We start from the raw sequence: 44177 nt of genomic DNA on the forward strand, positions 1-44177 counted from the left end.
CCGCGATCGACGGCACCGGAACCGCGCTCGAAGGCCTCACCCAACTGACCAGGACGGTCGCCGGCGGCGCCCTCGACGTCTTCGGCATCAACCGCAACCTTGTGCGCAGCGGCTATGTCCAGGTCATCGTCGACGTCCGGGGCACCGGCGCCTCCCAGGGCAAATGGCAGCTTCTGGGCACCCGCGAACAAGAAGACTCCGTTGAGGTCATCGACTGGGCCGCCACGCAGGCCTGGTCGAACGGCAAAGTCGGCCTGGCCGGCTGGTCCTACTCGGCGATCAACTCACTGCAAGCCGCCGACAAACGGCCCCCCGCCCTCGGCGCGGTGTTCGCCATCGAAGGCTGCGACGATATCGTCCGCGACATCTACATCACCGGCGGTATGCCGTCGGCATTCATCCCGGTCTGGCTCTCCGCGGTCAACCTGCTCAAGTGGGTGCCCAATCCCGCGACGCCGGTTCGCGACCTGGTCCGCGGCGACACCGCCCGGTGGCTACGTGACCGCATCAAGTCGCCCGCAACCGAATTACCTTCTCTCGCTTGGGGATTCCTCACCGCACGCGACGAGCGCATCTTCGACGATCCGTATTTCGACGAGCGCGATCCCAAGGTCGATCAGATCGACGTCCCGACGTTCACCGTCGGCGCATGGCACGACCTCTTCGGACACAGCGCCACCAACGTCTACAACCGACTCAAAGTGGCTCCCGGCCGCAAACAGATGATCGTCGGCGACGGCTATCACCTCGACGTCGGCTCCGGCTTCGACGGCAAGTTCGCCCCGCCGCGCCTCGACGTCCTCGAGCGCGCCTGGTTCGACCGCTGGCTCAAAGACACCGACAACGGCGTCGAGCACTACGGCCCGGTGACAATGATGCAGCAGGGCGGTTCGTGGACCTCGGGCGAGAGTTTCCCGCGCCCCGGCGTGAGCACACAGCAGGTGTTCCTCACCTCGGCCACGTCAACCTCGGCGCCACATGCCCATTTCGATGGAACGCTGGATCTCGCTGCGACGCAACGATTCTCATCGCACAGCGTCCGCCCCAACCGGCATAGTTTCCCCTCCCGCGACACCTCCCAGGTCACCGCGGGTGCCACCATCGCGCTTGGCAAATCGTTCAGCGTCGATGCCCGCTCACAAGAACGCGGCGGCCTCACGTTCAGCACCGCACCGCTACCCGAGGCCGTGTCGATCAGCGGCTCGATGAATCTGCACCTCAACGTCGAGACCAGCGGCCATGAAGGACTCTGGGCGGTCACCGTCAACGACGTGGCCCCCGACGGCCGCTCGACCGTCCTGACCAACGGCGCGCTCACGGTATCGAATCGTGCGATCGACGAGACAAAATCGACCTACGACGACAACGGCGTTCTACTGACGGCCTATCACTATCTGACGCGGGAGGCGAAGCTGCCGGTACCCGCGGACCTGCCGGTCGAAATCGATGTCGACCTGGTCCCCACCGATGCCGTCATCGAAGCTGGCCACCGCCTGCGGGTCGACGTCTACGCGACGAGCGCCCCCCGTTATCTGACGGTGGTCCCCGATCTGATTAAAGCTCGCGGCCGCCACCAGCGCTTGGTCCTCGATCCCGATCGACCGAGCTACCTGACGCTGCTGGCGACCGCGCCCCTGGCGTAAGTCGCTATGCAGAGGCAGCCGAGTCGGTCACCGGCTTGGGCACCACGCTCGGCACGACATTCGGCGGCGCGTACCGAGCGGCCTCGGCCTCTTCGCGCGTGGTCTTCACATTGAAGACCAAGTAGAACAGGTACACCGCCAGGGCGATGTAGCCGAACAGACGCGTGCGCGCCGAGAGCAGTGCCGTACCGATCAACGTCTCCAGCGTGCCGTTGACGGTGACAAAACGTTCAGTCTGCTCGGGGAACGCGACGCGTGTGAGCGGCACAAAGAGTTTCGGCACGGCGAAATGCAGTGCACCGGCACCCACCAGGCCGGCGCCACCGATACGGGTCCAGCCTTCAATTCCGCGTCCCTGCTCCGGCTCCGGCGTCTCGACTACGACCGGCGCCTCTGCCGCGGGAACCGGAATATTGCGCCGGCGAATGGACAATAAGGACATATCTCAAGCCTTTCGTCAATGAAGTTGGCGCCGTGGCGCCGTGGTTAGCTCCACACTAACCATGTGACCGCAAACCATGACATGCAAACGCCACAGTTGTCGTCACTTGTGTGTCGATATCGGCCGAGGCCACCGGCCGGACCACGGTCGCAGTAATCGACGTGTACAGCACCGAGAGCAATGCTTCGGCAAGAAAGACCACTTCGACGTCGTCGCGCAGATAGCCGTCGGCAACCCCCGACCGCACATACCCCTCGCATAGCCATAACAACTGCTCCCACAGTGCGAGCAATCCGTTCAACGCGCGGTCGTCAACGCCCGGCGCCCCCAGGATGACGAACTCCAACGCCGCACGATGTTTGGCGGCGTAACCCGCGAGCCGCCGCACGATCGCGGCGAGTCCGATTTGGAACTCGACGGCCGTTCGCGGGCGAGGCCGCTGAAACTCGACCAGTGCCATGAGGTTTCGCGTCTCACGAGCGACCAGTTCGTCGACGACCTCGCGCCGGTTGTCGAAATAGTTGTAGAACGTCCCATGACTGACCCCGGCACGTTCCGCGATCGCCGAGGCGCCGGTCTCCCGATAGCTCTGTGCCGCAAAGCATTCCAGTGCCGCGTCGAGAAGTTCCGAACGTCGCGATTCGGGCCGCGTATGCGCTTCGACGGCGGCGGCGATGCCCGAATCGGCCAATCGACCCGACAGCCGGGCCAGGACAACCGACGGCACCTGTACGTCAGAGGCGAACATTCCTTGCAGGGCAATCGATTTCATCGAGCGCACATATCCTCGTCGATGGCGCGGAGTCGATGTCCCCCGAACTGTGACGACCGCTCCCGGCAGACCAAGCCCTACGATCAATCTCGCGGATAGGCCGCGTTCGGCCTGCGACCGCGCCTGGTTACCATCGTTCGTAACCCGGCCGAGCGACGCCGAAATCTGCGCATTGATCAGCGCGTTGATTCGTAACACTCGCTCCTGCAACGCCTTGTCGACGGCACTGGCCTGAACGGCGAGCAGTTTCACGAGCGCCAGGTCCGATTCGATCAGGTCATACAGCCGGCCGCCGACTGTGCTGGCCTGGTCGATGATGTCGAGGTCGGTCGAATCATCAGACGACTCCGCTGGCAGCAAGGCGGCTACCACCTGCCTGGTCACCGATTCGAAAACATCGTCAAGCAGCTCACGTTTGCTGCCGACATATCGGTAGATGGTCGCCGAGCCAATCCCGGCTGCCCGCGCGATTTGGGCCATTGACGCGTCTTCATACCCCACCGACGACATGACTTCGACTGCGGCAGTGACGATCTCCTCGCGCCGCCGGTCCCAGAGTCCCTGTACCGGCGGACGGCCACGACCCCGTGGCGGTTTTGTATAGCTCCCCGACGCCTGCGCCACAGTCCTGCGACCACCTCTCGAAAGTTGTGTCCTCACCCCAATTGCAGTGGGAAGAATACCGAATAGACCAGGGTCATCACCAGATTCACTCCGATGATCGCCACCGTCGACACCACCACGGTCGCATTTACTCCGTCGGCCACACCTCGCGGACCACCACGCGCTTCCAGTCCCCGCTGACAACCGATAACGGCGATCATAAATCCGAACACTACCGCCTTGAACATCGCCAGCCAGATATCGCGAATCGAGGCGAACGCACCGAATGACTGCCAATAACTGCCCGGACCGACACCCTGCAGGGTAATCGCCAGGTAGAACGCCGCGATCACGCCGACGCCGATAATGAACAGCGCCAACAGGGGCGCGACGATCACCGAGGCGATGATGCGCGGCACCACCAGCCGCTGCACCGGATCGATCCCCATCGTGCGCATGGCGTCGATTTCCTCGCGCACCGTGCGCGCACCCAGGTCGGCTGCGATCGCCGACGCCCCGGCACCGCCGAGCAACATCCCCGACGCCAACGGAGCGGCCTGCTGGATCACCGCGAAGCCGCTACCGGCACCCAGAAGTGACTGCGCGCCAAGCTGATTGATCACGTTGCCGATCTGAATGGTCACGATCACGCCGAACGGGATTGCCATCAGGAACGCCGGAAGCGCGGTAACGCTCACCATGTACCAGGCTTGCACCACGGTCTCTTTGACCTTCAACCGGCCGCGGAGAACATCGATAGCCATCTGTGCGACAGCGGTGACCGCGAGCGCGAAAGTTCGCCCGAGAGTACGCACCGGGCCTACCGCGTTATCCCGCAAATTGTTCAGCAGGATCTCGCGATTGTTCAGCCCGCCCGCAGTCAGGGTGGTCATCGGCTAGCCTCCCGCGGCGGGAGTCGTCGGCGACGGCGCGGTGCTCGGTGCCGGATTGGCTTGGTTGCCACCGGTATTGGCGTTACCCCCGGGATTGAGATTTCCGATCGCCGACGTCGGGTCACCGACCGAAGTAATCATCCAGTCACGCCCCTTATCGAGGGTGACCGCGTACACGGCGGTCGTCGAGCCGCCATTCGGCGTCTGGACGGTCTTGGTGTTCACATCAACCACTGCCTGAACGCGGTACATATTTCCGTTCACCGCAATGGTTTTGGCCACCACCAAATCGGCCGTTGTCTGCATGCGCAGCGGAGTGAGTACCTGCTCCATCGCCTGCCCGATCACGTCGTACTGCTTACGCAAGTCGTCGCTGACGCCCTTCTTCATATTCGCGATCCACGGGGTGAGATCGCGATAGTCGAGTGTCGCCGCCGTTACCGCGTACTGGCCGGCAATAGTCTCGGCGTGCGCGCGTGCGGCGGCATCGGCGCGCAGCGCATCCAGATCGTCGCGGGCGGAGAAGTCCCGGACCGCGAAGACCACCAACCCCACGACCAATACCGCGACGACGACTGCCCCGACCACGCCGGTCAGTAGTCCACTGAGCGAAACCGTAAGTTGCCGTTTAGGTTTCGGCGCGGTCCGCTCCTTGACCGGAGCCGGGTCCTCATCAACGACATCGGTGTCACCGCGGTCTGCCTCGACGCGGTCCGCCTCGTCAACATCGGCCTCGTCCTGCGATACCGGCTTATCGAGATCAATCATGTGTTTCCTTCCATAGGTCTGTGGGTGCGAAAGTCAGTTGGATGCGAAAGTCATTTGGGTGCAGAAGGATTGGATGCAGTGGGATTGGATGCAGAGGGTTTGATCACAAATCGCGCGCTATCACCCGATCCCATCATCTGCAGCGCACGTGAGAGCAATTCGCTTACGTCGATCTGCGGCAGGGTCTCGTTGAGTGCCGTCGCGATCGGCATCATCGGCCCAATGGCGTCGACGACGTTGGGGATGACGTCGGTCAGATATCCGTTCAGTTTCACGATGAATGGGTCGATGACCTCGCTGAACTTCTGGTGGAGATCGGATTTGGCGAAGGTAGATTCCAACGCGTGCAGCGTGCCGAGGTAGCGCACAAAGATCGTGTCCAGCGCGCTGCTGAACCCCGGCAGCGCATTGACCAACCATTGGATATCGCCCGTATAGACCTGTGTATTGGCGAACATCGAACGCAGTTGTACCGACCGGGACATCAACACACCGGCGATGAGTCGACTCCCGTCGCTGATCCGCCCGAGTGCTTCGTCGGTGCCGGCAAGTGCCTGCGCAACCGTCTTCAACACCCCGGAAAGCGGATCTGCCGCGGTGACACTCGACAGATCCGAGATCATCTCGAAGATGCCCGGGATTGATTCCGGCTCGCCGATCCGGTCGGCGGAGATGACCGCACCGTCGGCGAGAAAGGGGCCGCTCGAGGTCTTGGGAACGAAATTCACATACGGTTCGCCCAGCGCAGACTGCATTCCGACCTCGACCGAGGTGTCGGCCGGAATCTGTTGACTAGCTGGATATTTCAGTGTCAGGCGCGCACCGGTCGTCTCCAACTCGACCGCCGAGACCTCCCCGACCTTCATTCCGTTGACAAAGACCCCGGTACCGGTGGAGACCAAGTCGGTGTCGGTCATCGACATGGTCACCGAGTGATACTTGGTTCCCGGGCGCCACTCATACACGTTGACCGCCAAATAGACGCCGCCAAGGATGATGACCGCGGCGAAAACCACTACGTTGAGAGAGAATTCGCGTGCGACCCGTGATGTCGTCATCGCACCATTCCCATCGTTCGGAACACTTTGACCAGCCGATCGGCCAACTGTCGGTCGCTGACGCCACCTTCGATCGCGACGCTCCGGATATTCACCGCGGGAATATTCTTCAGATACGGAATCACCTTGTTGGTCAACAGATCCACCAGTCGCGTCGCGTTGGAGTCTTGCCCCGCGTACTGCGGCCAGCCGGGAACCAGATACGGAATGACGACACTGTCGATCAACCGGGTCAGCGACTTCAGCAGCGGGATCGCCGGCACCATCGGACGCAGGCCACGCGACAATCCGACTACCAGATCGCCCAACAGTCGCGGATCGGTCAGGCCCTTCACTTGCGTCATGCCGGGCGGACTCAGAGCGAAACTCAGGGTCGACGAGTATTTGGCCAGCGTCGACGTCATCTCGGTGAGCTGTTGCAGGGTGACGTTGAGATCGCCGATATTGTCACCCCAGGCGGTCAGCGTCTCGGTGAAAGTCGCTGTGAGCCTTCGCACTTCGGCTGGGTCGTCGGGGAACTGCGCATTGACCTTGGCAAACGAATTTCCCAGTTCGGGCAACGCGCCTCCGCCCAGGAAGTTGGACAAGCTGACGAATAGATCCTCAATCTGCACCGGCGCTTTGACCTGCCCGGGGCCGAGGGTCGCATCCGACGCGAGCGGATGCGAGTAGGCGTCGGACGGGTTGGCCAGCGACACATAGGTATCGCCGAGCAGCGTGTCCTGCCTCAGCTCCGCAATGGCCTTCGCGCCGACCACCACGCCGGAATTGATCGTTAGCTTCGCGACGGCCGCGTCCCGATCAGGCCGGATATCCGATACCACACCCGCATCGATACCGTCGACCACAACCTTGGACTGATTCGGCAGATTCATGACCGTGCCGAATCGGATATACATGGTCCAGCCATCGCGCATACCGGCCGCGGTCGGTAGCCGTTCGGGCGAGAAAGCCGCCGAACAACCGCTCAGACTCGTCACGACGATAAGCCCGATCAGCATCTCTACCAGTCGATTTCGCGAACCGCTCATCGAGCCACCCCCGTCAGTAGCAGCGCGAGGCGCAACGCGTCGACCTCAAGATGTCCCGGATCGATTACCCGGCACTGTCCGGGGAAGATTCTGTTGACATTGGCGCAGGTCAACGCCGGATTCTTCGCTGGGACAGCGGTTTTCGGCGGCGTGTACGAGATTCGTACGCCGAGGGACTGCTGATCGAAGGATATGTTGAAGGCGCGAATCAGTACCGGCACAATGCCCAGTAAGTCGCCGAAGTTGCGCATCCCGGCGCCGATCAGGCGGGCGACCGGCACCACGACGTCGAGCGTTGGCCACGCGAAATGTTGATAGCGCGAGAGCATGTCGGCTGCGATATTCACCGTCTCCGGCAGTGCAAGCACCACCCGGCTGATGTTGTCCAGCAACGGTATTCCAACAGCCGAAACGAAGGCCGGGTTGATCGACTCGACGAACTTCCGCATCATCGGCAGGTTGCCGGCCAGTCCTTTCGTTAGGCCGCTGGTGTTGTCGATGACCGTCGCCAAGTCGGCCAGCGCACCGTTGATCGGCGTACGTCCCGGGACAGCTAGCTGTTTGATGATCGAACTGAGTAGCGGCCCGGTGCCGGCCAGTTCGGTATTCACCGTGCGAATGCTGCCGAAAACCTTCACCATCTGGTCGACGCCGCCGCCAGATGTCAACTCCTGCCCCAGTTTCGATACGCTTTCCAGCGCCTTGCTGATCGACACGGGCGTGCTGGTGTTGTCCCGGGCGATGCAGGCGCCCTCGACGAGCGCCGGCCCCTGCCGGTTGCCCTCCAGCAACGCTAGCTGGCGGACGGCGATAATCGACGGCGAGACGGTGGCCGCCTTGACATCCGCCGGAATCTTCCTGCCATCGTTGACACTGAAGGTGATGATCGCGTGATCGCCAACCGTCTCGACTTTGGTTACTTCGCCGATCGATACGCCCCGCTCGGTCACCGGGTTACCTTCGAACATGCCGACCGCATCGCTCATTTCAGCGCAATAGGTGGTGGCGGATTTGACGATCTTGCCGCCGAACGCACCTATGGTTACCGCCGAAATCGCCAGGGCCAGCACCGCGCTGGTGATCAGCCATTTGGATCCGAGGACTCTACTCAGCACGCTCAACACCCCATTCCCGGCAATGGCACACAGATATTCGACGACAAGACCAGCGGTGCGGAGCTGATCTTGATGCTGCCATCCGGACCGACCATGCCTTCGAGACGTTTAATCAGCGCTCGTCCCGATTCGATCATCGGGGTATAGCGGCGCAACGCCGGCCCAAACTCGCGCCCAATCGAATCAACTTGCCGGACAAGCGGATCGATATCGTTCGCATATTCGAGAGCCAGCCCCTTTACGCGTTCGAGCATCCCGGCCAGTGCACCTACGCCGTACGCCGCGCGTACGCCGACCGCTTCCAGTTCGGAGATAAAGGCGCTGAGATTCCGGATCACTGCCGTCACCACGTCGCCATTGACATTCAGTTCGCTGGTGTAGTCCGATGCCAGCCGCAGCAGCGCGCCGAACTCGTCCTGGCGTTCATTGACGTTGCGCAGCATCGACGACATCGTGGTCAGATCACGACGCAGCGCACCGGGATTGTCCGACAGCCCGGTCTGCATCTCGACCAGGACTTTACGCAGCGGAGTCGCGTCGATACGTGCGAGTTTAGGCTGGGCGATCTGGAAAGTCTCCATGAGTGAGTACGGAATGGAGGTCTGGTCGACCGGAATTACCTTGTCGCCCAATGGGGTATCACCGCTCGAAGTGATATCGACAAACGAGCCGCCGACGATGGTCAACATCTTCACGTCTGCCCTGGACTCGGAGCCGATGCGTACGTCGTTGCTGACCGACATCTCGACATCGACGTGGTCGTCGGCGAGGGTCACCTTCTGGACGGCACCCACCGGGATCCCCGCGACACGCACATTGTCGCCGACCCGGATCTGGCCGGCCTCGGCGAACTGAGCGGTAATCCGGTATTGCCCCGGCGTGAGTGCATATATCCCGACGGCCGCCAATCCGATCACCGCCGCCAGGATTACCGCGGCGATACCCCACCTGACCTCACCGCGAACACGCTGCGCGTTGCTGAGCGCCGGCTTGTCGACAATACGTGCCAGCACTCGCCCGGGTAACGCCGCGAGCTTCGATAGCGGGTTCGAGTTCACTTCTTGCACAACGTCACCTGCGATCCGCGGAGGAAGATGGCGACACTCGCGGGCAGCTGTGCGCGACCCTTGGAGCAGGTCAGCGGCGTCGACGCCGGACCGCTCGCAGGTAGCACATTGTTGAGAGCGTTCAACAAACCCGGCGTGAGCGAGAGGACTCCGATCACACTGCGCGCGATCGGCAGCGCCTGACGGACCACCGCGTTGGCGTCGGGAGTGTTGTTGGGCCGCAACCCCATTGCCGCGAACAGGCGATCGATGGCGATGATCACGTTGCCGGTCGAGTCGGCGTACTCGCGAACGGACGGAATCGCTTTCGCGACGGCGGCGCCGAATTCCTTCATGAATGCGATCAACTGGCCGACATATCCGGCCCGGCCACCGAGCGCCCCCGAGACTTTGGACAGGTTGTAGACGAGCGTATTGACCAGCGCCGACCGGTCGTCCACGAATTGCAGGACCCGGGTTAGGGAGTCGAGCACTTCCCCGAAGCCGGTTCCGTCACCTTGAATCAGGGCCAGCAGGCTTTCCGAGAAATGGTTGATGTCGGCGGGATCCATCACCGCGAAAACCGGTGCGAGACCGTGGAATACCGTCGTGATGTCATAGGAGGGCGTCGTCGACTCCAGCCCGATCGGCTCGCCGGGCGAGCGCGGCGTGCCCTGGCCGGATCGTTGTTGCAGGTCCAGGTACCGGATACCGGTGAGATTCAAGTAGCGGATCGCGAGCTTCGAGTCACCGTACACATGCTGGTCGCGGACGAGTGTGAAAGTAACCAGTGCCGTCGTGTCGTCCGACGATAGTTCGACATCGGTGACTTTGCCGACTCGGGTACCGAGGGTTCGGACGTCGTTGCCTACGCGGAGCCCCGACACATTGGTGAATTCGGCTGTGTAGGTTTCGGTTTGGCCAGCGATCGGCCGCGAGACGCCATTGGCGATGAACAGTCCACCGCCGACCGCGACGAGCGCGAACACAAGCAGGTAGACGAACGAACGTACCGGAGACTTCATCGAGCACCCCGGATCCCGAGCGCGGCGGCGACGCCGGGAATGCCAGCGAGCACCACGTCAACCGTCATTACCGGCCCTTGCGGCCCCGGGCGCAGCGCGGCATTGATGCGGTCGATCAACGTGGCGATCTGAATGCCATTCTTACGGGCCTCCGGGAAGGTCTTCAGAATGCGGTCGACGAGCTGAACTCCGGTCGGCGCGACCACAAGGAGTCCGCCAAGTTCTTTGTTGGACAATAGATTTCCGACGTCGTCCATCGTGGTGGTACTGACATAGCTGAGTCCGTTGTACTGCTTCTCGACGTAGCCGGGCCGCTGCGGCGCATCCCAGTGGACCAGGCTCATCAGCGATGGGAGCACCACGCCGGTGGTGTCGCGCAGCCGCGCGATCAGCTCCTTGAACTGCGGTAAGGATTTCGCCGTCGGAATCTTTTGAGTGTCCGCGATGTCGGTAGCGAGTTTGCCGAGGACACCGATGATCGGCAGCAGTCCCATCGTCGCCTGGTTGGCTGACCGGAGGATGTCACCCATGTATGGGTCGAAGGCATCGGTCTGTAGGTCATTGAGGTTGCGCAGCAACGTGGTTAACGTGGCATCGACCGGCTCGTCCGGGTAGAAGTCGTCTCCGTTGGCGATCGGCTCGCCGCCGGGCTGTGACTTCAGTACCACCGCGGCGATGCCGAAAAGATTCTTCGGGGCATAGGTGACCTGGGTCGCGCTGCTCAGCAGCCCCGGCGTCTTGAGGAACCCGTCATCGATCGCGAGAGTGATCTCGTACTTGCCCGGTGCGACCTTGACGAGCTCGGTAACGGTGCCCACTTCAGCACCATTGAGCATCACCGCGGCACCGTTGACGATGCCGCCGGCCAACGTGTCGGTATGCATGGTGACCACGGTCTTGTTGTCGGGCAACACCTTTAGCACCAGAATTGCCGCTAGCAGTACCACGCACGAGGCGGCGAGAAAGAACGCCGCGCGACGCGCGAATACTCGACGTGGCGCGGACATGCCGGGAGCTCGAAAATCTGGCATCAGTTCATCCTCGGAATGTGAAGGGCGAGTTGACCCCCCAGAAGACGACGGTGAGGACGAGGTCAAGAGCGACGATCGCGACCAGGCTCGCCCGGATGGCACGGCCCGATGCGACGCCAACACCCTCCGGACCACCAGCGGCGAAATAGCCCTTGTAGCAATGGATAACGATCACCGCGACCACAAAGACGGTGACCTTCAACGTCGCGAGTGCCAGGTCGGGAAAATTGACGAACTGGTTGAAATAGTGCGCATACGCGCCAGGCGATTCGCCGCGCATCCGCACTACCAGCGAGCTGCTGAGATAGCTGGCGATAACAGCGACCAAGAAGGTCGGAATGATCGTGATGACGCCGGCGATCACCCTCGTGGACACCACGAACGCGATCGAATGCACGCCGACCACTTCCAGCGCGTCAATCTCTTCACTGATCCGCATGGACCCGATCTCCGCCGTCATCCGGCAACCAGCTTGGACGGCGAATCCGAGCGCGGCCAGCAACGGCGCGAACTCGCGGGTTATCGCGAACGAGGACACCGATCCGGCGACCGACCCCAGCCCCAACATGTTCAGCGTGCCATGCGCCACGATCGCAACCGTCGCCCCCGCGGCCAGGCCAAGTACGGCCATGACCAGCGCGGTGCCACCACCGACGATGATGGCACCGCGACCCCACGCTAGGTCGGTGACGGTGCGGACGGTTTGGGCGCGAAATCTCCACAGCGCCGATGGCGCGTAACGCAACGCGTAATAGACAAATGAGACGAGATGACCGATGTCGGCCAGCACAGTTTCCGCCCCGTCGGCACCACGGTAGAGCCATCCAAGCCCGCGAGGGCGATACGCCGCTGGACTTCCCATCCACATCCCTGTTCGTCATCCGCAGTGATCTACGTCTCAGCGAACGTACACGAGTGACAGACCACACGAGTAAAAATCGTCAAATAGCCGTCCGGATAAATCCATATATGCAGTTCAACAGCTAGGTATTGATCACGACCGACCGAGTGATCGGGCGAAACCGTTCGCATCGAACAGTTGGACTGACGATCAATTCGGCTTATCTTCGCTTGCCTTGACCGGCTCCAAAATCACCAAGGTTCTAAACCTCCCGCCCAGGCGCCCACCGGCTAGCTTGTGATACCGAATGCGCATTTCAAACCATCGATGCGCCGTGATTTGGAGCCTCCTGTGAAGTCCATCCCCACCCGACCTCGTCGTCGGCTAGCCCGATTGACCGCGGTTCTCGGCATCATTGCCGCGCCGGCACTATTCGCCGCGACCCCCGCGGCCGCTGCCCCGTCGGCGTTGCAAGGATCGTTCGCCTTGCAGTCCGGCGTCTGCTCGGGAGGGTCGGTAACCGGCTCCTTCTTCCGGATGATCCTCCCGGCCGGCAACACGAGCGGTCCGTTCCTGTCCAACAGTGATTCGACCTGCTCGGACAAGACGGTCACCCCGCTGGCCCCCGGAACCGCCGGCGGACTAACCAGCGGCAATTACCAACCGCAGCCGTCGAATGCCTTCGACGGCTCGGGGAACGCCATATCCGGCAGTGTGACCCGTCCAGTCAAGTTCTACGGCGTCGGATTCGCGACCGCGACCAACCCGACCGATCCGCAGACCAGCCGGGGTACGTCCCGGCCACAGATCTATGCCAACGGCACCGCACTCTCTGGCGACCTATCCAGTTTTGGTGTCACGTGGAACCGGCAGGTCTTCAACCAGGGCGCCCCCAAACCTGGCGGCGGTCTGCCCGGCAAGACCACTCCGGTGCGCGGCACGATTGATCCATCCAGCGGCGCCTTCGTGCTGGAATGGACCTCACAGATCGTCGGCGGCCCGTTCAATAATTTCACCGGTCTCTGGCATTTGACCGGCACCTTCCGCGGCACTGGCCTGAATTCCGCTGCGGCACCGGCTAATCCGGCCGCGACGTCGGGGCCCACTCCAGCGCCGGGACAGACCGCCGCGCCCGGCGCCGCCCCGCAGGCGACACCCGGCGCGCAGCCGGTGGCCAATCCCAACGCGACGGTGACCCAGGTGGCCGGCAATCCGCAGACGACGGTGCAGTCGCTCGACGTGCCGGCCGCCAGCGGACAGCCGCGCTGGCTGCTCCCGGTTCTGGTGGTGATCACCGCGTTGGCAGCGGCATTGCTGACCAACGCCGACCGGCTATTCTCCCGACGCCGCGGCTCCGACTGAGGAGACCGATGAGCATCGACCGCAGCATCGAATTATCCAGTTACCCAGGCACATCGGCGGATCAAGGACCGGCGGGCGACGGACCGGCCCAAGCAACCACCGAGAACACCGCGGAGCCGGTACGCGCTCCAAAGAGTTCCACTCACCGACGACGCTGGCCGTTCATCGCGTCGATCGCCTTGGGACTCGTACTGGTACTGGCACCCATCGTCGGGGGATTCTTCTATCCGGCCGCGCAGGCCCAGGCGATGATCACGGACTTCGCTCCGTATACCAAATCCACTACACTGCAACAGTTCCGGTCCGATCTGGCCACACTGGAATCGGTACGCGGCGGTGTCGTCACGATTGACAGATCGACGCGAATCGATAGCGCTGATTACACGCAGCTGCACAAGTTTGTCGAACAGTATCCGGCGATCCATGCCGATATGTCGTCGATGATCGACCAAATCGACTCCGCAAGAGGCGATTACGACAACCTTGCAGCGATCAGATCGATCGCGGGCGTGCCGTTCATTCCGGTCGGGGCAGGCCTGGTCTTTATTGGGTTGGGAATCTGGGGTCTGCGACGCGGTCGACGGTCGGGCACTCGGCGAGTTGGCGCCGCAATCATCGCCGTCGCCGTCGTCCTTGGCGCCTCGCCATTTCTCACCGGCTTGGTATCGAACGCGAATTCCGGTGGGCCACTTCTGAAGTCGTTGGGACCCATCATGACCACCGAGAAAGTCCGCGAGGTGCAGGGCTACTTTGTTGTCCTCGTCGGGGCGGTCGGCGATATCGACAGCAAGTACCTCCCCGCGGTCCGCGCCTCATCCACGGCGCCCGCTGCCGCGGTTGCACAAGTCAGCGGACTCAATCAGCGATGGCAACCGATGTCGTCGGATTTCGCCGGGTTGATTGGTGTGATGAACGACAATATCAAGAACTTCGACGGGGTCGCCGCGCTCGACAACCGTACGCGTTCACTAGGTTTCGGCTCTTTCGCCGCTCTGCCCTGGTTGCTTCTCGCGGCCGGGCTGATCGGCCTCGCGTTCGGCGCCGCTGCCATCTCTCCCGCTTCACCGCGAAAGGTCCTATCCACGTGAGTATTTCGATTCGACGCACCTACTGTGTGGCGCTATGCGCCGCTTTGATGACTATCGGCCTGACGTCGTGTTCGTCGCCGGCCCAGGTCGCCGACGGCGAACTGACCGGCCTACTGGAACTGAGTCCGGGCAAATTCGCCGACGGCAAGTTGAGCGGTTCGTGGTTCAAGATGGTCCAACCTGGCGGCACCGCAGAGGCGGGACCGTATATGCCCAACGGTGATTCACCCGTCGACGGCGGTAGCGTCACCCTGCTCGAACCGGGCAGCGAGCGGGGCGTGCGGCTCGGCGGCTACCAGTCCGAGCCCACACCCGCCTTCCGTAACGGCGATTCGCTTGCCGGGTCAATTATGAAGCCGACCAAGTTCTTCGGCGTGTACTTCGGAACATCGACCAATCCCGTTGACCCCCAAACGAAACACAAGCTGGCACCGCCATCGGTGACCAACTCTGGCGGCAAGCTGACCGGTCAGCTGGTGTCATGGGCTGCGTCGTGGAATAACCAGGAGTTCAACCAGGGCGCACCCAAGGCTCCCGCGAAGGCCGGCGCACAGGTGCCCGGTGCCGCCGAGGCCAAACAGGCGTGGGACTGGGTTCGCAAGCAGTGGGAACGCCAAGACACCACGGTCGCCGGTACCGGCCCCGCGGCCACCGGCACACTCGATTCCGATACCAAGACCTACACGTTGGAGTGGACCAGCCTCATCGTCGGCGGTCCGTTCAACGGTTTTACCGGGGTGTGGCATCTGACCGGCACCTATCGCCCCGAGGTCGCTGGCCCGTCGAGCACTTCGTAACTGAGACAAGGATTCTCATGACCAACATCACCCCGAGTGCCTCGGATGACACCGAAACCGATCAGTTGGATCTCGGTGAAGTATCCAGCGGCGCAGCGACTTTCGATGCGGACCCGTACGTCGACGAGGCCCCGGCGCCGATCCGTCGCTCTCCCGTCCCGGCAGTGCGGGCCGGCGGCGCACTGGTCATCCTGATCGCACTGTTCGTGTCCACCTGGTACGCGACCAGCACACCGACGCGTTACGTGGTAACCACCTCGCCGGCGGCGGTGAACCGACCGCAGGCACCGGGCGCCGGGCCGGTGGCCACCAAACCCCTTACTCCGTCAGCTGTTCCGACGGCGACCGGTCCTGCCCCGGCCGCGTCGGTGCCGATCGGGAACTCACCAACTGGCGCCGGTCCGACGGGTACCGTGCCCATCGGAAACTCGCCGACTGGAACCGCACCGTCGGGGACGGCCACACCCGGTACCTCGGTGACCATCGACGGCGGTACCACCGGACTGTCGGTCGCGCCGGTGCTCGGACAGGCCAAATGCCCACTGGGCTGGCCGAAACCGGAGAAGAGCGGCGGCCTTGCGTCGATGATTCTGCTGGCTCCGGCGGCGGGACCGTTCTCCTCCGAAGCCTTCGCGCTCGGCTCGGTCTATCAGCCACTGATGCAACTCGCCGGACCGCTGCTGGCCGAAATCGAGCCGATCATCGACGCCAACATCTCCTGGATCAACCCGATCATCAAGCAGGTCCAGGGCGCCGAAGCTGTTGTGCTAGAAGCGATTCTCCCCTTCTACGGCCCGTACCGGTCGCAATTCCTGGCCGCCGAAGGCAATCTCGCGAAGGTCCTGGCACCGATACTCACCCGGATCTACCAGTCGCCGCAGGCAGCCTGCCTGGTTGCCTGGCAGGGTCAAATCATCAGTGCCGCAAAGGGTAAGGAGATCAAGACGGCGTCGTTGAGCCGGCCGGGCCAGTTCAACACCTACGAGTAGCCCGCCCCGGCCACTCGCCCGGCCCCGCCCGCTCGCCCCGCCCCCTCGCAAACCCGACTCGCGCGGACATTCCCGACCCAGATTTCGGGTCGGGAATGTCCGCCGGAGTGGGGTTTGCGATACGGGTCAGGCGTCCCGGCGCTCCACTACCGCGATCGCCGCGACGAAGACCACCGCCGCGAAGACCGCGAAATAGGCAAGGGACACATAGGCATTCCAGTGGTAATCGGGCGATGACGCCGTCGACGTCAAGAAACGTGAGCCGTTACGGAACGGCAGGAACGGTCCGATTTCGGGCCCGACCTTCGGCAACACCGCGAGAATCGACTCCGCGACCAGCATCCAGACCAGGATGATCACCACCGCGCCGGCAGTGTGGCGTATTAACGCACCGACCCCCAATCCGACAATGACGCACAGTAGCGCCCATATCGGAGTGCCCCAGATCTGGCGCAGCGCGTCGGCATCGCCGAAGGAGAAATTGCTCGACGAACCCGCCAGGGCCTTCACCACACCGAGACTGATCACGGCCAGAACCGCACTCAGCACGACGGCCAATCCGCCAAAGACGACCGCTTTCGCGATCAAGACCCGCCTGCGGCGCGGAGTCGCGGTAAAGGTCGTGCGGATAGTACCGAAACGGTACTCACTGGTGACCGCGAGAACCGCCATAATCATCAGCACGATCACGCCGAACTGGTTGAGTCCCAACAGATAATCGGCGATGCCCAGACCGGTGTCTGGCGTGCTGGAGAGCACCGCACCGATCAATACCGAAATTCCGAGCGACAGCGCTACGACGACCGCCGCGCACCAATACGGCGACCGAGTGGTGGTCAATTTGATGTACTCAGAGTTGACTGTGGCTAGCGGCGTCATCGGGCGTCACCTTTCATCCGTCGCCAGCTTAGCGGCGGCGCAGCGTCATACGTGTCACCGACGCACCGCACCGGAGTCGGTCAAAATCACCCGATAGACGAATGACGCCTCCGGTCCGAGAACCAATCCGACCAGGGTTATCAACGTCTCGGCAAAGCCGGCGTCGTGCGGCGCGCCACCGGTGTCGTCGAGATGATGCGCGATCTCGTGCAGGACGACCAATTCGCGCAGCGCCCACGATCCGGCACCGCGATGTGGGATGGCGATCTCCCCCGGCTCGGCGGCATCGGCCGAACGACGATACTCAGCCGCCCGGAACCCTTTTCGGGCTCGCACGGTCAGTGGTTGGGCCGCACGCGGGAAAGTATCCTGGACCGACCGCATCGCGATCACTTCGTCGACGTAGCGCGCGATCGACTCGACCGACGCGAACTTGGCCTCGGGAGGCAACGTCAGGGTAGTACCGGCCACCGTCGTCGCTCCGCTCGCCCCGGTAACACTTCCCGTCGCTCCGCTCGCCCCGTTACGCTCGAACAGGTTGTGCACCAATGCCTCCGCCGCATAGAACGCACCGCGGCCGGTGTCGGTTTCGCTCACGCTTCCAATGCACCTGCGCTGCTACCGAATTCGCGGTCAGCACCGATCTTCGCGCGCCGACCGGCACGGTCACCTGCCTGGCGGGCCGCCTCGGAGTAGCCGGCCGATGCGCTCGACGGGCGCCAGTTGCCTCGCGCGGTCGACTGCTCGGAGTAGAAGTCCTGAACCTCGATCTCCTTGTTGCGCAAGGCCAATGCGGTCGACGCCGACGTTCGCTGGCCGTCGGGCTGACTGGCCAGCGCCTCATCGCGCGCCGCGTCCCGGGCTTCCGACAACCGAGTCCCGATTCGCACCGCGAAGGCGGACTGGAAGTTGAGCCGGGCCGTAATCGGAGACAGTTGCGTCTTTTCGACGACTTTGCGCGACCGCCAGCCGTAGTCTTTGGTAACCACTCGCTCGGCCGTCTCCGACTTGTACGCGCCCGACTTCAGATAGGCGTCTGACGCCGCGACCATCTGAATCACCAACGACGTGTAAAGCGCCTCGCACGTGTCGATGTCGGATTCAAAACCATAGGCCAGCACGAAGGTGGAGTTGTGCGCGACGTCGACGCTCACGTCGTTGGCGGATGCGATGGCGGCAAACAGCTGCACGTAGGTTTTGAGTCCGCGTTTGCGCGGCTCACCGATGGTGATCTGCCTCGACACCGGCGCGGACACCTTGTGCGCGGCCGGGTCATGGGCGCGGGCCAGGGTCAGATCGATCGACGCCGCGGTGGCCAACCGCTGGGCCGCCTGCATGAAGGTCTGCGCCTCGTGCTCGTTGTCGGTGCCCTCCGCCTGACGGAGCAGGGCCGAGATCCGGGAAAGAAGTTTGTCGTCGCGCATATGTCTTAGACTACGAAACTCGCCGAACGGTTCCACTTCCGCCAAACTTTCCCCGCCTGCCCAACCCCGGCGTGAAAATCGTCCGAATAGGTGGTCACCAAGGGCAATATGCCCTTGGTGACGCACTTATTTACCGATTTTCACCGGCCCGACGCCAGTCCCGCAGCCCGATCGCGTTGACCCACAACCTCGTCGCGGTGAAAACCAGGCCGTCGAGTCCCGGTCGCTGCTCGACGTCGTCCCACAGGTCAGCGTCATCCAGCGTGAAATAGTGGTAGGCCATTCGCGACACCATCGCCGACAGGGCACTGGCCGCCATTTCTGGCTGCAGTTCGGGGTCGACGAGGCCGCGCGCCTGCAACTCCGCAATGCGTTTGGCGTTACGCCGCACGAATAACTCGGTACGCTCGCGGCGTAACCGTCGGAACTGCGGATCGGTCGCCGCCACTTGGTCGAAGACCACCATGAGCCGCGCGTTGCGGGCATACGCTTCGAAATAGGCACGGTTCGCGGCTGCGATGACCTCGGTCGGGTCATCCTCGTCAACCTCGACATGCGGTTCCCCCGGGTGCAACATATCCTTTTGCGCATCAGCCAGCACCGCCCGCAGTACTTCCTCCTTGCTGGCGAAATACGTGTAGAACGACCCGGCGGCGCAGTTGGCCTCCCCGGTGATGTCGATCAGCCGAGACTCACCGAATCCATCCCGCTCGAAGACGACCCGTGCCGCGGCGACCAACGCCGCGCGGGTTCGTTCCCCGCGCGGCGTCAGGGATTTGGCGCTCGCCCCGGTGACATCTCCCGTCGCTCCGCTCGCCCCTGTCACATTCCCCGTCGCTCCGCTCGCCCCGGTGACATCTCCCGTCGCTCCGCTCGCCCCTGTCACATTCCCCGTCGCTCCGCTCGCTCCGGTGACATCTCCCGTCGCTCCGCTCACCGCTACCAACCGGCCTGCGCGGCAACCGCCCTGGCCCGCTCGACAACGCGATCGACGAGATCAGCCGTCGGGACACCTGCCTGCGCCGCGTTCTCCGCGACGTCGGTGACGCGGCGCAGCACACCTTCGGCGATGATCGCCAACTTCCACAGGCCCAGGCAATGCCAATACAACAGCGACTCGGGCGATCGGCCGGTGGCGTCAAGGTACAACTTCGACAGCTCCGCCCGATTCGGGAAGCCGGGCAACGTATCCGCCGATGGCCCAAGCAATTCCTCGCCCGCTTCGGTCCAGTAGGCGAGCATGCTGCCCATGTCCGCCAACGGATCACCTAACGTCGACAACTCCCAGTCGAGCACCGCGCGGATCTCACCCTCCTCGCCACCGACAATCACATTGCGAATGTGAAAGTCGCCGTGGACCAGTGAAATCGACTGGTGCTCAGGGATATTCGCGGTCAGTTTGGCCGTCAGATCGTCGAGCGCGGGGATATCTCTCGTCTTCGACGCCGCCAGTTGGGCCGTCCACCGTTTGAGCTGACGCTGCGCGTACGGCTTGTGGCTGGCCAGATCCGACAGCCCAACTTCATCTAGATCGACGTCGTGGATCGCGGCCAATGCCTCAATCATGTTGACGCCCACGCGATGTCGCGTCTGCTCACTCAATCCCTCAGCAACCTCGATACTGTCGAGCACCAGACCATCGACGTTCTCCATCACAACCAGCGGCACCGGCGCAACGGCCGCATCATCGCATACGCCAACGATCCTGGGCACCGGAACCGCCGATGGTCCGAGCGCCGACATGATTCGCGCTTCGCGGGAGACGTCGTGCGCCGACGCCAACAAATGCCCCTGCGGCGGACGTCGTAGAACGAGAGTCGTCGCTCCGCTCGCCCCGGTAACACTTCCCGTCGCTCCGCTCGCCCCGGCTACATTTCCCGTCGCTCCGCTCGCCCCGGTAACATTTCCTGTCGCTCCGCTCGCCCCGGTTACCCGGTAGGTCAGATTCGACTGCCCCATCCCCACCCGCTTCGCCGTAACCGGTTCGGCGAGGTGAACGCCTTGCCCGCCAAGCCAATTCAGGAACGCCGGCGAGTCGACGTCGGGAATGGACAAACCGTCTGCCGTCACGCGTACGCCCTCAGTTCCCGTCGGGCAATCGATCGTTTGTGGACCTCGTCAGGTCCGTCGGCCAACCGCAACGTTCGAATGTGAGCGTAAGCCGACGCCAGCGGGAAGTCGTCGGTGACACCGCCACCACCGTGTACCTGAATGGCGCGGTCGAGTATTTTCAGCGCCATCTCCGGCGCCGCAACCTTGATCGCGGCGATCTCTGTCGCCGCCTCACGGTTACCGACGGTATCCATCATGTGCGCCGCCTTGAGGGTGAGTAGTCGTACCATCTCAATCTCGATACGAGCCTCGGCGATCCAGTCCTGGATGTTTCCCCGAGTGGCCAGCGGCTTTCCGAAGGTGACCCGCTCGGTCGCGCGCTTACACATGAGTTCCAGTGCGCGCTCGGCCATTCCGATGGTTCGCATACAGTGATGGATACGTCCCGGTCCCAGGCGCGCCTGGGCGATGGCGAAGCCTTCCCCCTCGCCTTTGAGTACATCGGCGGCCGGCACTCGGACGTCGTCGAAGGTGATCTCGGCGTGGCCTTCGCGGTCCTGATAACCAAAAACGGGAAGGTTTCGTACCACCGTGACGCCCGGCGCGTCGATCGGCACGACCATCATCGACTGCTGGCGATGCGATGACGCCTCCGGATCGGTCTTGCCCATAACAATGAGCACCTTGCAGTGCTGGTGCATCGCGTTGGAGGCAAACCACTTGCGGCCGTTGAGAATATAGCTGTCACCGTCCCGCTCCATCCGCAGTTCGATATTCGAGGCGTCCGAGCTGGCAACGGCCGGCTCGGTCATCGCGAACGCCGATGCGATCTCACCGTCGAGCAGTGGTTTAAGGTACTTTTCCTTGTGCTCGTCGGAACCGAAGAGCATCAGAACTTCCATGTTGCCGGTGTCTGGAGCGTTGCAATTACACGCTTCTGGGCCAAGTTCACTCCGCCCCATGATCTCAGCGAGCGGTGCGTAGTCGAGATTCGACAGTCCAGGGCCGAAGTCGGGATGCGGGGTGAAGAGATTCCACAGTCCACGCCGTTTAGCCTCGGCCTTAAGGTCTTCGAGTATCGGCGGGTGGAAATGCGGATTGCCGGCCTCATGCATCTGCTGGTGGTAGACGGCCTCGGCCGGGTAGACATGCGTGTCCATGAAGTCGAGCAGGTCCGCACGAAACGCCTTGCTGCGATCAGAAAACTCGGGAATTGTCACAGATTCTCCTATATAGGTTCGGAACTGCCGAGCAGCGTCTGTTGGTAGCGACGCATACCCGAGAGCCATCGGTCGTAGTCGGATCCCTTGTGCCGGTACATATCCAGCACCTCGGGATGCGGCAGGATCAGGAAGCGTTCGTCGGCGATGGCGGCCGCGACGTCGTCGGCGACCTGGGCCGGGCTCAGCACCCGCCCAGCGGTTTCGACCGCACTCTGCATAAGTTTGCCGATGCCATCCTCGGCACCTTCGTCGGGATGCAGCAGCTTTGTGTCGACACCCATCGGACACAGGCAACTGACACGAATTCCCTTGTCGCCATATGTGATCGAAAGCCATTCCGCGAATCCGACGGCGGCGTGCTTGGTTACCGAGTATCCAGCCGAGCCAATCTGGGTGAGCAGACCGGCTGCGGACGCTGTCGACACAAAGTAGCCTTCGCCGCGCTCTTCCCACGACGGTACGAGCGCGCGGGCGGCGCGGACATGAGCCAGCAGATTGACGTCGATCACCTGAGCCCACTGGTCATCGGAAAGATCAAGGCCGGGCGCTCCGCCGATACCGGCGTTGGCAAAGTACATGTCGACCGGACCAAAAGCGCTCTCCGCCAATGCGATCCAGTCGGCGATGGTCGCCGAGTCGGACGCATCACCGGCCGCCGACGTCGCCGAATCCGGTTGGGCCGCATTGATTTCGTCGGCAGTCGCGCGTACCCGCGCGGCGTCGAGGTCGACGATAAGCGCCTTGGCACCATCGGAGACGAGCCGTCGCGCGATCGCCGCGCCGATGCCACCTGCCCCGCCGGTGACGATGGCCACCTTCCCCGCTACATCCACTACGCGCCCCTTGCCGATTGAGTCATCTTCACAGCACGGACTGTACTTGAATCCGGTTTCAAGTTCGAGTGTTTGGAAAACTTCACCCAGATTTCGCGGCTGGTTAGTGTCCCCTAACTTCGAAATGAGACACTAGAGCGCGAACTACTCAAAAGGAGTGCACAACGTGAAGTCTTCCCTGCGCCGCGCGACATCGACCGCCCTTGCCGCCGGCATCGCCACGATCGGTGCCGCGACCATTTCCGCTGCTCCCGCGGCTGCTACCGGCACTGGTTGCAGTCTGTACCAGACCGAAATCGCCTCGGTCGAAACCAAGAGCAAGTCGGCGTCGATCTGTAAATTCGAGAGCGATGGGCGGCTGCAGTACCGCGGCTTCGACAACAAGAAGCGCGCCGGAAATACCGTGCCGATCGCCAAGGTGACCAAAGCCGGCGGTAAGACCGTTTACATCACCTACGCAGACGAGTGGGACCTGACCTACCACGTAGTGGATCAGACCTCGTTGGTGATCACCGGCAAGCGTAATCACGTGTGGTTCGACGAGAAGCAGAAGGCCGCGACCACGCGGGGTCGGTAATCTCTACTGCCCCAACAACTCTCGCACGTTTGCGAACCGTGCCGTCGATGCCAGCACCTGCGCTTCATCGCCGGCCAGATGTCGGATCAGGATGTCGGTGAAACCCAGTTCCTGGTACGCACGGAGGCGTTCGGCCACGCGTTGAGGACCGCCGACCACGGTTACCGCGGGGTCGAATCCGCGGTAGCCCTGGGTCAGAATTGGATCGGCGACTCGCTCGGCGTCGGCATCGTCGACGCCGACATGAACATCGCGACGTAGTGCGATGCGGCCTGGAGTTCGTCCTTGGCGCTCACACGAGTCGCGATAGGAACTGATCATCCGCGCAAGTTCGGCGTCGGAGGCACCCGGTCCCGCGAGCCAGCCCTCGAATGCCGCGGCCCGATCGAGGACCGGCTGGGCATGGCCTGCCATCCAAATCTCTACGGGCTCAGCCGGAATCGGCGAAATCGCCGCGCCTTCTGTCACGCCGGGCACCGAGACAGTCTCACCGGCGAGCAATCGCCGGATGATATCGGTGGATGTCTCGACATCCCGACGTCGCGTCCGCAACGACTTACCCATCGCGGCGAACTGCGCCTCACCGGCGCCCGCCGCGAGCTGAATCGAGAATCGACCGGTGGTCATCGCCGCGAGGACTCCGACTTGCTCGGCGAGAAGCACTGGATTCCACAGTGGCACAAGGAATAACGAACCTAAATCCGCCTCCGGCCATTCGGCCGCGAGCCGGGCCAGCGTTGGCACGTTCTGGTAATACCGATCCGGAGCCTGGGAATGATGGTCGCCCAGATAGAAGCCGGCCAGGCCGGCATCGCGAGAGGCGCGCACTCGATTGACCAGCGCGGCGATTCCGGCGCGAGCGTCCCCCGCGCCGAATCCGGTGCGGACGGAAACACTGATCCGAATTGCGTTGTGCGACATGGTCATAATCTACCCAAAACATTCGGGCCCGACGTCGTTACGACGTCGGGCCCGAATGGCAAGGATGATCAGGCTTATGCCTGCGCCTCCTCGGCGAAGTCACGAGTCACCGCGGGATCAACCGGGATGCCGGGTCCGGTTGTGGTCGAGACGGTGACCTTCTTGATGTAGCGGCCCTTGGCAGCCGACGGCTTCGCACGCATGATCTCGTCGTATGCCGCACCGTAGTTCTCGGCCAGCTTGGCGGCGTCGAACGATGCTTTACCGATGACGAAATGCAGGTTGGCAGCCTTGTCGACGCGGAAGTTGATCTTTCCGCCCTTGATGTCGTTGACAGCCTTGGTGACGTCGGGGGTCACGGTACCGGTCTTCGGGTTGGGCATCAGGCCACGCGGTCCGAGGACGCGGGCGATCCGGCCGACCTTGGCCATTTGATCCGGCGTCGCGATCGCGGCGTCGAAGTCGAGCCAGCCACCCTGGATCTTCTCGATCAGATCCTCGGCGCCAACCTCGTCGGCTCCGGCGGCGGTGGCCTCAGCGGCCTTGTCGCCGACCGCGAATACGATGACGCGAGCGGTCTTACCGGTGCCGTGCGGCAGGTTGACGGTGCCACGCACCATCTGGTCGGCCTTGCGAGGATCGACGCCGAGTCGAATCGCGACCTCCACGGTGGAGTCAGCGTTACGCGACGAGGTGTCCTTGGCCAGCTTGGCAGCCTCCAGCGGGCTGTACAGCTTGGACTTGTCGATCTTTTCCGCGGCTTCGCGGTACTTCTTACTACGTTGTGCCATTGCTCTGTTCTTTCTCCGTGAATCTAAGAGTTCGGGTTAGTGGTTTGTGGGCCGAGCCGGCCCTCCCACGGGATCTCGATACGCCGACCGTCGAGGTCTAGCCTTCGACGGTGATACCCATCGACCGTGCGGTACCGGCGATGATCTTCGCGGCCTGGTCGATGTCGTTGGCGTTGAGGTCCTCAGCCTTGGTCTTGGCGATCTCACGGACCTGATCCATGGTGACCTTGCCGACCTTCTGAGTGTGCGGAACGCCCGAACCCTTCTGCAGGCCGGCGGCCTTGAGGAGGAGTTTGGCGGCCGGCGGGGTCTTCAACTTGAAGTCGAAGGAGCGATCTTCGTAGACGAAGATCTCAACCGGCACGACGTTGCCGCGCTGCGATTCTGTCGCGGCGTTGTACGCCTTGCAGAATTCCATGATGTTCACGCCGTGCTGACCAAGCGCCGGACCCACAGGCGGAGCCGGGTTGGCCTGGCCTGCCTGGATCTGGAGCTTGATGATCCCGGCGACCTTTTTCTTCTTGGGAGGCATCTTCTAGTTCCTTTAATGTTTCTTGTGTGCGGCTGTTTCCAGCCAGTTTCGTGCCCGCTGGAGACACGAAAGTCTTAAATTCATTCACCCGAGGGGTGAGTCAGATCTTCTCCACCTGGTTGAAGTTCAACTCGACCGGGGTCTCGCGACCGAAGATCGACACCAGAACCTTGACCTTGCGCTGCTCGGCGTTGACCTCGCTGATCGACGCGGGCAGGGTGGCGAACGGGCCGTCCATGACGGTGACCGACTCGCCGACCTCGAAGTCGACCTCGACGATGGCGGTCGCCGCGGCTGCGGCAGCCTCGACGCTCTGGTCGGAACCGCCCTTGGTCGCTGGCTTCTTCGCCTCGACGCGGGGCAGGAGGAACTTGAGCACCTCATCCATCGACAACGGCGACGGGCGCGACGTCAGGCCGACGAAACCGGTAACGCCGGGGGTGTTGCGGACAGTTCCCCACGATTCGTCGTTGAGATCCATCCGCACCAGGATGTAGCCGGGCAGCACCTTGCGGTTGACCTTCTTGGGCTGACCGTTCTTGATCTCGGTGACTTCTTCGGTCGGAACCTCAACCTGGAAGATGTAGTCGCCGACGTCGAGGTTCTGCACGCGGGTTTCGAGGTTGGCTTTCACCTTGTTCTCGTAGCCGGCGTAGGAATGGATGACATACCAGTCGCCGGGTGCGCGACGCAGTTCCTTGCGCAGCTGCTCGGCCGGGTCGACTTCCTCTTCGGCCTCAACCTCAGCGGTCTCGGGTTCAGCGGTCTCTTCGACCTCGGCGACCGCAGCATCGTCGGCAGACTCAGCGGCGGTGGCGTCGATATCCTCCGTCGCTGCGGCCGGTTCAGTCACCGAGGTGTCCTGCGCCGAATCGATCTCGTTCTCTGCGGTGCTCACTGCCCCACACTCCTTAGTTCCAACTAGTGTTCATTCGCGTTGCTGCGCTCGCCGCGGGGCTAGCCGAAGACCAGCAATACCAAACGGGCGAATCCGATATCCAGGCCGGCGATGAGCGCGGTGGCGATAACCACGAAGACCAGCACCACGATGGTGTAGACGATCGTGTCCCGCCGAGTAGGCCAAATGACCTTCTTCAGTTCGGCGACGACCTGCTGCAGAAACAGCCAGAGCGCGGCAAACGGATTGCGATTGCGGTCGGTGGCTACTGCCTTCGACTTCGCGGGCCGATCGACAACCGCGGTAGCCGACGACGATCCGCGACGACGCTTGCCCGACGGACGTACCGGCGCATCATCGCCAGCGTCGTCGAGTTCAGTTACCGACTCGAGTTCGTCAGCCTTCTCCAGTGATATCGAGTCCGCCGCGTCTGCGGCGTCAGCCTCACCGGCCTTCTTGGCCCGGGCGGCTCGATCGCGCTTAATCACCTTCGAGTCCTCTCATCGACGTTTGCCCTCTCCAGGGGCAGGGGCGACAGGACTTGAACCTGCAACCTGCGGTTTTGGAGACCGCTGCTCTGCCAGTTGAGCTACGCCCCTATGAGTCGCCGCGTTTCGGACGACGACCCCACTGTGGAATACACCCTTACAAAACCAACGCGCTACCCTTCGGGTAGCGCGCAAGTCTGATCTAAACCACAGACACTTCAGTGTAGAGCACGCACGGCGACAAATGCCAATCGCTTAACGCGCCCATCGAACAGTCGCTAGTTGAACTGCACTACGACATTGGCCCGGCCGAAGATGCGCTTGCCACCCGACTTCGCGGTGATCGCGATAGTGCCGCGACGAGTTTCGGGATCCAGCGACTTGATCTTGCCGGTGAAGTCGACGGCGGTACTGTCGTCGGCCGGCACGTAAACCGGGCTGGTGAAGCGCACGTTGTACTCGCAGAAGGCCCCCGGATCGCCGATGAATTCGGAGACGAAACTCGCGCCGAGCCCCATCGTCTGCATCCCGTGGGCAACCACGCCGTCGAGCCCAGCGACCTTGACCACTTCGTCGGAGAAGTGAATCGGGTTGGGATCGGCGGCGACGCCCGCGTAGTTGGCGAGGTTCCCGCGCGTCAGCAGGAATTGTTTGGGCGGCAACTCCTGGCCCACCTCGAGCGTGTCGAAGTTGATCGCGCCGTATGCGTCTGGAGATTCGGTCGGATCGGGCAGGTCGTAGCGCCCGCCTTCACGCTGCACGGTCTTATCCGGCTTGCCGATATTGGGCACCTTCATCATCACGTGATCGAGGGACTCTTCCAATGCGGGGTCCACTTCGAGTCCGGCGCGGGCGACCAGCGATGTCCAGGTGGTCATCACCGGTTCGTCGCGCTGGTTCCAGATGACATTCTTGGTGACCATGAGATCAATCGTCTCGGGGCTGGTCACGTGCCGGAACGAGTCCAGCGACACGTCGCAGATGAGCTGATCACCCACTCGCATCGGCTGGTGATAGAGCAACCGCTGGTCGGTTTGCATGATCTGCCAGAGGTTGTATCCGGTGACGACTTCCTCGAACAGTTTGCGCTGCGCGATGATCCCCAGGACGCTGACGAACGTCGGGGCGGCGACGAGAGCCGAATGGCCATTGGCAGCGGCGGCGCTTTCACTCCAATGCACCGGATGCGAATCCTGCACCGCGAGAGCGTGCTTGCGAACTTCCTCGCGGCCGATCTCGTAGTAGTCGTCGACAGTGTAGTGATAGCCGACCATCGCCGCGGTGTTCTCCGCGATCTGCTCTGGCGTGAGCTTCTCGGCAGTCGGCTCGTTATCGGTCTGGGTCGCGCTCAACACTGGCTCGAACACCTACCTTCCGGCCACCGTTTCGGCGAGGGCTGGCCGTCAGTCAGGGAGGTGGCGCTGTTGTCGGGGCTAGCTGGAACGATCGGGGTTTAGCGCGATTCCTTGTGCGCTTGGTGCTTGCCGCAGTTCGGGCAGAACTTGCTGATCTCGAGACGATCGGGATCGTTGCGGCGGTTCTTCTTGGTGATGTAGTTACGGTGCTTACACACCTCGCACGCCAAGGTGATCTTGGGGCGGACATCAGTTGAGGAGGCCACTTCGCTGCCTTCTTTCGGGTGGTACGTTCGGTGGGCTGGGTCCGTGCCTGTCGGTCGGTATCCCAGGATTGTAGCGGTGGGGGGACTCGATCCCCCGACCTCACGATTATGAGTCGTGCGCTCTAACCAGCTGAGCTACACCGCCATGCGGACACTGGCGTCCAGCGAGCCCCCTGACGGAATCGAACCGTCGACCTTTTCCTTACCATGGAAACGCTCTACCGACTGAGCTAAGGGGGCGTGCTTATGCCGCCTCCGTTTTCACGAAGGCGGCACAAGAGCCTTATCGAGGTTACACAGTGCGTCTGTCGCGAGACAAATCCCGACGTCAGCGCCATTTCACCTCGGTGTGGCAGGTATAGGATTCGAACCTATGTAGCTTGCGCGACGGATTTACAGTCCGCTCCCTTTGGCCGCTCGGGCAACCTGCCGTTGTGTTACTCACCTGGACGCCTGACGACGATGTCCGCTGCGAATGACAACGCCGCAAAGAATACAACGGCAGCGGGGGGCTTGCGCAAACCGGCTGCTCAGAGGCGCGGGTCAAGCACCCGATACCCTGTGTCCATGGCTGATTCATCATTCGACGTCGTGAGCAAGCTCGACCGGCAAGAGGTCGACAACGCATTGAACCAAGCTGCCAAAGAACTTTCGCAGCGTTATGACTTCCGGGGCACCAACACCACCATTGCGTGGTCGGGCGAAGAAGCGATCATTATCACCTCCGACGCGGAAGAGCGCGCCCAAGCCGGCTTGGAGGTGTTCAAGGAGAAGCTGATCCGTCGGGACATCTCGCTGAAGGCGTTCGAGGCCGGCGAGGTGGCGGCGTCGGGAAAGACGTACAAGATCTCCGGCACCCTCAAAGAGGGGATCGACTCGGCGAACGCCAAGAAGATCTCGAAACTGATCCGCGACGAAGGCCCCAAGGGCGTCAAGGCTCAGATTCAGGGCGAGGAACTGCGCGTATCGAGCAAGAAGCGCGACGATCTGCAAGCGGTGATCTCGCTGCTCAAAGGCGCCGACCTCGAGGTCGCCCTGCAGTTCGTCAACTACCGCTGACCACGCGCGGATTCGCCCGCAATTCACGCGCGCATTTGTGATGAGCGACGGTCGAATTGTCGAGCACCACGCGCAGCATCACTTCGAAAAAGCGTGCCGGCGCCAGTTCGTCCGGCACCAGGTCGTGGCGAAGGGTGACGCGCGGAAGAGCCGGCAACTCGCGAGCGGCCGGCTCGGATACGGCCCCGAATTCGGCGAGGTCGAACAGCGCTGCTTCGTCGTTCACCTCGACGTCGCCGCCCTCAATCTCGACGTCGTCGGGGTCGAGGATCATCTCGTCGGGACCCGGATCGTCGACGGGCGCGGCTGCGTCGTATTCAGGCACCAGCAGCGAGCAGGCGTCGTACGCGTCTTCTTCCCTGCCGAGTTTGATGAGCAGGTCGGCGAGCCAGTCGAATTGCGCCCGTTCGGAGGTGTACGCCGTAGAGCGGATGCCGAACATGAATCCGAGAGCCGCGAGCGGATGCCGTAATGCGAGATTCTTCGCGTCGCCGTAGGACTCTTCGACGCGATTGGCGGCGTTCTTCCCGAAGGACGAATCCATCCGCTTGGTCGAGATCAGCAGTTCCGGTCCGGTCTGCCATGACGTCATCAACACGTCGACCTGTTTGAGGTAGTTCTTGCCCAAGATATTCGCTGACGCCGATGCGACGCCGCCCCCTTTGGGCAGCCGGTCGAGCAGCGGCTGTTGCTCCTTGGCTGGTAGCGACCGAATGAATTTGAGAACGTCTCGATCGACCACCCGGGGCGATTCGGCGCGCGGCCAGACGGCGTCGGGATCGAGTCCAGCGCGACGCAGCTCGTACGCCACCCACACATCGATGGCGAGTGCGGGGACACCGGATTGACTGGCGGCGTCGAGTGTCAGCGGCACCGCGAGCAATTTGGTGAGCGTGTCGAAGTCGGGAGCGTACGACGTCGCGGCACCGTCGGTGACCCACGGATTGACCTCGCGCAGCGCGGCACGTTCGACGAGCGCATCGAACAGCGGCCACGCCTGCGCCTTGGCGCTACTCTTACCTGCCACGCGCTACAGTCCCTTGGCCCGCGCAGCGCGACGACCGGACAGATGTCGGTGATCGGCCCGCAGCGTGTCGACGGCGGCGTCGTCGAGGCTCAGGGCATCGGTGAGCAGCACGGCGTCGACGAGCGCGACAGCATCGGCGAGTCGGCGGGCGCGGAGTGCTCGGACGACCGCGGGCCGGATGTGGCTCAGCTCCGGGCGGTGCGCTGCGAGCAGGTCCGGTGACGGCATCGGTAGTTGCGCGGCCTCCGACGGCTCGACCTTGAGCAGTCCTCCCCCATACGCCCGGCCGATCGTCTCGGCGCCGAGCAGGGTCACCGAGTTGAGCGACGCCAGCGGCAGCAGATCCATGGCGTCCCGACGCAACCCGTCGGCCGCGTAGACGCCGTGTACCGAGTTGAGGTGATGCGCGCGATGACGGTTGGTGCACAGCCGCGGAGTGTCGGCGTTCATATACGTCAGGAACAGGTCGGGCGGCGGCAGATAGGGCACTCGCCACCACGGTGCACGGACCCGACATTTGTAGGCGGTGTTGACGCCGGTGGCTTCGCCCGCGGCGATATAGCGGCGTGCCGCGCGCGACGGCGCACCGTCGGGACGGAACAGCCAGGTGGCGCGGTCGTCGACGCCGAGGGCATCTAGTGCACTACCGGTGAGGGTCAGCTCGCGCAGATGGCGTGACCCCGGCGGCGAGATGGGAATCAGATCTGACGACGTCAGGCCAAGCTCCGCGACCCGCGCCGGCGACAGCGCGAAGTAGGTGTTATTGCCGGTGACCATTCCCAGCTTGGTACGTCCCCAGTGCGACAGTGATACGAAACTGGTTGTGGCAGTGAGTGATTCAAAGACCTGCGCCCCCGACGTCGACAGCATCGACCCCGACCACTTCGCACTTTTCGACGCCGGCCGCCAGCGCTGCGGTTCGGGATGCTGGGCGATCGACAGCGTCGCCAGGTCCTCGGCGTCGGCGACTTGGTACACTTCGCAATGGTCGGTACCCCGCGTTCCGTCGCGGCGGAAACCGTCGGCGAGCAACAACACCACTTCTTCTTGCACCCCGGCGAAAACTCGCTCGGAGAACAACACCAGACCGACCGATGAGAAGTGATCCATCAGGAACCGCCGCACCGACGATGCGTAATTGACCGTCAGCAACTCGGCGGGCAGCACCAGGCCCAGACGCCCACCGTCGCGCAGATGCAGCGCCGAGTGGATCACGAACGCGGCCCACGACGACGCCAGCCCGGTCAGGTTGACGCCGGCCCGCAAAGCCGCCGCCCGCGAGCGGCGGCGCGATTCACCGGAAAAGGATTGATAGCGCACATAGGGTGGGTTGCCGACGACGGCATCGAACTCGGCCACCGGCTCCCGCAGAAAGAAATCTCCGACGTCGACCGTCGCCTCCACACCAGCCGCCCGCAGCTCCCCCTCGGCATGACGGGCCGAATCACGATGTAGCTCAACGCCTTTCAGCGATCCGGCGAATCCGGCGACCGCCGCGCACTCGTGGAGGAAAACAGCCTCACCACAGGAGGGCTCGAGTACCGAATCCGCGGGTGTGCGCACCGCCCACTCCACGATGAACCGGGCAACGCCGGGCGGCGTATAGAACGCGCCCCGCGCCTTGCGGTGCGCACTGGTGTCTCCCGGAAGCATGGGGATCATTGTGCCCGACGCCCCCGACAACCTTCGACTAGTGCCCGCCCCGCGCCATCTCGTGGAGCCGCGCGATACGGTCGGCCGTCGGCGGATGGGAGGAGAACATTTTCGCCACGCCACCGCCACGGAATGGATTCTCGATCATTAGGTGCGCCTGTGACTCGATGGCCGGCTGCGGAGGAAGCGGCGCCGCGTCGACGCCGCCGGAGATTTTCGCCAGCGCCGAGGCCAGGCCCAGCGGGTCGCCGGTCAACTCGGCACCGGATTGGTCGGCCTGGTATTCCCGGGACCGGGAGACGGCCATCTTGATCAACGTCGCGGCGATCGGCCCGAGAAGGCTGATCGCGAGGACCCCTAAGATACCCGGTCCCTGTCCGTTGCGCCCGCCGCCAAAGATCATCGCGAAATTCGCGATCCCGGTGATGATCGACGCCAGCGCACCGGCCACCGACGAGATCAAAATGTCGCGGTTGTACACATGCGAGAGTTCATGCCCGAGTACCGCACGCAGCTCTCGCTCATCGAGCAGCCGCAAGATTCCTGCGGTACAACACACCGCGGCGTTCTGCGGATTACGGCCGGTGGCAAAGGCATTGGGCGATTCGGTCGGGCTGATGTACAGCGCGGGCATCGGTTGACGCGCGGTCGTCGCTAGTTCTCGGACGATGCGGTACAGCACCGGCGCCTGCACTTCGGTGACCGGCTGGGCGTGCATCGCGCGCAGGGACATCTTGGCGCTGTTGAAGTAGACGTAGGCATTCATGCCGACCGCCAGCACCACCGCCACCAGCAGAATCGGTCCACTACGGAACATCGCGCCAATCGCAACGATGACCGCCGACATCAACCCCAACAAGAAGGCAGTCTTGAGCCCGTTGTAATGCATCGTGACACTCCTAGACCGGGTTCGTGATCGAACACCTCAGTCTGTCAAACGAAGGCGGTCGGCGCCGGAGTTCCCCGCCGTGGCGAGGGGCACAGTTGAGTCAGCCGTGTCGTTCGGTGGTGTACGACACCAACGAAGCGAAGGCGTCATGCGCCGGTCCCGGCGCGAGCTGCGCCAGAACATCGTTTGCCTCGTCGGCGAAGGCGTGTAGACGGTCGCGTGCTTGGACCATTCCAGTCGAGTTATTGAGCAGCTCAAGCGCTTGCGCGACCTCACCGTCGTCCGACAGTGGCCGGGCCGCACCGGTCGCCGGGTCGATGAGCAGTTCGGTCAGCCGCGCCGACGTCGCGTCGTCACCGGCGAGCGCATAGAGAACCGGCAGCGTATGCACGCCTTCGCGAAGGTCGGTGCCCGGTGTCTTACCGGAATCGTCGGTGGCCGACGAGATGTCGATGATGTCGTCGGAGACCTGGAACGCGGTGCCGATGATGTCACCGAGTTTCGACAGTCGCGCCACGTCGTCGGGCGTAGCACCGGAGGCGCGCGCACCGAATTTGCCCGCCGCGGCGATCAGCGAACCGGTCTTCTCCCACACGACCTTCAGATAGTGATCAACCGGATCGACGCCGGGACGCGCACCGACGGTCTCACGCATCTGCCCGGTAACCAGCTCGGCGAAGGTGTCGGCGATGATCAGCACCGATTCGGGGCCCAACGTCGAGACCAGCCGCGATGCCCGAGCGAACAGGAAGTCACCGGACAGGATCGCGATGCTGTTGGTCCACCGCGAGTTGGCACTCTGCGCACCTCGGCGCATCGGCGCCTCGTCCATCACGTCGTCGTGATACAGCGTGGCGAGGTGGATCATTTCGACGACGGTCGCCGAGGTGATGACCTCCGGCGCGTCCGGGTTCGGTCCGAATTTCGACGCCAGAATCGCGAACATCGGCCGGAATCGTTTGCCGCCGGCTTTCGCCAGGTGGGTGGCGGCCTCGGTGAGCACTTCGTCGCCGGAGGACAGTTCACGCAGCAAAAGGTCCTCGACCTGGGCCAGCGAGTCGCTCAACGAAGTTGAGAACTCGTCGGAAACCAGATTCAGTCCGGCGAATGTGGACTTCACTTGTCTGCCGCCTCACGTCTAATGAAATAGCTGTGACACTTTACCCCCGGGACGTGCAATAGGAGGGCGCGATGCCTGTTCCGCCCCAGAGCCTAGTCGTAGCCGTCCCGGCTCCTCGACGCGCACCTACTACCGACATACTGGTCAGGTGACTTCGCCCGCCCCACACGCAACCGCCGCCGACGTCGTGGTGGTCGGTGCCGGTCCCGGTGGCGCCGCAGCGGCGCACTACGCGGCGAAGGCCGGCCGCGACGTCCTGCTGATCGACATGGCCGACTTTCCGCGCGACAAGACCTGCGGTGACGGCCTGACACCGCGCGCGGTAGCCGAGTTACGCACGCTCGGCATGGGTGATTACCTCGCCCGACGTCCCCGTATCGACGGACTCGAACTCAACGGCTGGGGCGCGCAGCAGCGAGTGCACTGGCCCGCCGGGGCGTTCGGCCGGCATGGCAGTGCGGTCTCCCGTATCGAATTCGATGATGCGATCCGGCGGCATGCGGCCGACTCCGGGGCGTCGATGCTGTTGGGCGCCAAGGTGATCGACGTCGAGCGCGACGGTGATCGGATCAGCGGGATCGTCGTCGATAATGGCACCGAGCTGTGGACTATTAGACTGACCGACCTCATCGTAGCCGACGGTGTTCGCTCCCCGCTGGGCAAAATCCTTGGGCGACAATGGCATCGAGATACCGCGTACGGTGTCGCCGCTCGTGCCTATGTGAAATCCGAACGGGCCGAAGATAATTGGATGGGCTCACATCTGGAGCTGCGGTCACCCGACGGCGAATTGTTACCGGGCTACGGCTGGGTGTTCCCACTCGGTTCGAGCAGCGACGCGCTGGGCACATCGGACTCCGACGACGGCACCGGCCTGGTCAACGTCGGGGTCGGGGCATTGGCGACCTCCAAGCGGCCGGCCCAGTTGGCACTCAAACCGGTCCTGGATCACTACGCGAATCTGGTCCGCGACGAATGGTCGTTATCCGGTGCGCCACAACGGGTTACCTCGGCCCTGTTGCCGATGGGCGGCGCGGTCAGCGGCGTCGCGGGCCGAAACTGGATGCTCATCGGCGATGCCGCGGCCTGCGTCAATCCGCTCAACGGCGAGGGTATCGACTATGCGTTGGAGACGGCCCGACTGGCCGTCGAACTGCTTGGCGCCCAGGACTATTCGACAACGTGGCCCACGATTCTGACCGACCACTACAGCCTCGCCTTCTCGGCGGCACGACGATTGGCCGGGCTGCTGACAATGCCGAAGACCGTGCCGGTCCTGGGACGGCCCGGAATCCGGTCGAATGCGCTGATGTCGATGGTGGTGCGAGTGATGGGCAATCTGATCACGCCGGAGGATTCCGACCTGATCGCCCGCGCATGGCGGACGGCGGGACGCGCCTCGGTGCGGATTGATCCGCGACCGCCGTTCGTCTGACCTACTTGCGCGCGCTGTGCAGAGCGGCAATCCCGCCGGTCAGGTTATGCCAGTTCACTCCACGGAATCCCGCGGTGGTGATCAGTTGGCCCAATCCTGCCTGGTCCGGCCATTCCCGGATCGATTCGGCCAGGTACACATAGGCGGCCGGATTGCTCGACACCCGGCGAGCGACCGAGGGCAGCGCCTTCATCAGGTATTCCATGTAGATCACGCGGAACGGCGTCCAGGTCGGCGTCGAGAATTCGCAGATCACCAGACGACCACCGGGCTTGAGCACGCGGCGCAACTCCGACAGCGCCTGGTGGACGTCGTTGACGTTGCGCAGACCGAAGGAAATGGTCGCCGCGTCAAAGGATTCATCGGCGAACGGCAAAGCGAGAGCGTCGGCGGCGACCTTCGGCACATTCCGATGCGCGCCCGCCTTGAGCATGCCCAGGGAAAAGTCGGCGGCGATACAGGTCGCCCCCGACCGCTCCAACTCCACCGTCGACACCGCGGTGCCGGCCGCCAGATCAAGCACCACGTCGCCCGGCGACAATGCGAGTGCTTCCCGAGTTAGCTTGCGCCACTTGCGATCCTGCGCGAAGGACAGCACGGTATTGGTGATGTCGTACCGTTTGGCGACGCCATCGAACATCGCCGCGACGTCGGACGGCTGTTTGTCGAGCCCGGCGCGGTCGGGGCGTGCGGAAGGTCCAGAGGCCATGCCCGCTAACCTACCCCGACGCCGCGGCGACCAGCTAGCCGCATCACCCCGCCAACGCCGTCAGCTCTCCCCGCCCGCTCACCTCGCGATAATGGCCGAGCAGTTCGTCGCATATCGCCGGCCAGGTGCGGCTTCGCACCGTCGCCAGTGCCGCGTTTCCGAACTCGGTACGCACGGCGTCGTTGCGCAGTGAATCGACGGCTGCCGGCAGCCGGTCGGCGAATTCGGCCGGTGGCAGCAGGTAGCCGGTGCGGCAATGCGCGACCAGGTCACGCGGCCCACCGGCGTCGGGACCGATCACCGGCAGCGCCGATGCCATCGCCTCCTGAATCGCCTGGCAGAACGTCTCATGCTCACCCGCGTGGACGAACACGTCGAGGCTCGCATAGGCCCGCGCCAGCTCCTCGCCACGCAATTCGCCGGTGAATATCGCATTCGGCAGCAGTGCCGACAGTCGCGACCGTTCCGGCCCGTCCCCGACGATAACCAGCTGCACTCGCGGATCATGCGCAAGCGACACCAGGCGCTCGACATGTTTTTCCGGCGCCAGCCGCCCGACAAATCCCACCACCAATTTCGCCTCGCCGGGGCCGCGCCACGACGCGACCAGCCCGGCGTCGGCTTTCGCCGGACTAAACCGCTCGACGTCGACGCCGCGCGCCCATCGGTGCACCCGTGGTACGCCGTGTGCGGTCAGGGCGGCGATGCTGTCCGACGACGGCGCGAGCGTCCGATCGCAGAGTGTGTGCAGCCGCCGCGTATAGGCCCAGGCCGCGCGGGTCGCGATGCCGGCGCCGTAGCTTGCCGCGAATCCGGCGACATCGGTCTGGAATACCGCGACGGTCGGCAGCCGCAGTCGGCGCGCGGCATATGCGCCGGCCATGCCGATGACAAAGGGCGACGCCAGATGCACGACGTCGGGCTCGAAATCCCGCAGGGCTCGGTAGAGCAACGGCGTCGGGATGGGGCACGGCAGCGATGCGACGCCGGGAAACATCACCGACGGGACGAAATGAACCGGGGTACGCCCGATGACGCGCGGTGCGCTCGGCTGACCACGCGGCGAGTCCGGGGCGATGATCACCGCTTGGTGACCGGTGCGTTCGAGGTGTTCGGTAACCCGCAGAACCGAGTTGACCACACCGTTGACCTGGGGCAGGAAGCTCTCCGACACGATGGCTACTCGCATGTGTCGAGTGTCCCCGCGATGGTTTGCCGCGCCGGTACGACGCCGGGTGCCGCGCCGCGAACTTCAGGTGAACAGTTAGCCGTTCTGATTGGTCGCTGAGGCCCGCCGCAGGCGCAGTCGGCGACTGGCCTCGGCGACCAACACCATCACCACGGCAACCGCGAGCCAGCCGATAACCGCGATCGAGAGTGCGGGTGCGAGTGACAGTTTCCAGTCCCGGCCGGTCGGGCGCGCGAGGTCTGGGTTGGTGATGTCGTAGTCGACGCTGATCCGCTCCCCGACCGCCAGTTCGGTTGGATACAGCAGGCCCAGCCGCGGACTGTAGATTTGCCCGTCCGGCGTTTGCAGATTGACCGCGGCGTGCAACGCATCCGCGGACACGACGTCGGCGATAACGGTCGCCTTGTTGGCGTTGATCTGCGAATCGTTGTGATAGCAGCCAGCGACCAACACGACCGCGAGTGCGGTGACCACTCCCCCGACGCACAGCAGCACGATCTGGGTATAGCGCTGCACGGTCGGATTCATGGTCGTAAGTGTAGTGACCTACAACCTCGCCCGGATCGCGGCGTGGACCTCACGCAAACGCGTACGGTCGGTGCTCACCTCGATGACCTCGATTCCGCCTTCGGGGACCGCGCCGGTCAGCAGCGCGGGCAAGTCGCCGATCGCCGCTCGACGGTGCGGCACATGGAATCCCGCGCACAGGGCAGCCAGATCGGTGCGGTGCGGGGTACCGAAAACCCGCTCGTACGCACCTGCGTAGGGGCCGGAGTTGAATCGTGGATCGCCCTGTTCGAGCAGGCCGAAGATGCCGCCACCGTCGTCGTTGGCGACCACGATGCGCAGCGCCGTCGGGCGCGGCTCCCCCGGTCCGATGACGAGTCCGGTGGCGTCGTGAATGAAGGTGAGATCGCCAAATAGAGCGATCGTCTGACTACCCGGGCGCGAAACCTGTTGTGCCAGAGCGGCTCCGATGGCGGTCGAGATATTTCCGTCGATCCCGGCGACACCACGATTGGACACCACGGCGACACCGTCGACTACATGACCGGCAAGCGCGACGTCGCGGATGGGGTTACTCGAGCCCACCACTAGCCGATCGCCGGATCGTACTGCGCCACTGACGATTCGGGCAATATGCAACCCGGTCGTCGGGCCGCTTTCGTCGAGCACCGCGTCGACGGCGCCGACAGCTCGCTGCTGCGCGCTGACGCATTCCTTCAGCCAGTCCTCGCGCGGGCTACCGCGGCGATCCACCCGGGTGCCGGTCGCCATGACATTGCCCGAGACGTCGGGCCAGCGCGGTCCGGTGGTGATCGCGTAGACGCGAACATTCGGGTCGGCGAGCAGTCGCGATACACCACGATGCAACGTCGGGCGGCCGCAGATAATCGCTTGCTGCGGTGTGATCAGGTCGAGCGCGAGCGGATGCAGCGGCGAATCTGGTTGCGGCGCAGTCGGTTCGGCGACAGTCGGGATGCCGGCGAGTTCTGCCGACACACCAGCGCCGTGCCCGGCGATGACAACGGTGTCCAGACTGAGGTCGATGGGGATCGGGACATCGAGTTTGCCGACCGGCGCCATCGTCCACGGCGCAGCGTCGGGTCGGCCGGCGAAGGCACCGAGGTCATCGTCGGGTGCGGTGTCGGCGTCGGGGACCAGTGGCTCGCGCAGGGGAATGTCGAATTGGACCGGCCCGGCATTGCCGGTGCGGGCGCCCCGCGCGGCGGCGAGTACGCGGCCGACCGCCGAGCGCCATTGACTATTGGTGTCGAGGTCTTGTTCGGCGAGTCCGAGGCTGATCGTCGCGCGGACCTGGGTGCCGAAGATGCCGAATTGTTCAACGGTTTGATTAGCGCCCGACCCCAATAATTCGTAGGGACGGTTGGCGCTGATGACAACCAACGGGACTCGGGCGTAGTTGGCCTCGAATACGGCCGGACTCATATTGGCAACCGCGGTACCGCTGGTCATCACGATGGGTACCGGCTGCTTCGACGCCACCGCGAGTCCAAGAGCGAGATAACCAGCCGATCGCTCGTCGATCCGGACGTGCAACCGCAGTCGTCCCTGCTGATCGGCGGCATGCAGCGCGAATGCGAGCGGCGCGTTCCGCGATCCGGGACACAGAACCGCGTCCGTCACGCCACCGCGAATCAGTTCATCGACGATGACGCGGGCCTGCAACGTGGACGGATTCATACCGTCCAGCGTATGCGCCACCCCCGCGCGGGCGAGCGTGGCGTCGGGCACAACCGGTACTGTCCCCCTCACCGACGCAGGCGGCGATATAGCGCCTGCTCCGCTGACGGGGACAGTTCCAGCAGAGATTCAGCCGACGACGTCGTTGCGAAACACGCCAACCGAGAGCGCGCCGAATATCCGCGGCGTCTGCTCGGCGTAGTACCGATCGACTTCGACGGCCTGCCAACCGCCCGCGGCCAGTATCTCGGGGATGTCCCGGGTGAGGTGGCAACCGCCGCCGACTCGGCGCTGGATCGGCTCGAGCCGCCGCTGCCAGCGTCGGACTTTCTCATCGGGGGCTCGTCCGTGTTCGAGGATATGCAGCGTGCCGCCTGGTTTGACGACGCGGCGCAATTCGGCGACCGCCGCGGGCAGGTCGGCGATGGTGCACATCGTGTAGGTCGACAACGCGGAATCAAACGTGTTGTCGGCGAACGGGAGTCGTTGCCCGTCCAGTCCGCCGCGGGTAATCGGCACGCTAGTGTCGGCGACCCGGTTGACTGCCATCCGCCACGCGGTATCGGACGGCTCGATCGCCGTGATCGCCGTGATCGCGGTGACCGTCGGTGGGTAGCAGTCGATATTGGTGCCCGACCCGAAGCCGATCTCCACGACATCACCGGCGAGCCCGGCGGTCGCGCGACGTCGCGGTTTGCGCATCGCGGGCATACCGCAGGGTCCGTTCGATGATATGAGGCAGGATGCGGTCCTCGTAGAAGCCCATAACCGCCACCCTAGGTCCTCACGCCTCCGACCGTGGTCGGATGACCGCCTTACTGACTTCGCGGTAAGGTGCCTCCATGAGTCGCGAATTCGATGTCATCGTCTTCGGCGCCACCGGCTTCGTCGGTGAGCTGACCGCCCGTTATCTAGCTGAGCACGCGCCGGCCGGCACCAAGATCGCGTTGGCCGGGCGGTCAGAGTCTAAACTCGTCGCCGCCCGCGCTAAGTTGCCCGTCACGGCGGCCGCGTGGCCGCTCGTCGTCGCCGATTCCAATTCTCCCGCCAGTCTCGACGCCATGGTCGCCCGCACGCAGGTCGTCTGCACAACGGTCGGCCCGTACCTGCGCTACGGCGAGGCGTTGGTGACCGCGGCGGCCAGCGCCGGTACCGACTACGTCGACCTCACCGGCGAGGTTCCCTTCGTGCGGTACTCCATCGACAAAGCACACGAGACCGCAGCCGCTACCGGGGCCCGTATTGTCCATTCGTGCGGATTCGATTCTGTCCCTTCGGATTTGGGCACCTATCTGCTGTACCGAAAGGTCTCCGACGACGCGGCCGGGCAACTCACCGACACCACCATGGTCATCAAGGCGATGCGCGGCAGCGTCTCCGGCGGCACCATCGACTCGATGCGCGTCATCGCCGACCAGGCGTCGGACCCAACGGTACGTCGGGTATTGCTCAACCCGCAGGCGTTGTCGTCGGGGCCGAATGAAACGGTGCAGGCCAAGTTGCGCAGTGAACCGTCGGATATCTCGCTAATCCGCGCGAAGACCGTCGACCGGTCGCTGACCGGCACCCTGGCACCGTTCTTCATGTCGTCGTATAACACCCGAATTGTGCGGCGCAGCAACGCATTACTCGATGGCGCATACGGCCCGGAATTCCACTACGGCGAGGCGATGGCCGTCGGCGGCATACCCGTGATTTCGACGATCGCGGCCAGCGTGGTCGCAGCCGGCGCTGGGCTATTCCTGGCCGCGATGTCGCTCAAACCCACTCGGAAACTTCTCGACAAGGTGTTGCCCGCCCCCGGTCAGGGACCTAACGAGAAGTCGCGAGACAAGGGATTCTTTGTCGCACAGACGTTTACACGTACCACGACGGGTGCGCGCTACCGCTCCGAGATCCGCGCCAGCGGCGACCCGGGCTATAAGGCGACCGCGGTGATGTTGGGCGAAAGCGCCCTGGCGCTAGCTCTCGATCGGGACAAACTGCCGAAACATGCTGGCGTGCTTACCCCGTCGGTCGCGATGGGTGACGCGCTGGTCGATCGCCTGCGCGCGGCCGGCTTCGCACTGGACGTAACGAAACTCGGCTAGCCACCCTGGTCCCACCCCCTGGTCCCCGCTCCATCCGCAAACCCGACTCCGCCGGACATTCCCGACCCGGTTTCTGGGTCGGGAATGTCCGCCAGTGTGGGGTTTGCGGACAAGGTGGGGTTTGCGGACAGCCGGTCAACGCAGTGCTACGGCTGGCCCGGTTTGAGCGCGATGAACAGCGCGTCCATCTCCGCGCACAGTCGATCACCGTCGTGCAGCGTGCCACGTACGAAGACTTTTCGACGCTCGACGCGATCCACCCAACAACGAACCGTCAGCTCGCTATCCAACGGCGTGAGCGATCGGTAGTCGACCTTCAAATACGCTGTGCGGCAAATCCCTTCGATGTTCAGCGCCGCTGCCATCCCGCCGAGGTCGTCGAAAAGCAACGCGACGAAACCACCGTGTGCCGCACCGTTTCCGCCGAGGTTGAACCGAGTGAACGTGATCGTCGCATCGACGCCGTCGGGCCCCGCATCGACGACGCCGTAGGGCGGCAGCGTGATGTTGCCGCGCGCGGGCAAGTCGATCCGGGTACCGGCCGGCGCGGTCCACTCGTCGGTCTCGACGTCGGCCAACTTCTCGTTCATGACTTTGAGCTCGCCGAGAAGTTCGTCGGTCAACTCCGCGGACGGTAGGGCCGCACGAACGCGGTCCATGAATTCGCGTACCTGCCCGACGAATTCGCCGTAATTAGGTCCGCCGCGCTCGGTGCTGATGTCGAAGGTCGGCCGAAATCCGCCCTCGTGGGGTTCACTCATCTAGCAAACGTATAAGAGCGACGCGCAAAACCTAGAATCCGGCCGGAACCTTGTATCCCGGTGGGAGTTTCACTCCTGGCGGGGACTTGAGGACCTTGATGGTGTCCTTAAGCGTCGGCGCACCGGGGATCACCGGCACCATGCAGTCCATCTTCAGCGGACCACCGCGAAGCGCACTGTCGACGAGTGATTGCACCGACGGCTGCACCGTCATGCTGAGATGAACCACCGGATCGTTGGGGCACAGATTCTGGGTGATGATGTTGCGGTAGTCACCCGGGCCCGACATCAGGTTGATCCAGTAGGGAGCTGCTTCTTCTTCCTGCAGCGTGGTGATGTTGAAGTATTTGATGCCGGGCAGTGCTTCACGCGGTGTATTCAGTGCGCGGACAACCTTGCTGCCCATCGCCTCTTCTTCACACGCGGGAGTCGGATTGACCTTGCGATACTGCTTCGGCAGGTACTGCATACGGTCGGCCGGCGGGCATTTGCCCTGTCGGATCCATTGCGCCTGGTAGGGCGATCCCTTGATGATGCCCGACAGCAGCACCACATTGCGCGCGAACTTCTGGCCACCGTAATACTTCAGCCAGTAGCGAGTCACGAGCCCGGTCTGCGATGCTCCGACGATGTCGAACTTCTTCTGGCCGGTCTTCTTCGACAGCGCGGCAACATAACGACCGAGCTTCGCGGAGTTGCCGCGGATCGTGTAGAACGGGCTGTTCGCGGGGTCATTGTCGTCCTTGGTCAGGAAGACATGGACATCGTAGCCGCGCATACGCATCGGCGTGGCAAAGGTCTCCGCGAGCTGAGCGGTCTCGATGGAACTCGCCACGTAGACAACCGGAACCTTCTTGTTCAGCTTGACCGGAGTCGGGGCGACGGCGGGAGCGGGAGCGGCTTGCGCCACCGAGGTGGCAGTCGCGGGGACTACGACAGCGACGGTAGCCACCACGGCCATTGCCACGGTCGCCAGACGACGGGAAAGGTTCATGTCACGATTAGATCACATCGGTTAGGCGGTCCTAACATCGTGTGACCACAACCACGCAATTCGCCTCACCGTAGGGTTGTCGCCATGAGCGAATCATCGGCGGCCAATCCTTTCGACCCGAGCCAGTGGGCCGGCGTCGACGGCTTCGACAATCTCACCGACATCACCTATCACCGCCACGTCGGCGAAGGGCGCGCCAACGGCATCGTGCGTATCGCCTTCAACCGGCCGGAGGTGCGTAACGCATTTCGCCCGCATACGGTCGACGAGCTCTACCGCACCCTCGATCACGCCCGGCGCAGT

General features: G+C 63.5%; 45 protein-coding genes, 4 tRNA genes and 1 pseudogene. 10 read left to right on the forward strand and 40 right to left on the reverse strand.

Translation table 11 applies throughout. The features are described from left to right. Window positions 1-1643, forward strand: a 1643-nt coding sequence (locus GOEFS_RS07520; protein ID WP_007317302.1) for a CocE/NonD family hydrolase, incomplete at its 5' end; no start/stop codon positions are given. A gap of 4 nt (window positions 1644-1647) precedes the next feature. On the opposite strand, the gene GOEFS_RS22385 is transcribed toward GOEFS_RS07520, so the two are convergent. The 11 genes from GOEFS_RS22385 to GOEFS_RS07575 are packed head-to-tail and all read right to left on the reverse strand — an operon-like array spanning window position 1648 to window position 12289. Beyond that, window positions 1648-2085: a DoxX-related protein gene (locus GOEFS_RS22385; RefSeq protein ID WP_007317303.1), complete on the reverse strand. Its 438-nt coding sequence runs from the start codon at window positions 2083-2085 to the stop codon at window positions 1648-1650. 55 nt (window positions 2086-2140) lie between these two features. Then, on the reverse strand, window positions 2141-3481 hold the full coding sequence (locus tag GOEFS_RS07530; protein ID WP_007317304.1) for a TetR/AcrR family transcriptional regulator: 1341 nt from the start codon (window positions 3479-3481) through the stop codon (window positions 2141-2143). 32 nt (window positions 3482-3513) lie between these two features. Continuing rightward, on the reverse strand, window positions 3514-4353 hold the full coding sequence (locus GOEFS_RS07535; protein WP_007317305.1) for an MlaE family ABC transporter permease: 840 nt from the start codon (window positions 4351-4353) through the stop codon (window positions 3514-3516). 3 nt (window positions 4354-4356) lie between these two features. Then, window positions 4357-5121 carry a hypothetical protein gene (locus tag GOEFS_RS07540; RefSeq protein ID WP_007317306.1) on the reverse strand — a complete coding sequence of 255 codons (765 nt, stop codon included), beginning with the start codon at window positions 5119-5121 and terminating at the stop codon, window positions 4357-4359. Window positions 5122-5171: 50 nt separating this feature from the next. Beyond that, window positions 5172-6179 (reverse strand): MlaD family protein, encoded by a 1008-nt coding sequence (locus tag GOEFS_RS07545; protein ID WP_007317307.1) that lies wholly within the window; start codon window positions 6177-6179, stop codon window positions 5172-5174. After that, the gene (locus GOEFS_RS07550; RefSeq protein ID WP_007317308.1) at window positions 6176-7210 is read right to left on the reverse strand and encodes an MlaD family protein; all 1035 of its coding nucleotides are present in this window, start codon (window positions 7208-7210) and stop codon (window positions 6176-6178) included. The genes GOEFS_RS07545 and GOEFS_RS07550 overlap by 4 nt, the downstream gene beginning before the upstream one ends. Continuing rightward, window positions 7207-8325 (reverse strand): MlaD family protein, encoded by a 1119-nt coding sequence (locus GOEFS_RS07555; protein ID WP_007317309.1) that lies wholly within the window; start codon window positions 8323-8325, stop codon window positions 7207-7209. Before GOEFS_RS07555 ends, GOEFS_RS07550 begins: the two co-directional genes overlap by 4 nt. A 2-nt stretch (window positions 8326-8327) precedes the next feature. Beyond that, window positions 8328-9392: an MCE family protein gene (locus GOEFS_RS07560; RefSeq protein WP_007317310.1), complete on the reverse strand. Its 1065-nt coding sequence runs from the start codon at window positions 9390-9392 to the stop codon at window positions 8328-8330. After that, window positions 9380-10396, reverse strand: a complete 1017-nt coding sequence (locus GOEFS_RS07565; protein WP_007317311.1) for an MlaD family protein — start codon at window positions 10394-10396, stop codon at window positions 9380-9382. The genes GOEFS_RS07560 and GOEFS_RS07565 overlap by 13 nt, the downstream gene beginning before the upstream one ends. Next, the gene (locus GOEFS_RS07570) at window positions 10393-11427 is read right to left on the reverse strand and encodes an MlaD family protein (protein ID WP_007317312.1); all 1035 of its coding nucleotides are present in this window, start codon (window positions 11425-11427) and stop codon (window positions 10393-10395) included. The genes GOEFS_RS07565 and GOEFS_RS07570 overlap by 4 nt, the downstream gene beginning before the upstream one ends. A gap of 4 nt (window positions 11428-11431) precedes the next feature. Then, the gene (locus GOEFS_RS07575; RefSeq protein WP_040524726.1) at window positions 11432-12289 is read right to left on the reverse strand and encodes an MlaE family ABC transporter permease; all 858 of its coding nucleotides are present in this window, start codon (window positions 12287-12289) and stop codon (window positions 11432-11434) included. A gap of 306 nt (window positions 12290-12595) precedes the next feature. Between GOEFS_RS07575 and GOEFS_RS07580 the strand changes: the two genes are divergently transcribed. The 4 genes from GOEFS_RS07580 to GOEFS_RS22390 are packed head-to-tail and all read left to right on the forward strand — an operon-like array spanning window position 12596 to window position 16504. Next, a complete protein-coding gene (locus GOEFS_RS07580) occupies window positions 12596-13630 on the forward strand; it encodes a hypothetical protein (RefSeq protein WP_373278187.1) in 1035 nt (344 codons plus the stop codon). Window positions 13631-13638: 8 nt separating this feature from the next. Beyond that, on the forward strand, window positions 13639-14718 hold the full coding sequence (locus GOEFS_RS07585) for a hypothetical protein (RefSeq protein WP_007317315.1): 1080 nt from the start codon (window positions 13639-13641) through the stop codon (window positions 14716-14718). A 47-nt stretch (window positions 14719-14765) separates the two neighbouring features. Further along, window positions 14766-15515 (forward strand): hypothetical protein, encoded by a 750-nt coding sequence (locus GOEFS_RS07590; protein WP_050949822.1) that lies wholly within the window; start codon window positions 14766-14768, stop codon window positions 15513-15515. Between the two features lie 17 nt (window positions 15516-15532). Further along, window positions 15533-16504, forward strand: coding sequence for a hypothetical protein (locus GOEFS_RS22390; RefSeq protein ID WP_007317317.1), 972 nt, complete (start codon window positions 15533-15535; stop codon window positions 16502-16504). Between the two features lie 126 nt (window positions 16505-16630). On the opposite strand, the gene GOEFS_RS07600 is transcribed toward GOEFS_RS22390, so the two are convergent. The 7 genes from GOEFS_RS07600 to GOEFS_RS07630 form a co-directional block, all read right to left on the reverse strand. After that, on the reverse strand, window positions 16631-17383 hold the full coding sequence (locus GOEFS_RS07600; protein WP_007317318.1) for an ABC transporter permease: 753 nt from the start codon (window positions 17381-17383) through the stop codon (window positions 16631-16633). A gap of 54 nt (window positions 17384-17437) precedes the next feature. Continuing rightward, entirely contained in the window at window positions 17438-17980 is a 543-nt protein-coding gene (locus GOEFS_RS07605; RefSeq protein ID WP_007317319.1) for a TIGR04338 family metallohydrolase, read from the reverse strand. Beyond that, window positions 17977-18807 carry a DUF2786 domain-containing protein gene (locus tag GOEFS_RS07610; RefSeq protein WP_040524722.1) on the reverse strand — a complete coding sequence of 277 codons (831 nt, stop codon included), beginning with the start codon at window positions 18805-18807 and terminating at the stop codon, window positions 17977-17979. Before GOEFS_RS07610 ends, GOEFS_RS07605 begins: the two co-directional genes overlap by 4 nt. 130 nt (window positions 18808-18937) lie before the next feature. Continuing rightward, window positions 18938-19744: a TetR/AcrR family transcriptional regulator gene (locus GOEFS_RS07615; protein WP_007317321.1), complete on the reverse strand. Its 807-nt coding sequence runs from the start codon at window positions 19742-19744 to the stop codon at window positions 18938-18940. 2 nt (window positions 19745-19746) lie between these two features. After that, complete coding sequence (locus GOEFS_RS07620) at window positions 19747-20877, reverse strand: phosphotransferase family protein (protein WP_007317322.1); 1131 nt, start codon at window positions 20875-20877, stop codon at window positions 19747-19749. Next, the gene (locus GOEFS_RS07625; RefSeq protein WP_007317323.1) at window positions 20874-22079 is read right to left on the reverse strand and encodes an acyl-CoA dehydrogenase family protein; all 1206 of its coding nucleotides are present in this window, start codon (window positions 22077-22079) and stop codon (window positions 20874-20876) included. Before GOEFS_RS07625 ends, GOEFS_RS07620 begins: the two co-directional genes overlap by 4 nt. An 8-nt stretch (window positions 22080-22087) precedes the next feature. Beyond that, window positions 22088-22915, reverse strand: a complete 828-nt coding sequence (locus tag GOEFS_RS07630; protein WP_007317324.1) for an SDR family oxidoreductase — start codon at window positions 22913-22915, stop codon at window positions 22088-22090. 166 nt (window positions 22916-23081) lie between these two features. Between GOEFS_RS07630 and GOEFS_RS22395 the strand changes: the two genes are divergently transcribed. Beyond that, window positions 23082-23492 (forward strand): hypothetical protein, encoded by a 411-nt coding sequence (locus tag GOEFS_RS22395; protein WP_007317325.1) that lies wholly within the window; start codon window positions 23082-23084, stop codon window positions 23490-23492. A gap of 3 nt (window positions 23493-23495) precedes the next feature. Here the strand turns inward: GOEFS_RS22395 and GOEFS_RS07640 are convergent, their stop codons facing one another. The 11 genes from GOEFS_RS07640 to GOEFS_RS07690 all read right to left on the reverse strand — a co-directional run bounded on the left by GOEFS_RS07640 (window position 23496) and on the right by GOEFS_RS07690 (window position 29174). After that, a complete protein-coding gene (locus tag GOEFS_RS07640; RefSeq protein ID WP_170323140.1) occupies window positions 23496-24413 on the reverse strand; it encodes an LLM class flavin-dependent oxidoreductase in 918 nt (305 codons plus the stop codon). Window positions 24414-24487: 74 nt separating this feature from the next. Next, window positions 24488-25204, reverse strand: a complete 717-nt coding sequence (rplA, locus tag GOEFS_RS07645) for a 50S ribosomal protein L1 (RefSeq protein WP_007317327.1) — start codon at window positions 25202-25204, stop codon at window positions 24488-24490. A gap of 97 nt (window positions 25205-25301) precedes the next feature. Beyond that, complete coding sequence (gene rplK / locus GOEFS_RS07650) at window positions 25302-25736, reverse strand: 50S ribosomal protein L11 (protein ID WP_007317328.1); 435 nt, start codon at window positions 25734-25736, stop codon at window positions 25302-25304. 100 nt (window positions 25737-25836) lie between these two features. Further along, complete coding sequence (gene nusG / locus GOEFS_RS07655) at window positions 25837-26634, reverse strand: transcription termination/antitermination protein NusG (protein WP_007317329.1); 798 nt, start codon at window positions 26632-26634, stop codon at window positions 25837-25839. A 59-nt stretch (window positions 26635-26693) separates the two neighbouring features. After that, on the reverse strand, window positions 26694-27122 hold the full coding sequence (gene secE, locus GOEFS_RS07660) for a preprotein translocase subunit SecE (RefSeq protein WP_007317330.1): 429 nt from the start codon (window positions 27120-27122) through the stop codon (window positions 26694-26696). Window positions 27123-27160: 38 nt separating this feature from the next. Beyond that, window positions 27161-27233: transfer RNA gene (locus GOEFS_RS07665), tRNA-Trp, on the reverse strand. Between the two features lie 167 nt (window positions 27234-27400). Continuing rightward, the gene (locus tag GOEFS_RS07670; RefSeq protein WP_373278188.1) at window positions 27401-28474 is read right to left on the reverse strand and encodes a fused (3R)-hydroxyacyl-ACP dehydratase subunits HadA/HadB; all 1074 of its coding nucleotides are present in this window, start codon (window positions 28472-28474) and stop codon (window positions 27401-27403) included. 101 nt (window positions 28475-28575) lie between these two features. Beyond that, a complete protein-coding gene (gene rpmG / locus GOEFS_RS07675) occupies window positions 28576-28743 on the reverse strand; it encodes a 50S ribosomal protein L33 (RefSeq protein WP_007317332.1) in 168 nt (55 codons plus the stop codon). A 71-nt stretch (window positions 28744-28814) separates the two neighbouring features. After that, window positions 28815-28888 (reverse strand) — tRNA-Met (locus GOEFS_RS07680). Between the two features lie 22 nt (window positions 28889-28910). Continuing rightward, window positions 28911-28983, reverse strand: a tRNA-Thr gene (locus GOEFS_RS07685). Window positions 28984-29093: 110 nt separating this feature from the next. After that, window positions 29094-29174: transfer RNA gene (locus GOEFS_RS07690), tRNA-Tyr, on the reverse strand. A 136-nt stretch (window positions 29175-29310) separates the two neighbouring features. Here GOEFS_RS07690 and GOEFS_RS07695 point away from each other — a divergent pair. Then, a complete protein-coding gene (locus tag GOEFS_RS07695; RefSeq protein ID WP_007317333.1) occupies window positions 29311-29802 on the forward strand; it encodes a YajQ family cyclic di-GMP-binding protein in 492 nt (163 codons plus the stop codon). On the opposite strand, the gene GOEFS_RS07700 is transcribed toward GOEFS_RS07695, so the two are convergent. The 4 genes from GOEFS_RS07700 to GOEFS_RS07715 all read right to left on the reverse strand — a co-directional run bounded on the left by GOEFS_RS07700 (window position 29789) and on the right by GOEFS_RS07715 (window position 34491). Then, on the reverse strand, window positions 29789-30829 hold the full coding sequence (locus GOEFS_RS07700) for a hypothetical protein (RefSeq protein WP_007317334.1): 1041 nt from the start codon (window positions 30827-30829) through the stop codon (window positions 29789-29791). The two genes, GOEFS_RS07695 and GOEFS_RS07700, sit on opposite strands and share 14 nt — an antisense overlap. 3 nt (window positions 30830-30832) lie before the next feature. Next, a complete protein-coding gene (locus GOEFS_RS07705) occupies window positions 30833-32482 on the reverse strand; it encodes an HsdM family class I SAM-dependent methyltransferase (RefSeq protein ID WP_007317335.1) in 1650 nt (549 codons plus the stop codon). Between the two features lie 37 nt (window positions 32483-32519). Continuing rightward, window positions 32520-33371: a zinc metalloprotease HtpX gene (gene htpX / locus GOEFS_RS07710; protein ID WP_007317336.1), complete on the reverse strand. Its 852-nt coding sequence runs from the start codon at window positions 33369-33371 to the stop codon at window positions 32520-32522. A 100-nt stretch (window positions 33372-33471) separates the two neighbouring features. Further along, window positions 33472-34491, reverse strand: coding sequence for a polyprenyl synthetase family protein (locus tag GOEFS_RS07715; protein WP_007317337.1), 1020 nt, complete (start codon window positions 34489-34491; stop codon window positions 33472-33474). A 148-nt stretch (window positions 34492-34639) separates the two neighbouring features. On the opposite strand from GOEFS_RS07715, the gene GOEFS_RS07720 reads away from it, so the two are divergent. Continuing rightward, window positions 34640-35926 (forward strand): geranylgeranyl reductase family protein, encoded by a 1287-nt coding sequence (locus GOEFS_RS07720; RefSeq protein ID WP_007317338.1) that lies wholly within the window; start codon window positions 34640-34642, stop codon window positions 35924-35926. A gap of 1 nt (window position 35927) precedes the next feature. On the opposite strand, the gene GOEFS_RS07725 is transcribed toward GOEFS_RS07720, so the two are convergent. From GOEFS_RS07725 to GOEFS_RS07745, 5 genes are all read right to left on the reverse strand, one after another. Next, window positions 35928-36635: a demethylmenaquinone methyltransferase gene (locus GOEFS_RS07725; RefSeq protein ID WP_007317339.1), complete on the reverse strand. Its 708-nt coding sequence runs from the start codon at window positions 36633-36635 to the stop codon at window positions 35928-35930. A 43-nt stretch (window positions 36636-36678) separates the two neighbouring features. Continuing rightward, window positions 36679-37824: a glycosyltransferase family 4 protein gene (locus GOEFS_RS07730; RefSeq protein ID WP_040524723.1), complete on the reverse strand. Its 1146-nt coding sequence runs from the start codon at window positions 37822-37824 to the stop codon at window positions 36679-36681. A 75-nt stretch (window positions 37825-37899) separates the two neighbouring features. Next, window positions 37900-38352 (reverse strand): DUF3592 domain-containing protein, encoded by a 453-nt coding sequence (locus GOEFS_RS07735; protein WP_007317341.1) that lies wholly within the window; start codon window positions 38350-38352, stop codon window positions 37900-37902. Window positions 38353-38370: 18 nt separating this feature from the next. Beyond that, window positions 38371-40029, reverse strand: a complete 1659-nt coding sequence (gene menD, locus GOEFS_RS07740; RefSeq protein ID WP_040524735.1) for a 2-succinyl-5-enolpyruvyl-6-hydroxy-3-cyclohexene-1-carboxylic-acid synthase — start codon at window positions 40027-40029, stop codon at window positions 38371-38373. 129 nt (window positions 40030-40158) lie between these two features. Then, window positions 40159-40740, reverse strand: a complete 582-nt coding sequence (locus GOEFS_RS07745; protein WP_007317343.1) for a class I SAM-dependent methyltransferase — start codon at window positions 40738-40740, stop codon at window positions 40159-40161. A 131-nt stretch (window positions 40741-40871) separates the two neighbouring features. On the opposite strand from GOEFS_RS07745, the gene GOEFS_RS07750 reads away from it, so the two are divergent. Next, window positions 40872-42119: a saccharopine dehydrogenase family protein gene (locus GOEFS_RS07750; RefSeq protein WP_007317344.1), complete on the forward strand. Its 1248-nt coding sequence runs from the start codon at window positions 40872-40874 to the stop codon at window positions 42117-42119. A 146-nt stretch (window positions 42120-42265) separates the two neighbouring features. Here the strand turns inward: GOEFS_RS07750 and GOEFS_RS07755 are convergent, their stop codons facing one another. Both GOEFS_RS07755 and GOEFS_RS07760 read right to left on the reverse strand, forming a co-directional pair. Then, complete coding sequence (locus GOEFS_RS07755; protein WP_007317345.1) at window positions 42266-42880, reverse strand: PaaI family thioesterase; 615 nt, start codon at window positions 42878-42880, stop codon at window positions 42266-42268. A gap of 31 nt (window positions 42881-42911) precedes the next feature. Beyond that, entirely contained in the window at window positions 42912-43874 is a 963-nt protein-coding gene (locus GOEFS_RS07760; protein ID WP_007317346.1) for an esterase/lipase family protein, read from the reverse strand. An 84-nt stretch (window positions 43875-43958) separates the two neighbouring features. Here GOEFS_RS07760 and GOEFS_RS07765 point away from each other — a divergent pair. Next, window positions 43959-44177 (forward strand): annotated as a pseudogene (locus GOEFS_RS07765) (1,4-dihydroxy-2-naphthoyl-CoA synthase); the annotation flags it as partial.

The sequence above is a fragment of the Gordonia effusa NBRC 100432 genome, from assembly GCF_000241305.1.
Lineage (GTDB): Bacteria > Actinomycetota > Actinomycetes > Mycobacteriales > Mycobacteriaceae > Gordonia > Gordonia effusa.

Coding starts and splice junctions, on each gene's coding strand:
- GOEFS_RS22385 (WP_007317303.1), bottom strand. CDS start 2,085: ATGTCCTTATTGTCCATTCGCCGGCGCAATATTCCGGTTCCCGCGGCA.
- GOEFS_RS07535 (WP_007317305.1), bottom strand. CDS start 4,353: ATGACCACCCTGACTGCGGGCGGGCTGAACAATCGCGAGATCCTGCTG.
- GOEFS_RS07540 (WP_007317306.1), bottom strand. CDS start 5,121: ATGATTGATCTCGATAAGCCGGTATCGCAGGACGAGGCCGATGTTGAC.
- GOEFS_RS07545 (WP_007317307.1), bottom strand. CDS start 6,179: ATGACGACATCACGGGTCGCACGCGAATTCTCTCTCAACGTAGTGGTT.
- GOEFS_RS07550 (WP_007317308.1), bottom strand. CDS start 7,210: ATGAGCGGTTCGCGAAATCGACTGGTAGAGATGCTGATCGGGCTTATC.
- GOEFS_RS07565 (WP_007317311.1), bottom strand. CDS start 10,396: ATGAAGTCTCCGGTACGTTCGTTCGTCTACCTGCTTGTGTTCGCGCTC.
- GOEFS_RS07570 (WP_007317312.1), bottom strand. CDS start 11,427: ATGCCAGATTTTCGAGCTCCCGGCATGTCCGCGCCACGTCGAGTATTC.
- GOEFS_RS07575 (WP_040524726.1), bottom strand. CDS start 12,289: ATGGGAAGTCCAGCGGCGTATCGCCCTCGCGGGCTTGGATGGCTCTAC.
- GOEFS_RS07580 (WP_373278187.1), top strand. CDS start 12,596: ATGCGCCGTGATTTGGAGCCTCCTGTGAAGTCCATCCCCACCCGACCT.
- GOEFS_RS07585 (WP_007317315.1), top strand. CDS start 13,639: ATGAGCATCGACCGCAGCATCGAATTATCCAGTTACCCAGGCACATCG.
- GOEFS_RS07590 (WP_050949822.1), top strand. CDS start 14,766: ATGACTATCGGCCTGACGTCGTGTTCGTCGCCGGCCCAGGTCGCCGAC.
- GOEFS_RS22390 (WP_007317317.1), top strand. CDS start 15,533: ATGACCAACATCACCCCGAGTGCCTCGGATGACACCGAAACCGATCAG.
- GOEFS_RS07600 (WP_007317318.1), bottom strand. CDS start 17,383: ATGACGCCGCTAGCCACAGTCAACTCTGAGTACATCAAATTGACCACC.
- GOEFS_RS07610 (WP_040524722.1), bottom strand. CDS start 18,807: ATGCGCGACGACAAACTTCTTTCCCGGATCTCGGCCCTGCTCCGTCAG.
- GOEFS_RS07640 (WP_170323140.1), bottom strand. CDS start 24,413: ATGTCGCACAACGCAATTCGGATCAGTGTTTCCGTCCGCACCGGATTC.
- rplA (WP_007317327.1), bottom strand. CDS start 25,204: ATGGCACAACGTAGTAAGAAGTACCGCGAAGCCGCGGAAAAGATCGAC.
- rplK (WP_007317328.1), bottom strand. CDS start 25,736: ATGCCTCCCAAGAAGAAAAAGGTCGCCGGGATCATCAAGCTCCAGATC.
- GOEFS_RS07695 (WP_007317333.1), top strand. CDS start 29,311: ATGGCTGATTCATCATTCGACGTCGTGAGCAAGCTCGACCGGCAAGAG.
- GOEFS_RS07705 (WP_007317335.1), bottom strand. CDS start 32,482: ATGCTTCCGGGAGACACCAGTGCGCACCGCAAGGCGCGGGGCGCGTTC.
- htpX (WP_007317336.1), bottom strand. CDS start 33,371: ATGCATTACAACGGGCTCAAGACTGCCTTCTTGTTGGGGTTGATGTCG.
- GOEFS_RS07725 (WP_007317339.1), bottom strand. CDS start 36,635: ATGGCCTCTGGACCTTCCGCACGCCCCGACCGCGCCGGGCTCGACAAA.
- GOEFS_RS07730 (WP_040524723.1), bottom strand. CDS start 37,824: ATGCGAGTAGCCATCGTGTCGGAGAGCTTCCTGCCCCAGGTCAACGGT.
- GOEFS_RS07735 (WP_007317341.1), bottom strand. CDS start 38,352: ATGAATCCGACCGTGCAGCGCTATACCCAGATCGTGCTGCTGTGCGTC.
- menD (WP_040524735.1), bottom strand. CDS start 40,029: ATGAATCCGTCCACGTTGCAGGCCCGCGTCATCGTCGATGAACTGATT.
- GOEFS_RS07745 (WP_007317343.1), bottom strand. CDS start 40,740: ATGCCCGCGATGCGCAAACCGCGACGTCGCGCGACCGCCGGGCTCGCC.
- GOEFS_RS07750 (WP_007317344.1), top strand. CDS start 40,872: ATGAGTCGCGAATTCGATGTCATCGTCTTCGGCGCCACCGGCTTCGTC.
- GOEFS_RS07755 (WP_007317345.1), bottom strand. CDS start 42,880: ATGAGTGAACCCCACGAGGGCGGATTTCGGCCGACCTTCGACATCAGC.
- GOEFS_RS07760 (WP_007317346.1), bottom strand. CDS start 43,874: ATGAACCTTTCCCGTCGTCTGGCGACCGTGGCAATGGCCGTGGTGGCT.